Genomic DNA, 55,451 nt, shown 5'->3' with positions numbered 1-55,451 from the left:
GAGGAGGCGTGTCTTGCCGGACACCTCTCTCAGCTGGCCTCGATGGCCGCTCTTTTCCTACCCTCAGCCCTTTCTACCCTCGCCCCCCTGCTTGGGCCTCCCGGCCCAAAAGGGCGAAAGTCGAGTCTGAGGCCCTGAGCCTGTGCGCTCCGCTCACGCGGCGGAGCGCACCAGGTCCCTCATGCCCTTCGCCGCGAGCCCCGAGGGGACGAGGCGGAAGAGCGAATCCCGCAGGAAGCGGCCGGTGGGGCTCTCCAACTGGGCCAGCTTTCCCAGCCGCCATGAGCGGTCCACGATTTGATTCGCGCGCTCGCGGCGGCGCGACTCGTACGCGGTGAGGGACGCGTCCACCGCGTCGCCTCGGGCCAGACACTCCGCCAGCACCACGGCGTCCTCGATGGCCTGGCATCCGCCCTGGCCCAGGTTGGGCGTCATGGGGTGCGCGGCGTCGCCCAGCAGCGTCACCCTGCCCTTGCTCCAGCGCGCCACCGGCGGCCTGTCGTGGATGTCGGTGCGGACGATGGCGTCCTCCGGCGTGGCGGCGAGCAGGTCCGCGATGGGGGCATGCCAGTGCCCGAAGATGGCCTTGAGCCGGACACGCGTCTCCCCGGGAGCGTCCCGTCCCCCGGGCGGCGCGTTGAGCGTGGCGTACCAGTACACCTGCCCCGAGCCGATGGGCACGACGCCGAAGCGCGCGCCGGGTCCCCACGTCTCCGAGACGTGGCCCGGCCGGACGCTGGGGACCTCGGGAGAGATTCCGCGCCAGCTGGTGTAGCCGGAGTAGCGCAGGGGCGCGTCACCGAGCAGCCCGCTCCGCACCGCCGAGCGCAGCCCGTCCGCGCCCACCAACACGTCTCCCGTCACGGTGCTCCCGTCGGACAGCGTCACGGTGATGCCCTGGCCGTCATCCTTGAATCCCGTCACCGCGCGTCCGAGCCTGACGTGCGCCTCTCCCGCGTGCTCCAGCAGCACGGCCTGGAGCCGGGCCCTGTGGATGCAGGTCATGGGGGCGCCCAGTTCCTGCTGGAGCTTCTGGATGGGGAGCCGGGTGATGGGCGCGCCCGAGGGGCGGAGGATGGCGCTGTCGGTGGGGCTGGCGCCGGCCGCGGCCACCGCGTCGCACAGGCCGATGCGGCGCAGGGCCACGGCGGCATTCATCTGGACGATGATGCCGGCGCCCACCCACTTGAGCGCGTCCGCGCGCTCGAAGACGGTGGCGGTGAGGCCCGCGCGACGGAGCGCGCAGGCCAGGGTGAGGCCGCCGATGCCGGCACCGGCGATGAGGACGTGTCTTGGAGCAGAATCTGAGGTTGAGGCCGTGGGGTCCGGCATGTGCGCTCCTTGGACAACCCTCGCATCGAAGCTGTGTCTACCGCCTGGCTGCTCAGGCCCGAGGCCTTACGCCCTTGGGCAGGCCCGGCTCGACGGGAATGCGGCGTATCGCGCGAGACCATCCATTGTCTTCTTCGATATAGCGCAGGTCGCCGCCGTGGGTACGGCGATGGTATGGCGAGCGAGCAGCGAGCTGAAGATGCTCACGGAAGAGGTGCGTGATGAGGCACATGCGGCCGTTGATCCTGGGGGCAATGCTGGTGCTTGGCGCCTGCTCCGTGCCAAGGCTGGAAGAGCTTCTCAGCGAGCGCTCCGTCCAGGCGGAGGTTTCCTTCAACTTCAGGGCTGGGTGCATCACGGTGCTCGCTCGGGACAAGGAGGCTCCCGACAAGTCAAGCATCACCCGCTTCGACGTGCTGGCTCGCGCACCTTCGCAAAGAAGAATCGACACCGAAATCCTGCGAGGTGCCGACTGGGGCCGGACGCTGGAAATCATCTCCACGGCGCACGAGCAGTCATGTACCGGACCCGTGGTGGCGAGTGACACGCGGACCGTGACGCTGGGCGGAGAGGGCGTGCAGACGGTGGCCTTCACGCTGAGCGCAGTGGACGCAGACGACGACGGCTTCGTGCTCACGGCGGGTGGCGGCACCGACTGCGCCGACAACGACGCAACCATCACGCAGCGACGCTTCTACCGGGACGGGGATGGAGACGGCTACGGCGCGGGCGCGGCGGTGCTGGGGTGCGCGGTGCCAGCCCAGCATGTGGCCCTGGCCGGCGACTGCGACGACACGACCACCGAGAGAGCGCCAGGAAGGTCCGAGTTGTGCGACGGGATCGACAACGACTGTGCCGGCGGCGTCGACAACGGCTTGCAACTGTCCGACTTCTACCTGGATGCGGACCGGGACGGGGTGGGGGCGGGAACGGTGGTCAGGGCCTGCTCCGCGCCGCAGCACCATGTTGTCTCCAGCAATGACTGCGATGACACCGACGCCGCGCGCAGGCCCGGGCTGTCCGAGACGTGCGACGACAAGGACAACGACTGCGACGGCTCTGCCGACGAGGGGCTGTCGGTGAGCACGTACTACCGGGATGTGGACGATGACGGCTTCGGCAGGACGTCGGACTCGCGGCAGAAGTGCAATCAACCGGATGGGTACGCGGCGAGCGGCGGGGACTGTGATGACGGCGTGAGCGCCGTGAACCCCGGTGCTCAGGAGACGTGCAACGACATCGACGACAACTGCGCTGGCGGCGTGGATGAGGGCTTCAACAAGACGTGGCACCGGGACGCGGACGGGGACAATTTCGGAGTCCAGGCGGCCCCGGTGCTCGGCTGCACGAGGCCCGCGGGCTACGTGGCGCCGACCGCCACCTTCGACTGCAACGACGACGCGAGCGCGGTGAGCCCCGGTGTCACGGAGTTGTGCAACGACGTCGATGACAACTGCGTTGGCGGCGTGGACGAGCCCTTCACCAGTGGCGCGACGCGGAAGGGCGCGACCTGTGGCGCCCCGTGTACCGGCGTCTACGTGTGCAACCTGGCGCAGTCCGCCACTACCTGTAACGCGCCCGCCGCGACGAACTACTACACCGATGCGGACGGTGATGGGGACGGTGCCATCACCGCCACCGCGCAGGTGGTCTGTCCCAGCCAGCCTGTTCCCCTCAATACGGCGCCCCGCAACACGGACTGCAATGACACGGACCGGCATAACAAGGGCAATGGCACCGAGGTCTGTGATCAGCGCGACAACGATTGCAACAGCACGGCAGACGACGGGACCGTCTGCATGGGGGCCGGCTGGCGGGAGCTGACGGACACGGCGGTCACCGGACGTGACTGGAACACGGTGGCGATCAACAAGGACAGCACCACTGGCTACCCGGTGTGGATTGCCGGTGCGGGAGGTGCGCTGGCGCGTCGTAGCAGCGCGAGCGGGACATTCACGAGCTTCGACGGGGCCTGCGGGACGACCGCCTGGAATGCCGCCTGGGTGCACAGCGATGGGAGCGTATTCCTGGCGGGCAGTGGAGGCCGGGTGGCCCAGCATGACGGCACGACCTGCACCCAGTCGCGCCCGCTGACGGACGCCAGCAACGCCACGGGCATCATCGGCTTCGAAGGGAGCGGTACGCTGCTCTACGTGGTGAATGAGAGTGGCCAACTGCACTCCTGGACGTCGGGCAGTGCGCCTGTGCTGGTGGATGACAACAGCACCATCTACAGGGACGTCCATGGCGTCGACGGCACGCGACTGCTCATCGGAGGTCAGGAGGACGTGGGGAATCGGTCGCCGAGGATCGAGACCTATACCGGGGGCGCGGATACGAGCAACATGACGGTGCCCGGGTCGCCTCAAACCAGCATCCGGAGTGTGTGGATGGTGTCGTCGGCGCTCGCGTATGCGGTGGGAGAAGGCAATAACGTGGTGGTCTGGCAGGGCGGAACAGGCTGGTCGGCCGTGACGCCTCCAGCGGTCGTTGCCTTCACCGGGGTCTGCGCGCCGGACCGCTCGTCGGTCTACGTCACGGATGCAGTGGGCGTCATCCGTCGATTCACGGGCCCCCCGAGCAACCAGTGGCTGACCCTGCACACGGCTTCGCCTGCGGGCGAGCTCCGGGACATCGCGCTGGTCACCCCGGCCAGCATCTGGGCCGTGGGGCCGGGTGGGCGCGTCATCCACTTCCCGGAGCTGCCCTGATCCTACGGTTCGCGGACGCTTCGGCACCCTGAGTGCTCGATTGCGTCCACGAACCACAGGTCATCTCACCGCCGAGTCACTGCCACCCACTCCAGCTGGAGCCCTTCCACAAAGGGGCGCCCATGGCAGGTGGTCGTCCGAGACGGGACGGACTCAGCGCTGCACGATGGCCGTGTAGTTGCCGTACCGCGTCTGGATCTCCGACACGTACTTCACCGGCTCGGATCCCCGGCAGTACCCATGGCGGGCGCGCCGGTAGTACTTCGGCTTCTCCAGCAGGAGCATGGTCTTCTCCACGTTGCCGAACCAGCGGTTGGGGTCCAACCCCTGCTCCTGGGCCAGGCGGCGCGCGTCGAGCACGTGGCCCAGCCCCGCGTTGTAGGAGGCGAGCGCGAAGCGCAGCCGCTGCTTGAAGGGAATCTCCGGAGCAATCCGCCCGATGAGCTGGTGCATGTACTTCACACCGGCGTGAATACCCTCGTCCGGGTCCTCCAGCTTGCGGAAGCCCAGCTCCTTGCCGGTGCCGGGCATCACCTGGAAGAGCCCCTGCGCGCCCACCCAGCTGCGTGCCTTCGGGTCGAAGCGGCTCTCCTGGAACATCTGCGCCACCATCAGCCGCCAGTCCAGGCCGTAGCGCGCCGAGTACGACTGCACCAGCGTGTCATAGGGAGAGATGGCCCCCTCGAGCGCGCCGGCCTCCATCGTCGCGGGCGCCTCGCTCCGGCGGCCCTCGAAGTAGCGGCGGCGGGCCATGTTGTAGTCCACGCCGCGGTAGGTCTTCTGCACGAAGCCGTCGAGGAAGGCGCGCAGCTTCGGGTTCTCCTGGCGCACGGCGAAGGCGATGCCGTAGTGGCCGTCCTTCCCCGCCGGCGTGCCCACGCCGGGCACCGTGAGGGCTGCCTCCACGTCGTCGCGGTACACCCGCTCCGCGGCGAGGATGTGGCTGTCCGTCACCGTGTAGGGAATCTCTCCGCGCGCCACCCGGTCGATGAGCGTCTCGGTGTCCATCTCCTCGGGCTCCTCGACGAGGACGAAGCCATGCTGCGCCGCCAGCGCGCTCAGCGGAGCGAAGTGGCTGGACGACTTGCGCAGGTGGATGGCCTTGCCCTTCAGCTCCTCGAGGGACGCGGGCTTCGGAGTCCCCGCGCGCTGCACGAGCACCTCGTCCACGTAGAGGTAGGGCTTGCTGAAGGCCACCACCTTCGCGCGCTCCTCGGTGGCGGTGAGCGCGGCGGCGATGACGTCCCCACGTCCCTCCTTCAGCCAGGAGATGAGCTGGTCGTACGTGGGCGGCACCACCACCTCCAGCCGCACCTTGAGCGCCTCCGCGGCGAGCTTCGCCATCTGGTAGTCAAAGCCGGCCTGCTCGCCCCGGTGGAGGAAGTACGTGACGGGGCTGTTGCGCGTGAGGACTCGGAGCACGCCGCGCTTGCGGATGCCATCCAGGTCCGCCGTGACGAGCCGCTCACGGTGCTCGGTGAGGGCGCGCTCCACGAGGAAGGCGTCCAGCGCGGCGCGCAGCGCGGGGTTCTCCAGGCGCACGGCCCAGGCCAGCTGACGTCCCTCGGCGATGGGGAACAGCCCCTGCACGTCGGGGTTGTACGTCTCGATGGCCGCGAGCAGGTGGCTGTCCACCACCGTCAGCGGGCGCTCACCGCGAGACACCTGCCACGCGAGCTCCTCCGGGTCGACCGTCTCGGGCGCGGGCTCGATGACGAGGCCGGGGGCCTTGTCCTTCGCCAGCGCCTGCAGCGACGCCGCGAAGGTGGAGCTGGCGCGAACATGGACGGTGCGGCCGGCCAGCTCCTCCAGCTTCCGGGGCAGACCCTGGGCGCCGCGCTTGCCCACGAGCACCTCGCTGACGCGGGCCAGCGGCCGGGTGAAGGCAATCTCCTTCGCGCGCTCGGGCGTCACCGTGAGGTCCGCGGCGATGAGGTCTCCGCGCCCCTCGCGCAGCAGGGGAATGAGCTTGTCGAAGCTCTGGACGGCGAGGAACTCCACCGCCATGCCATGCTTCTCCGCGAAGCGCTCCAGCAGGGCCCGGTCCTGCGCCTTGGGCATGCCCTCGCGGGGGAGGAAGTCCTCCTCGGCACCCTCGATGAGGACGCGCAGCGTGCCGCGCTTGCGCAGCTCCTTGAGGTCTCCGGTGAAGGGAGGCTCCGGCGGACGCACGGGCTCGGCCGGGGCCGCGGCGGAGGCCTCGGGCGGGGGCAGTGCCTCCTCGGGGAACGGCGGGTCCTCCTCCACGGCCACGCTCGGAGAAGCGGGCGGCGCGGGCGGCGGCGCGGCCGGCTCCCGCGTGCAGGCGGTAGCGGTCACGAGCAGCGCGGCGGCCAGCAGCCACCGCGAGGACGACAGGCTCCAGCAGGATGAAAGCACCACGGTGAATCCCCCTCCTCCCGTGGCCCGTGGGTTTCCGCCGCGAGGCGGAAGGTGCACGGGCCACCACCCCCCACATCTATCCGATTTCCGGGGCCGGAATCATCCTCACCGCGAGTACGGGGACGACGACCGCATGGGGCGGTGTACGGTGGTGGGACGAGGTGATGACGCATGCAGACCAAGGCCGCGCCGCCAGTCGCGCTGCTCCAGGGGCGGAAGACGCTCCCGCTCATCGAGACCTACTTCGAGCTCAACTACCTGAAGCAGCTCTTCCGCCAGGGCTGGCTGCGCGTAGGAGTGCCGAAGGAGCGGTGCGAGAGCGTGGCGGAGCACTCGCTCTTCGTGGCGCTGCTGGGACTATTCATCGCGGACGGCTTCTTCCCAGAGGCGGACGCGTCGAAGGTGGTCCGCATCGCGCTGCTGCATGACCTGGGCGAGGCGTACGCGGGCGACATCACCCCGCATGACGGCGTGGACCGCGAGGCCAAGCACGCGCTGGAGCGGCGCGCGGTGGAGACAATCCTCGGCAAGCTGCCCCGGGGCGCGGAGTACCTGGCGCTGTGGGACGAGTACGAGCACGGCACCTCGTTCGAGGCGCGGCTGGTGCGACAGCTGGACCGGCTGGAGATGGGCCTGCAGGCGTGCGTGTACGAGCACCAGGGAATGGGCGACCTGTCCCAGTTCTTCGCCTCGGTGGAGAAGGCGCTGGAGTCACCCGAGCTGCGCGCGGTGCTCGCGGAGCTGGAGTCCTTGCGGCCCGGTTGAAGCGCGCGGCGTGGTGCCCTGCCCCGCCTCAGCCGAACCAGCGTCCCGATGGCGGAGCGAAGACGCGCACGCGCTCGTAGAGGGACGCCGGGAGGCGGGCGCGGATGGTGGCCTGGACCTCTTCCGGGCCATGGGACTGGCTGAAGTGCATCAGCACCAGGGCCTCGTTGCGGAAGAGGTCGGCGCGCGCGACGAGCTCGTCCAGGTGGAGATGCCAGCGCTCCTGCGCGTCCTGCACCGTGTGGTGCGCGTCGACGAAGGTGCACTCGATGATGAGGACGCGCGAGTCGAGCACGGACGGCTCGGTCTCCAGCACGCGTGACAGCGTGTCGGTGGCATAGGCCAGCTCCAGCCGATCCACCTCTTCGAGAAGGTTCTCTCCCGCCTGCCGGCGCTGGGCGATTTCCTGGGGTGGCAGGCCGCGGAACTCGGGACGCAGCTTGGAGATGCGGCGGAGGAACTGGTAGCCGAGCGAAGGCACCGGGTGGTGCGTGCGGAAGGCGCGAACGTGCAGCCCATGCCCGAGCGGATGGACGTCCCCGGGCTTGAGGGGCACGGTCCGCACCTCCATGGACGTGTGGTGCAAGCGGGACAGGACGGCGAGCGCTTCCTGCACCGGCGCTTCAATCTCCGCGGGGAGGAAGACCTGCGGCGGTCCCTTGCCGATGAGCCGGCGGATTCCGAGCAGCGAGCCGAGGCCGCTGGCATGGTCCGGGTGCGCATGGCTCAGGAAGATGCGGTCTGTGCCAGCGAAGGAGCGGATGGGCACGCCCACGTCCAGCACCGAGTCCAGCTCGGGGACCTGGAGGGAGGTGTACACGCCGCCAACGGAGATGCCTCGGACGGTATAGGGCCCCGCCTCGACCTCGGTGAGCATCCGTTGGCTTATTGCGCGACTGGCTGGCAGCCGCAACCGCAGTCGTTGAAGAAGGGCTCCTGGCCGGCATCGCAGACGAAACGGATGGCCGCGCACTGGTCCGGGTCCTTCGAGACGTAGGACAGGTTCGGGTCCTTGTCGTCACACTGCTTCTTGTCCTGTCCGTTGGGAGTGTCGCGCTGCGCGTCTTCCTCGGGCGCGGCGGCGCAGGTGCCGCCGCAGTCGGCGCCGCTGCTCGGGTCGCAGCTGTCGTTGGGGTCGTCCACGCAGGAATAGCCTTCGGGACATGCGACGCCGGCGATGCCGCCACAGGCGGAGCCGGTGGGAGCGACGGGCTCGGGCTCCTGGGCGGAGGCGAGGCCCATGGGCACGAAGAGCCAGGCAGCGGAGAGGAAGGCGAGCTTCTTTGCGTGGAAGGACATGCGTGTCTCCTTGGGGGTGGGGCCCTGTTCGGCGGGCATCTATGGAGTGGGGCCCCCGAGGTCTCACGGGGAGTGGCGGTGATGCGTGGGTGCCCTCCTGCCTGCTGGCCGTGGATGCCGTGCGGCGCTTGCGCCATCATGGGTCGAGGAGGCGCTCGTGCTGGGGAAGTGCTCGGAATGGGTTCAGGTCGTGCTCGCACCCTGCATGCTGCTCATGGCGGCCTGCTCGGGCACTCCGGACCGGGGTTTGACGGCTGGCTACCGGCTCGACTCCGCGACGCAGGGGTGCAGGCAGCGGCCGGACGTGTGTGTTCGGGGGGCGGGCGAGGAAGCCTTGCTCCCCACGCTGCGTCCCGCAGAGGCCGTGGCGTCCGCAGTGCGCACCGGGGCCGTGGTCCTCCGGGTGCTGGAGGCGACGACGCGGGCCGTGCTCGAGCGGGAGCTCAAGGCCTGCGCGGAGCACGCGCGCTCGCAGGTTCTCGTGGACCACCTGGGTGGAAGGAGTCCGACACGCAAGGAGTGCAACGAGGAGGTGGACGACGCGAAGTCAGGCCGGCGCATCACTCTCGCGATGCAGCTTGGCTGTGTCATGCACGAGGTGGCCCTGGCGTGTGTCCGAGAGGCGCTCGATGAGCAAATCCCGGGCAGGTTCAGCCTGGAGCAGCGCTACCGCTTTGACCCGAAGTCAGGAGCATTGAAGCTCGTCAGCAACGAGGACGTGCGGTCCCTGCTGCGCATGGGGTGTAGCGACGAGCTGACGGGCACGCTGGTGCCGGATGTCGTCATCCACTCAGGAGACCCGCTCGAAGCGGAGGCGATCTACGACTTCAAGTTTCCTTGCATGACTATCGACGCGACAGACTGGCGTCAGTACCCCTTGGGACACCCCTATGCAGGCAACTCGCAAAAGCAGGTGTATGAGAATGCGCTGGGAGCCGAAGCCCTACGTGTGCTGCCCCGCTGGGGAATCCTGCCGTGAATGAGCACTACCCGAGGCTCCGCCTCACCTTTGACGACGGCTACCTGCTGGTGCGCGAAGGACTGAGCCTCTCCTTCTACATGCGCCAACCCCATGCAGAAGTGGCGCCAGCACTCATTGACGCTTTGCAGACATATCTGCGCGCGGTAGGTCCAAATTCAATCGGCCGATATGCGGACCTCGAAGGTGATTGGCAGGATCTGGATGAAGCAGGGTGGAAATACGTAAACGAGAAGCTCTCATGGCCTTCTCCCCTCTTGACGCTGCACGACGCGAAAGATGCCCAGTACCGATACAGGGTTAAGTATTTCGGAAAATCGCTGGAGCTCCTTTCCCGTGAAGACGGACTGAACGCCGTCTGCGCGGTTCAATTCTGTCTTCCTACCGAATATCTGGAAGAGCACGGCCCGGAACGGGTCCGCGCGCTCACGATGGAGCTGGCCAGCAGGCTCCCCTTCAGCTCCGGCCATGCAGGACTCGCGTACAATGGTGAGCTCGACATCGCCGGCATGCCTCAACAAGTCCGCCAACACTGCTTCCGCTACCCTGGCTTGGACATCCTCCCGCTAGAGCACGTCGCATGGGAGATTGGCACGAAGGTACGCGGCCCCTCGTGGCTCACCTTCCTGGGCCAGCCCGCATTGAACGGGCTTGGCGGCGTGGCCACGCTCCGAAGCCAACTCAAGACTCCCGGCACCACCGTCGAGCCCCTGGACGGCGACCGCGCTGTCATCGCCCTCGGCGACTGGCCGGAGGCCGGTGACATCGAGCAGGGCAAGACGCTCCCCGCCTACCGGGAGCTCGCCCGCGTGCTGGAGCCCTGGCTCTTCCGCGAGGAGCACCCCTACAGCCTGGGGATGGGCTTCACGCCCGAGGAACTCCTCCGCTGGGAGCGCCGGTTCCTCGACTGACGCCGGCCGCCCTACCCCTTCCGCTCGGGCAACCCCAGTGCCGCGCGCAGTTCGGCGGTGGTGCGCCCCGCCTGGTGGCGGCGGTGGTTCTCCGCCGTGGCGAAGCTCCGCGTCTCCATCCGGTCCAGGTACAGCGTGCCGTCCAGATGGTCGCACTCGTGCTGGAGGATGCGCGCATACCAGCCCTTCGCGCTCACCGTCACCGGCTGGCCATGCTCGTTCAACGCCTCCACGCGCACGCCCCTTGCCCTCGAGACCAGGGCCGCGAAGCCGTTCACGCTCAGGCACCCCTCGTGGAACTCCGCGGGCGTCGGGTCCTCCACCACCAGCTTCGGATTGATGAGCACGTGGAAGGCCACCGGGGCCCGCTCGCGCGACGCCAGGTCCGCTGGGGACACGCCCGCCTGGTACTCGGCCCGGTCCTCCACCACCACCAGCCTCAGCCCCACGCCCACCTGCGGCGCCGCGAGCCCCACGCCGGGCGCGTCGCGCATCGTGTCGCACATGAACCCGATGAGCCGCTGCACCTCCGGACTGGAGATCTCCTCCGGAGTCAAATCGCGAGCCTTCTGCCGGAGCACCGGCTCCCCTGCCTGGACGATCTTGAGCACCATGCCCCCGAACGTAGCAGGGACACCGGCCGTGCACGCTAGGCGCCCGCCGCGCTCCGTCGTTCCACCCACGCTCGCGCGGGCGCGGTGTCCACTCCGAAGCGCTCCAGGCCCGGGAAGACCACGTCGCGCAGCGCCCGCACGAACGTCTCCCGCTTGCGCGTGTGTGGCAGCACGCCGTGCTTGAGCAGCGCGGGGCTCTCCTCCTCCGGCGCTCCCGGTGCGAAGAGCCGGGGTGAGGCAGTCCCCTCCAGCATGGACGGCACATGGCGCGACAGGAAGGACACCGTCCCCGCTCCATGCTCGTGCGACAGCCACGCCCAGCCCAGTCGGCTGTGCGCCACCTCGTCCCGGAGGATGTCGCGCAGCACCGCTCTCACGCGGGGCGCCCCTTCCGGAACCAGCAGCGTCGTCAGCACGGCGGTGCTCTCCGTCTCGGTGATGCAGCAGGCCGCGACCACCTCGTAGAGCACCCGCTCGCGCAGGGCCATGCCGGCGGGCGCCACTTCTTCCGCCGCCAGCGGGGCGGGTGGCATGTCCACCCGGCCGTAGGCTCGCGCCAACAGCTCGCACATGCCCGCGTGGCGCCGCTCGTCTTCCGCAGCGCGCCCGGCCAGCGAGACCAGCGCTTCGGGCGCACCCAACTGCGCGAGCTGCCCCGCCAGCCGTGTGAAGCGCAGCTCCGCGTCCAGCTCCACTTGCCGACGGAAGGTCCAGGCCTCGGCGACGAGCTGCCGCACCGGGTCCGCCAACGGCTCCGCTTTCGCGTCGCTCACCAACCCGGCACCCCGCCTGGCTCCCGCACCTGGAACAGCTTCCGGTAGTCCATCGCGGCCCTGAACCTTTCCGGGCGGGAGGCGCCCGTCCACGGGAGCAGCTTGAACAGGATACTCCAGATGCTCCCGGCACCGCTCACGAGGCCGCGATTCCCCTCCAACCCCAGTCGTAGGTCGCGAGGCGGAGGTCCCTCCTGCCTCAGGAGGAGTGCCACTTCCACCCGGGGCCGGAAGCCATCGCGGCCGTCCGCGTGGCAGCATTTCACGCGGGTGAAGCGTCGGGGACTCCACGCAATGTCGTGAGCCTTGCCCCGTAGGGTCCGCGGAAGGCGCCCCATGACCGTTATGCTGATGGAGCGCGCAGGGCCGGAGCGGAGAGCCGCCATCGGACGAGCCGAGGCGATTCCCCAGGGAAGCTGGGAGTAGCGATGCGGCGGTTTCAACGCCTCGGGTGGGCCGCGCTGGCCTCACTCGCCATCCACGTGGCGCTGCTCGCCCTCCTCTGGGGAGTGACGCCTCCGGCCATCCCGAAACCACCGCGGCCCTCCCACGAGCCGCTCGTCGTGGAGATCATCACCCGCCCCACGGTGGAGCCTTCCACGCCCCCACCGACTCCCCCCGAGGAGCTGCTCGCGAAGCCTCCGCCAATCCGCAAGCCCCGTCCCCGTCGCGAGCGGCCCGTCGAGTCCGAAGCTCCAACCCCAGGAGTCGCTTCGTCGCCCATCCCACCCCCGGACAGGGAGCTGCCATCCTCGTCTCCATCGCAAGACGAAGCCGAGCCGACCGTGGCCTCGGCCACGCCGGCGCCTTCCGAAGTAGCACCGTCGGAGAAACCACCATCAGAAAGCGTGGCGCCGCTCACGGGCCCGGCGACCGGCCCCGCACCCTCCGGAACCGCCCCTACCGTGGCGCAGGGACCCGAGGTGCCACCCGACGCACCGAAGCCGTCCCGCTCGGCGGGGAGCGGCTTCTTCCCACTCCCACCCTCGCTGATGCCAGGAGGCCCGCCCATTACCGGCCCCAAAACCCAGAGCGGCCACACACTGCGCCCCGGAGACCCGAGCCTGTCGCCCGAGGTCCTCGCCGCCCAGGAAACCGCTCGCGTCTCCGGGCGCGTGCAGGTCTTCGTCGAGGACAGGCAGGCCGAGCTCCGCGTGGCCAATGGGCAGATAGACCCGTACTTCAGCCGGCTCCGCGAGGCATTGGAGAAGTCGCTCGAGGATGCTCCCGTGTTCGACGGCATCCGCCTGCTGGACCAGGCCACACACTCGTGGGCCAACCAGGCCAGCAGGTTCGGCGCGACGGGCAATCCCGGCACGGGGCCGGTGGCCGCCGCGCCCACCGTGTCCGAGCAGCTCCAGTCACTCCAGAACCGTGAGGAGCGTGGCGTGGAGTGGATGGAGTCCCTGCGCGCCCGCGTCCAGGCCGGGGACGAGGTGCAGAAGCTCGCGGGGGGCGGGGGCAACAAGCTCGTCGTCACCCTGGAGCTGCACCAGGGCCCCGACGGGACACTGCGCGACGCGAAGCTCGTCTCCACGAGCGGGAACAAGGCCTACGACGCATATGTCCTGAGCGGCGTGCCACCTGCCCTGGCGAAGCTCGCGCCTCCGTCCGACGAGGCCCGGGGTGTGCGGCCCGACGGCATCCACACCCTGTGGTCCGTGGAGGGCCGCGTCGTGTACCTCCGCAAGCTCAAGGAGCTGAAGGGCCAGGACGCCGCGTACGTGGCCGCGGCGCTCGCCGCGGGAATGCTCGCCGGCCGCTTCGATGAGACCACGGGGGAAATCGAGGTCATCGACTTCCGCAACCCGCGCTTCGTCTGCCAGGCCCGCCTGCTGCGCGTCTACTGACGCCCCCGGCCAGTTGGTCCCGGCGGCACGGAGAGGTAGGCTCACGGGCCATGGCTCGTCGCAAGAAGGCCGAGGAGATGGCCGCTCGCGTCCGCAATCTGCTCGCAATGGACGCAGCCGGCATCATGCGCCGGCTGGAAGCCCGCCGTGACGAGATGTTCGCCCTCTTCTCGCGCCTGCGCAGCCGCGAGCCCCTGCTGGGCGCCATCTCCTCACGCTACGCGAGCGGTGCCTTCGAGAACCTCATCTACCTCTCCGAGCAGGAGCAGGCGGTGGTGGACTTCTTCTACGAGCGCCTGGACGAGCTGCGCTGGTACTTCACCTACACCGAGGACATGCCCGGCACCGCACAGATCATCTTCACCAAGCTGCACAAGCGGCTGGAGGAGGCCTACCGGGTGCTGGTGGTGACGCTCGGGCCGCCGGTACCTCCGGATGGCTCGCGCGTGGTGGACGTGCAGGCCGTGCGTCATGAGAGCCCGCCCGCTGCCACGGTGAAGGCGCTGGAGGAAGGCCCCGTGGTCCCCGTACGCCGACGCAAGGCCTGAGACCCGAAGCCGGAGCTTCAGGCCGCAGGGACCGCGACACTCTCGGGCGCGAGGTCCTCCGCCTCGGCCTTGCGAGGCGCGAGCCGCCGCATGGAGCTCTTGCCCACGACGACATCCACCATCTTCCGGGCGCGCGTCCAGACGCTCTCCTGGACGTAGGGGACGCCGTACTTCTCGCAGAGGGCGCGCACCTTCGGCTGCGCCTCGCGGTACTTGAGCATGGGCAGGTCCGGCCAGATGTGGTGCTCGATCTGGTAGTTCAGCCACAGGTGGGCGAAGTCGTTCAGGTCCCCGCCGGTCCGGTAGTTCGCGCTGCCAATCACCTGCTGCACGAAGCGCGCGCCACGGCCCTCGGGAGGCGTGTCGAAGCGGTACAGGTCCTCGCCGGTGTGGTTGGGCCCCACCACGAGGAACGTGTGCAGGCTGGTGAGCACGTCCGCCATCACCGAGTTGCACAGCGCGCTGAAGGCCGCCCACGGGCCGATGACCAGGAACAGCGAGGGGAAGAGGCCGAACCAGACAGCGGCGTACGGCAGGTAGCACTGGAGCAGCAGCTCCTTCAGCTCCGCGCTCGTGAGGTCCCCACCCTTGCGTCGGCCCTTGCGACGCAGCGAGCTCAGCGTCTCCGGCGCGTAGTAGCTGGCGCGCCAGGTGAGGGCGAGCAGCGCGAGCTGGACGTAGCGGAGCGCGAGCGGTCGGCTCGGGTTGCGCAGCGTGCCCTCGGCATTGCGCTCGAGGAGGTCCGGGTCCGCGTCCTCGCCGGTGTGCGAGTGGTGGAGGACGTTGTGCTCGAACTTCCACGCCTCCGGCATCATCCAATCGAGCCAGTCGAGGTAGCGCCGATTCCCCTTGGCGAAGCCCTTGCCGGTGCGGGACTCGGGCAGGCCGGGGACGCGGTCATAGCCCCGGTGCCCCACGTGGTGCATGAGCAGCCACCGCGTGGAGCGGCCCAGGCTGAGCGCCGCGGCGCTGAACGGGTTCGGCGCCAGCCAGCACGTCGCCACGCCCAGCACGGTGGCCGCCCTGCCCCAGCGCTCGATCTTCCGGAGGTGCGCCGCGTCCGGCTCGCCGAGTGACGCGTCCAGCTCCTCACGAAGGGCCTTCAGCTCCCGGTGGAAGCCCTCCACGTCCACGGAGGCAAGATCGAAGTCGGGGGCGTGGGACGACATACGGGCTCTCCTGGCGGAGCTGTTGGCACGGGGTGAGAAGAGGCCCCGACGGTACCCTCCACCGTCAGGCTCGAAAAGGACTGCGTGCCGGACATACCCGGCAGGTTCCCAAGCGTCCAGCCACGCACCGTCGGAGGCGCGAGTACGCCCTAGAGCTGGAGCTTCCGGCGGACCACCCAGACGTCCTCCACCTCGGAACGGCCTGCCCGCCGGAGGCCCAGCAGGACACGGCTCCCCTCCGGCCCCCGGATGCGCTGGACGGCGGTGGGGAAGCCCATCTCCACCACGGGCGTGCCGTCGATGCTGACGATGGCATCCCCGGGCTTCAGCCCCGCCTCGTGCGCGCCGCCCGAGGGGATGACCTGGCCGAGCACCAGCGCGTCATCGCGCGGGCCCAGCACGGTGCCAATGCCCACCATCTCCACGCGCTCCGTCCCGCCATCGGCTACGGCAGTCAGCTCGATGGGAGCCAGGGGCGGTGCTCCTGGACCCACCGTCACGCGGTCCACGATGCGCGTGTCATGGCCCGTCGCACTCACGGACAGGCTGACCGTCCCCGCCGCAAGTCCGTCCACGGTGAAGTGGCCGGACGCGTCGGTCATGGCGTCGAACACCGTGGCGAGCGTCGCGCCGTACAGTCCGTGTTCCACCTGGACGCGGGCTCCGGCGATGGGCCCTCCGCCCTTGGGCTTCACCACCTGCCCTTCCAGGCGGACTCCGGGCGACAGGGTGATTTCCACGGGGCCCGCCTCCGTTGCGCCCGGGGCCACGTTCACTGTAGGGGCGGCTGGAGCCAGCCCGTGCGCTGCGACTCGCAAGGTGTAGGTGCCGGGAGCCAGCCCTTCCACTGTAAAGCGGCCCTCCGGGTCCACCACGGTCAGCGCCGCACCGCCTTCTCGCTCCAGGGGGCCCCGGTGAAGCTGGAGCTCCAGTTGGAAGGAGGCGACGGGAGCTCCGCGCTCATCGCGCACGCGGCCGGTGAGGCGGGCGCCTCGGGCCAGGGTCAGCACCAGGTCACGCCGGCCTGCTTCCACGTTGGAGAGCGTCGTGCTCATCCGGCCGAGGATTGCGGCGTACACGTCGTAGCGGCCGGGAGGCAGATGCTCCAGGAGGAAGCGTCCGTCGGCGTCAGTCATGGCCTCGGACACATCGCCGGCCTCGGCGCCCGGGAGACGCTGACCCCGAGGATACTCGGCCTGGACACCGGCACTCGCAATGGGGGTGCCCGCTTCGTCCACCACGCGGCCCGCGAGGACTTCGCTGGCGCGCGTGGTTTCTGGAGACAGACGCAGCACCAGGCGACGACCCGGGACGCGGGCGCTCAGCTCGGCCCTGGCGGGCGCATGGCCCAGGTGGCGGGCTTCCACGGTGGAGCCCTCGGGGGCATTGAGGCGGACCTCGCCGTCCGGGCCCGTCGTGAACTGGTCGTTGGTGGGGAACAGCACCGTTTCTCCGGTGCGGCCGGTGAGCAGCCGCACCTGTGCACCCGTGAGTGGCTTGCCCGTCGCGTCCTCCACACGGACGATCCAGGACTCCTCGGGCGTGAGGGCCAGCAGCAGCCCTTCCACGCCACTGCCGGGACGTGCCGTGAGGCGGATGGGGCTCTGGCCCCACTCCGGGCCGAAGGGCAGGAAGCCCTCCGCGCGAACGCTGGCGAGTTGCCAGAGCCCTTCGCGGTCCGGCAGGAAGCGGAAGGTGCCTGCGTCGTCGGTGCGGATGCTGGCGGCACCCGTGGGGCCGGCGAAGGTCAGCTCCGCGGACGGAACGCCTTGCCCGCTCGTGGCGGAGACGACCCGGCCGGAGAAGGCTCCAGGTGCGCCTCCGGGAGCGTCCGTGCGGCGTGCCGAAGGAAGCCGCAGCACGGGAGCCGGCGCCTCGTCCGAGGGAGCCGCCTGGGCTTGCTGGGGTGTGGCCGGTGTCGCGCTGGGAGCCTCGGAACGCGCGCGGGATGGAGTGGCACCGGGTGGCTCCGTGAAAGGTGGAGCACCGGGGTTCCGAGAGAAGGCCCACCACAGGCCCACGCTCAGCAACAGCACGCACACTGCGACCCAGCTTCCGTAGCGGCGCTTCGTGTCAGCCATGGCCGCCCATCCTCTAGAGGAGAGGCGGAGCACCGCAAGCGTTACCCGCGAGGCGGCCCCCAACGGGGCCCACTTCACCGTCCAGGCGACACACTCAGCCCCGGAGGAGGCGCTCCCCCTCCGGGGCCATGAACCGCGAGCCCCTTAGAAGAACATCGGGGCCGAGACGACGTAGTGGCCAGACGACAGCTCGGCCACGGCGATGACGGCCTTGTTCGCAGCGGACGGCGTGTAGTTGAAGGAGCCACTGCACGAGGACATGGCGCCACACTGCAGCGTGGCAATGGCTCCGTACCCGTCATCGTCGTGCAGGGTGATCCTGTTGATCTTCAGGGTGCCCGTGTCGTTGAAGTTCTTCGCGAACGCCGTCAGCGTCCAGGCATTGCGGTTGGGCAGGACGCTGCCCATCCACCAGCTCGAGTCGAACGCCGAGGACTGCGTGGCCTGCAGCGCAACGTAGACATTCTTGTCCTCGATGCCGGGACCATTCTGCACCGCGAAGGCCCGCTTCTGGGACAGGGCCTGCTTGAGGTGCGCGAAGTTGCGCCCCAGGGTCCACATGCCCGTCCGGGTCCCTGTCAGCGTCGAGGGACAGTTGTGATCGGTGATGGTGCACGGCGACGTCGTGCAGTGACAGTGCGCATCCGAGTTGGCCGCCGGGGCCACCCGCCACCCGTGGCGGACATACTGGAGGTAGCGATTGATCTTCGGCTGCCAGGAGTTCGCGTAGTAGGCCGTGTTCGTCCACTTCTCCAGATTTCCACCACTCAGCTCGTAGGTGGCCATCCGGGCGATGGCGGTCGTCTCCACCGTCATGTCCACCAGCGGGAAGTCGATGCTGAAGGGGTGGTTGATCTGCCCGAGCCAGTCATTGGCCGTGTCATCCAGGTAGTCGTAGTACACGCGGTTGCTTGTCTTCGCGTCAGACCACCGCCGGGTCACTCCGTTCGTCCAGCTGTATGTCTGCATGTTGAGGCCGACGGCCGGGAACAGGACGTTGAAGTGCCCCATCGAGAAGTTGCCCGTATCGGTCGTCAAGTTGGTGAGGTCGATGCCCGTCGTCGGCTCGGTGCTGGAATGGGTACCCGTGTTGCTGGCGCCATCATTCCTGCTGTCGAAGCGCTGGTCCGCATTGGTGGAGATCGGCCCCGCCTGCTCCACGCCACCGACGAAGAACACCAGCCGGGGCGCATTGGCGGCCCCGCTGTCTCGGGTGTAGAAGCCCAGGGCATCCGTGGTGACGGTGCCCACCGTGATGGCCAGCACCACGTTGCTCAGGGTGTCCGGCTCCGGCGAGCAATCCCCGCTCATCTTCGTATAGAGCGTCCCATTGGTCAGCAGCAGCTCCGAGACGTCGATGTCGTACCAGGTCTCGAGGGGGATATTGCCGGAGAAGAGGTCCTTCTTCTCATCCCAGGACCGGTTCCACCGATCCTTCCATGCCGGGGTAGCCATGCTGTACCAGGCCGGGCTCAAGGTGTTGGCGCCGCTGCAGCGAATCTGCCGGCGGACCTTGAACTGGCCATCGGCCGAAGCGTTCTGGACCTTGATCCTCAGCTTGACCGCGGAATAGGTGCCCACCGCCATGCTGGCGATGTCGAACTTCATGTGAGTCTCGATCGCGCCATTGGCGGTGCCGTTCTCCATTCCCATCGTGGGAATGAACCGCTCGCTCACGCGCGTGGCATCGATGGACTCCTCCTGGCGGTCGAAGCCCGCCACGTTCTTCCAGCCGCCATTGTTGACGTGCTCGGAGAGCGACACGAAGTCCAACTTCTCGGTGTTCTTGAGATAGTTGAGCACATTGGTGGTGTGGGTCCGGAGCTGCGTCCCATCCCAGCCATCCCCGCCATCGCCCAGACCATGGCGGTGCAGATCGCCCCAGACGGGCAGGTACGCGCCCCGGTTGGCGCCCGTGGCGCAGACTCCGCAATCGGTGGGGCTGCTGGCGCAGTCCTCGCCCCGGCCGCAGATGCCGTCGGTCTTCACCGTTGGCAGCTGGTCGCTGATGAAGACCAGCATGGGCTTGAGGGTCGGGTCCTCCTTCGAGGCGAACGTCCCCGTGCCTCCAGCCAGCAGCAGGTCGAGCGACAGGTCCTGCTTCGTGGTGCTCAGCGTGTCCGACCAGGCGATGGCGTTCTCGACGGCCTGGGTGACATCCACCTCAATCCAGCGGCCGGCCACCGTGTTGGAGAGGCTGGCGATGGCGGTGGCGTTCAGGGCCGTCGTGCCCGCGGGTTGATTGTCCCAGGTCAGTCCACTCTCACTCCAGGTCCAGTGGGTGCCCGAGGGGGGCGCGTAGACGAGCGCGCTCGTGCCGCTCACGGTGGTGGTCGGGTACAGCCGCAGCATCACCCGGCCGCGCGGACTGCCCACACCGGCGGGGATGGAGGCGCCATGCAGCTGGATGCCGCGCAGGTCGTTGAGCAGGGGCCGGGAGATGGGGACCTGGAGATAGGCCCGCCGGGCCGGCGACGTGGCCGACAGCGCGAGCGTGGTGGCGGAGCCGGCGTTGGTGGTGGGAGCGGCCTCATCCACGAGCGCATCGGCGGAGGGAACGGCGCCAAAGTAGTCCACGACCAGCCGGGGCTGCGTGCTCTCGCCCTGGAGGATGGTGGCACTGGCCCGGTCCACGAGACACAGGGCGTTGGTGTCGGTGCTCGCCACGGGCCGGATGATGAGCGTCTGGGTGGTCAACGCCGGGTTGATGAGCGGCGTGACATCGATGTCGAAGTAGGAGTTGTCAGCCGAGCCTCCGGGGACCGTGACAAACGCCGTCCCAGGAGTGGGCCGCGTGTTCCAGGTGATCGTCTCGTCCCAGGTCGTGTTGGTGCTGTTGTAGACGCGGAAGTTGTGCGGCGTGCCGCCGTCGACTCCGAGGTACAGACGCAGCGTGACCCGGGAGACGGGAGCCACCAGACCCGTGGTGTTGAACTTGAAGACGACCCACTCATCGGTGCCGCCAGTCTCGATCTGGGCGCACATCGGGGAGTGCGTGCCGTAGTTCGTGGTCGGCAGCCGCTCCTTGATACGGGCGTCATGCGTGGCGACGAACTCGGTGGTCCTCGCGTAGACCAGGGGCTGCCGGGACGCGCCGAGGTCATCCTCCTCACCCTCTTGAGGTCCACAGCCCAGCGCCAGGCACCCCGCCAACCACCAGGCGGCAGCTGCGGACACAAAACCGATTTTCATGCTAAAGCCCCCATTCAAGAATTCTTACAAAACGCGATTAACACGCTTCTCAAGGTTCGGGAACAGGAAATCCGCAGGGCGCGAGGTGAGGGAACCCGCTGCTCGACCTGACCGGTCACTTCGTTTTCAGTGGTGATACATGCGCTCGCTGCTGGTGGTTGTCGTTCTTTCGCTGGCCGCTTCGCCGGCCGCTGGCCATCCCCTCGACATGTCCACGCTGAGCGTGCAGGTCGAGCAGGATCGCGTCCTGCAGATGCTGACGATCCGGAAGGACTCCGTCGAAGAGTTGCTCGGCCCCAATTGGGCCCAGCTTCCGCCCGACGAGTTCATGATGACGGTTTTCTCGGCGACCCTTGGGGCTTCAGCGCTGTCAGCGGGAGGCGAGCCCTGTGAGCTGCTCCCCATGGAGATGGAGCCAGGCGACGGCAACTTCCGCCTCTCGGCCACGGCGAGCTGTCCCGCCCGGGGCGCCCTGAAGCAAACCTTCGGCTTCCTCCAGCGCGTGACGGGTGAGGGCCAGTCGTTGATCGTCCTCACCGACATCGATGGGGAGACCCGCCGCCAGGTCGTCGAGGCCTCGCACCCCGACATCACCTTCGCGCGCAAGGGAGGGGAGGAGCACGGCTTCCCCGGGTTCATCTGGATGGGCGTCAAGCACATCGTCGAGGGCTACGATCACCTGGTCTTCCTGCTCGGGCTGCTCCTGGCGGGCTCGTCCTGGCGCAGGCTGCTCCTGGTGGTCACCTCCTTCACGGTGGCCCATTCCATCACCCTGGCCCTCGCCACCCTCTCGGTGGTGTCCCTGCCCTCGCGATGGGTGGAGAGCGCCATCGCGCTCTCCATCATCGTCGTGGCCACCCTCAACCTTCTGGGCAAGAAGGGCGACAAGCGCTGGATGCTCGCCTTCGCCTTCGGGCTGCTCCACGGCTTCGGTTTTGCTTCGGCCCTCGCCGAGCTGGAGCTGTCGCGCTCGGAGCTGACCTCGGCGCTGTTCGGGTTCAACGTGGGTGTCGAATTGGGGCAGGCAACGCTCGTCCTCCTGGCGCTCCCCCTGCTCCTCCTCCTGCGCCGCAGCCGCTTCGCCCCTCCGGTGGAGCTGGTGCTCTCGGTGGCTTCCATCGGGGGCGGGCTCTACTGGCTCTGGCTGAGGGCGATCCTGCCCTCCTTTCCCATCGGCGCCTGAGTCGGGGCCACGTGGGTGAGCGCCCCGCGTAGCGATTCATTGGGCTACGTTGAGGCCATGACTGGCCTGTTCGCCCCCCTCGAGCTCCGGAAGAACGTCACCGCGCGCAACCGCATCTGGCTCGCGCCGCTGACGAACATGCAGAGCCACGCCGACGGCACGCTCTCCGACGACGAGCTGCACTTCCTCGCCAAGCGCGCCGACGGAGGCTTCGGCCTCGTGGAGACCTGTGCCGCCCACGTCGCCCAGGACGGCAAGGCCTGGGCCGGTGAGCTGGGTGTCCACGACGACGCAATGCTGCCCGGCCTCACCCGCCTCGCGGCACGGCTGCACCAGGGCGGCGCGCTCGTGTCCGCCCAGCTCTTCCACGGCGGGCTCCGCGCCGACCCCGCCGTCAGCGGACTGGAGAAGTGGAGCGCGAGCGAGCACACCGAAGACGGCGCCTCGTGCCGCGCCGGCACCGAGGCCGACATCCAGGCCGCCATCGACGCCTTCGCCAACGCCGCGCGCCGCTGCGCCACCGCGGGCTTCGACTCCGTCGAGCTCCACGGCGCCCACGGCTACCTGCTCTCCCAGTTCCTCAGCACCGTCTACAACCGCCGCGAGGACCGCTGGGGCGGCTCCCTGGAGAACCGCTCGCGCCTCATCCGTGAAACCGTGCGCGCCGTCCGCCGCGCCGCCCCCTCGCTGGTCCTCGCCGTCCGCCTGTCCCCCGAGGACTTCGGCCAGGCCAAGGGGCTCGACCTCGACGAGACGCTCGACGTCGCGCGGATGCTCGTCGAGGACGGCATGGAGATCCTCCACCTGTCCCTCTGGCGCTCCGCCCTCAACACGAAGAAGCGCCCCGACGCGCACGCCGTCTCCCTCTTCCGCGCCGCCCTCCCCTCCCACGTCCGCATCGTCGTCGCCGGAGCCATCTGGTCGCGCGAGGAGGCCGAAGCCCAGCTCGCGCTCGGTGCCGACGCCGTGGCGCTCGGACGCTCCGCCATCGCCAACCACGACTGGCCCGAGCGCATCCGCCGCGGTGGCGACATCCAGCGGCCCCCCGTCGCTCCCGAGACGCTCCGGGGCGAGGGCCTCTCCGAGAATTTCATCACCTACATGCGGCAGTGGAAGAACTTCGTCGCCGCCTGAGCCGCCCCAAACGCATGCGGCCCCACTCCCAGGAGGAGCAGGGCCGCGCGCGTCACTTCACCGGGTGAAGGCCGCTACCGCTTGCCACCCTTGCCCGCGCCCGTCGGCTTGCCGCCGGTGATGCCCAGGTACTCCTGGAGCGGCTTCACGGACAGGTCCGCGCGCTTGAGCGCCTCCAGCGCGCCCACCGCCATGCGCGCCGCCTGCACCGTCGTGTAGTACGGCACCGAGTGCATCAGCGCCTCGCGGCGGATGGAGAAGCTGTCGGAGATCTCCTGCTTGCCGAAGGTGGTGTTGATGACCAGCACGATTTCCCCGTCGACAATCTTGTCGACGATGTTCGGCCGGCCCTCCTTCACCTTCTGCACCACCTGCGCGTCGATTCCCTTCGTCGCCAGGTACGCCAGCGTGCCGGCGGTGACGATGAGCGAGAAGCCCATGCTCCGCAGCCGCCGCGCCAGGTCCACCACCGCCGGCTTGTCGTCGTCCTTCACCGAGATGAACACCTTGCCGCTCTTCGGCAGGCGCACCCCGGCGGCGAGCTGGCTCTTGGCGAAGGCCGACGCGTAGTCGTCCGACAGCCCCATCACCTCGCCCGTCGACTTCATCTCCGGCCCGAGGATGACGTCCACGCCCGCGAAGCGCGCGAAGGGGAACACGCTCTCCTTCACCGCCACGTGCTTGAACTCGGGCTCGTGCGTCGCGCCCAGCTCCTTCAGCGTCTTGCCCACCATGCACAGCGCGGCGATCTTCGCCATCGCCACGCCCGTGGCCTTGGAGATGAACGGCACCGTCCGGCTCGCGCGCGGATTCACTTCCAGGATGTAGATGGTCTTCCCCTGGATGGCGAACTGCACGTTCATCAGCCCCACCACGCCCAGCTCGCGCGCGAGGGCGATGGCCTGGTCCTTCATCCGCTCCACCAGGTCCGGCGACAGCGAGTGCGGCGGCAGCGTCGCCGCCGCGTCACCCGAGTGCACCCCGGCCTCCTGGATGTGCTCCAGCACCCCGCCAATCATCGTCGCCCCGGTCCGGTCCGCGACCAGGTCCAGGTCCACCTCGATGGCGTCCTTCAGGAAGCGGTCGATGAGCACCGGGTGCTCCGGCGACGCGCTCACCGCCTCGCGCATGTACCGCTCCAGGCTGGCCTGGTCGTACACCGTCTCCATCGCCCGGCCGCCCAGCACGTACGAGGGCCGCACCATCACCGGGTAGCCGATGCGCTCCGCCACCTTGAAGGCCTCGGCGTGGCTGCGCGCCACCCCGTTCTCCGGCTGCGTCAGCCCCAGCTTCTCGATGAGCTTCGAGAACCGCTCGCGGTCCTCCGCCCGGTCGATGGCGTCCGGCGACGTGCCCAGAATCGGCAGGCCCGCCTTCTCCAGCGGCACCGACAGGCGCAGCGGCGTCTGCCCACCGAACTGGACAATCGCGCCCACCGGCTTCTCGCGCTGGGACACCTCGAGCACGTCCTCAATCGTCAGCGGCTCGAAGTAGAGGCGGTCGGACGTGTCGTAGTCCGTGGACACCGTCTCCGGGTTGCAGTTGACCATCACCGTCTCGTACCCGGCCTCGCGCAGCGCGAAGGCCGCGTGCACGCACGCGTAGTCGAACTCGATGCCCTGGCCGATGCGGATGGGGCCGCTGCCGAGGATGAGCACCTTCTGCCGGTCCGTGGGCGGCGCCTCGTCCTCCTCCTCGTAGGTGGAGTACAGGTAGGGCGTGTACGCCTCGAACTCCGCGGCGCAGGTGTCCACCCGCTTGAAGACGGGACGGATGTTGCGCGAGTGGCGGTGCGCGCGAACCTCCTCCTCCGGGTAGCCGAGCAGCTTGCCCAGGTACTTGTCGGAGAAGCCGTGCGCCTTCGCCTGCCGAAGCACGTCGTCCGGGAGCTGGTCCAGCCGGCCGTACTCCTGGAGGGTCTGTCCCTCGCGCACCAGCATCTCGATGTAGCGCAGGAACCACGGGTCGATGTGGGACAGCGCGTTCACCGCCTCCACCGTCATGCCCTCGCGGAACGCCTGCGCCACGAACCACGGGCGCTCCGGGCGCGGCACCCGCAGGGCCTCGCGCAGCACCTTCTCCCGCTCTTCCTTCTCGTCGGGCAGGTCCGGCGACTCCAGGCCCACGCGGCCCAGCTCCATGGAGCGCAGCGCCTTCATGTAGGCCTCGGGGAAGGTGCGGCCAATGGCCATCACCTCGCCCACCGAGCGCATGCTCGTGGTCAGCGTCCGGTCCGCGTGCGGGAACTTCTCGAAGTTGAAGCGCGGAATCTTCACCACCACGTAGTCCAGCGTCGGCTCGAAGGAGGCCGGCGTGTCCCGGGTGATGTCGTTGCGCAGCTCGTCCAGCGTGTAGCCCAGCGCCAGCTTCGCGGCGACCTTGGCGATGGGGTAGCCCGTGGCCTTCGACGCCAGCGCGCTGGAGCGCGACACGCGCGGGTTCATCTCGATGACGACCATGCGGCCGTCCTTGGGGTGGATGCCGAACTGGATGTTGGAGCCACCCGTGTCGACGCCAATCTCCCGGATGATGGCCAGCGACGCCTGCCGCATCCGCTGGTACTCGCGGTCCGTCAGCGTCTGCGCGGGCGCCACGGTGATGGAGTCACCCGTGTGCACCCCCATGGGGTCCAGGTTCTCGATGGAGCAGACGATGATGACGTTGTCCGCCGAGTCGCGGACCACTTCCAGCTCGTATTCCTTCCAGCCCAGCACGCTCTCCTCCACCAGGATGGTGGAGGTGGGGCTGGCCTTCAGGCCCGAGCGGCAGATGGCCTCGAACTCGTCGCGGTTGTAGGCAATGCCGCCACCGGTGCCGCCCAGCGTGAAGGAGGGGCGGATGATGGAGGGGAAGCCAATCTCCTCCACCAGCGCCATGGCCTGGTCCAGCGTCGTCGCGTAGCCGCTCTTGGGCAGCGCCACGCCGATCTTCTGCATGGCCGCCTTGAAGAGCTGCCGGTCCTCGGCCTTGTTGATGGCCTCCAGCGAGGCGCCAATCAGGCGCACGCCGTACTTCTCCAGGATGCCCTGCTCCGCCAGCGCCTTGGCGAGGTTGAGCGCCGTCTGGCCGCCCATCGTCGGCAGCAGCGAGTCCGGACGCTCGGCGGCGAGGATGCGCTCCGCCGCATCGACGGTGATGGGTTCGATGTACGTGCGGTGGGCGAACTCGGGATCCGTCATCACCGTGGCGGGGTTGCTGTTGAGCAGCACCACCTCCACGCCTTCGTCCCGGAGTGCCTTGATGGCTTGAGTACCGGAGTAGTCGAACTCGACGGCCTGCCCGATGACAATCGGGCCCGAGCCAATCACCAGAACCTTGCGGATATCGGTACGCTTGGGCATCGGGGGGCCCCCATACCAACCTCCGCCGCGACATGCACGGACTGTATTCGGGGCTGTCCGCTCGCACGGAGCCCGGGCCCCATGCGCGAGCCTCTGCTACGCTCCGCCCCCTTTCGGAGGTTCCATGCGCCGCTGGTCCCTGGCCCTGATTTTCTCCCTCGCGTCCCCTGCCCTCGCCCAGGCCCCCGCCGCTCCCACGACGCCCGAGGCCGCCGAGGCCGCTCCAACGCCCGCGCCCGAGTCGCCCGCTCCCGCGGCGGCAACTCCCGAGCCCGCGGCGCCCGCTCCCGCGACAGCGACTCCCGAGCCCGCGGCGCCTGCTCCCGCGACACCGACACCGGCACCCGCCGCGCCGCCGCCCAGGCAGCGGAGCAGCGCACCGGTCGCACCGACGCCTGCTCCCACGCCCGCGCCGGCAGCGCCTGCTCCCACGCCCACGCCAGCAGCGCCCGCTTCCCCGCCAACCCCCGGGCCGGACGGCATGCTGGTGGATCCCAAGTCGTTCCCCAACCCCAACTCCCAGCCGCAGCTGTCCCGCGCGGAGCTGATCCGCAGGGACATCCAGGACGACGCCCGCTTCCTCTTCCAGAGCCTCATCACCGGGGACGTCCGCAGCGCCTCCAACGAGCTGTTCTACCCGTTCCAGCTCGAGGACAAGCGCTACGCCACCCCGGAGGAGCTGGTGGTGGCCTGGGTGAAGCAGCTCCGGCTCAAGCGCACGGACCTCATCACCCTCTACGACATCGAGGTGCTGCCGCTGGCGGAGATGGAGAAGAAGTACGGCAAGGCCCCCACGCGGCTGGGGATGGACCTGCGCAACGAGAAGGACCTGTGGGCCGCCGTGGGCAACCTCTCCGGCCGCCCCGGCATCTTCCTCTTCCGGCCCTACCGCGACGAGTACCGCGCCTTCGCCTACACGGACTGAGAACGCAACGGGCCCTGGCGGGCGCTCATCGCGGAGCGCCAGCACCAGGGCCCTGGGCACGCGTCTTCCGAGACGCGCGCCTCGCGACTACGACTGCGTCTCGGCGGCGGGCTGCGCGGCCTGCTGGCGGCACTCATCCAGCATCCGCTTCTTCTCCACGGCGGAGGCGTTCTTCCACGCCTCGGTACCGGAGAGGTTGCAGTTGACGGCGCCGGGGCCCGTGGCGGGCGGCTCGGGCGGCAGCCACGACACGCGCACGGTCTCCGCGTCCAGGCTGTGCCACGCGCCGGTGCCCGCGTCGACGATGACGGGCACGAGGCCGAAGAGGATATCCAGCACCACCCAGCCCACGCCGACCTTGTTGCGCACCTCGAAGACCTTGTCCTCCAGGCCCTCCTTCTTGAAGACGAGGGTGTAGGAGCGGCGCGGGTCCAACTCCAGCGTGAGCGGCGTCGTGCCCCGCTTCACGCCGTCGATGTAGACGTCGGCCTTGTCCGGCGCGGAGTTGATGGGCAGCGGGTTCGTCTTCGGCGCCAGAATCGTCGCGCACCCGAGCGGCAGGGCCAGCGTCGCGAGCAGCGCGGCAGAAAGGATTCTTTTCATGACTTGCCTCATTTCACGGAGTTAGGGCGTGCATTCCCTAACATCCGGCTTGGAGGCGAGTCAAAAGCGGGCCGGCCCTCACTCAGCGTAGCGCCTGGACCATCTCTCCCAGTCGCGTCAGGCCCTTCTGCAGCACCTCGCGCGAGGTGGCGAAGCTCATGCGGATGTAGCCCTCGGCGCCGAACGGGTCTCCCGGCACCGCGGCGACGCGGAACTCGTCCAGGAGGATTTCCGACAGCTGCATGGAGCCTGTCACCGGCTTGCCCTTGTAGCTGCGTCCGTAGAGGCCGCGCACGTCCGCCAGCGCGTAGAAGGCCCCCTCCGGCATGCGGCAGCGGATGCCGTCCAGCGCGTTGAGGCCGGCGACGAAGAAGTCCCTGCGCACGCGGTACTCCGCCACCATGGTGGCGATGGTGTCCGGCGGCCCCTGGAGCGCGGCGAGCGCCGCCTTCTGGCCGATGGACGAGGCGTTGGACGTGGACTGGTCCTGCACCAGCTGCATGGCGGCCACCAGCGGGCGGGGCCCGGCCACGTAGCCCATGCGCCAGCCCGTCATCGCGTGCGACTTGCTCAGGGCGTTGGTCACGACGAGCCGGGGCACCAGGTCCGGCGCCACGTCGCTGATGCCCAGCCGCTCGTCGATGTAGAGGAGCTTCTCGTAGATGTCGTCGGTGATGATGAAGCAGTCGTGGGGGCGCAGCACCTCGGCGATGCCCTCCAGCGCGGCGCGCGAGTAGACGGCGCCGGTGGGGTTGCCCGGGCTGTTGATGATGACTGCGCGCGTGCGCGGGGTGAGCGCGCGGCGGATGGCGTCCGGGTCCGGCGCGAAGCCGTCCTCTTCGCGCGTGGGGACGATGACGGGGGTGGCGCCCGCCAGCCGCACCATGTCCGGGTAGCTCACCCAGTAGGGCGCGAAGATGAGGACCTCGTCGCCCTCATCCAGCACCGCCTGGCAGAAGTTGTAGAGCGCCTGCTTGCCGCCGGACGTCACCAGCACCTGCTCCGGCGTGTAGCGCAGGTTGTTGTCACGCTCGAGCTTGCGGCAGACGGCCTCGCGCAGCTCGGGGATGCCGTTCGTCGCCGTGTACTTGGTGAAGCCCGCGCGGATGGCGTCCACCGCGGCCTGCTTCACGTAGTCCGGCGTGTCGAAGTCCGGCTCGCCGGCCGCCAGCACCACCACGTCCACACCCTGGGCGGCAAGCGCCTTGGCGCGCGAGTTGAGAGCAAGCGTCGGGGACGGCTTGATGGCCTGGAGCCGGCGGGCGAGTTTCATGACGTGCTGCGTAGCCCGGGAGCGCCCGGGCCGACAAGGGGTGAGACGCCGCCTACGTCCGCCCGCCGAACTTCGCCTTCAGCTTCTCGTTCACGTTGGCGGGCACCAGCCCCGTCACGTCACCGCCGAAGGAGGCCACCTCCCGGACGAGCTGGGAGGAGATGTAGAAGTAGTCCTCGCCCGTCATCATGAAGACAGTCTCGATGTCGGGCGCCAGCTTCCGGTTCATGTTGGCGAGCTGGAACTCGTATTCGAAGTCGGACACCGCCCGCAGGCCGCGGATGACCACGCCCACGTTGCGGCGCTTCACGTAGTCCACCAGCAGCCCGTGGAAGGCGTCCACCTCCACGCGCGGATCATTGTCGCACGCCTCGCGGATGAGCTGGCGGCGCTCGTCCTCGGTGAAGAGGGGTGTCTTCTTCGGGTTCACCGCGATGGCCACGATGAGCCGATCGAACATCTTCAGGCTGCGCTGGATGAGGCTCAGGTGCCCGTTGGTGAGCGGATCGAAGGAACCAGGATAGATGGCGACCGGCATGCGACAGCGAGTCTCGGACGCCCCAGACAGCCGGTCAAGGAATGGTCAGGGGGCCCGGTAGAAGCTGACCAGGGTATCCCCGAAGCGGCGCTGGTCTTCCCGGGTGAGCCCGGCGTGGGCGTCCGGGGCGGCTTCCCGCTTGTCGTGCTCCACCACCACCATGCCGGACGGCGCCAGGAGCCCTGCCCCCACCACCCCGTCCAGCACCGTCTCCACCACGCGCGCGGCGTAGGGCGGGTCCGCGAAGATGATGTCGAAGCGCTCGCTCCGCCGCTTCAGGGCCTCCAGCGCCCGGGACACCGGCTGCGCGAGCAGCTCCACCTGCGCGGTGAAGCCCAGGTGGTCCGTGTTCTCCCGGCAGAGGGCCTGGGCCTCGCGGTCCTGGTCCACCAGCACCGCCCGCCCGGCACCACGCGACAGGGCCTCCAGCCCCAGCGCCCCGGTGCCGGCGTAGAGGTCCAGCACGCCCTGGCCGTCCAGGAACTGGCCCAGCATGTTGAAGATGGTCTCCCGGACCCGGTCCGCCGTGGGGCGGATGTGCATCGACGTCGGCTTGGGGCCCGCCAGCGCGCGGCCCTTCGCACTCCCTGCCACGATTCGCATGCCGAGCCTTCTACACCGCCTCGCGGCGCCGTACAGCGCTGGTGGCTAGTCGCCCCGGCGGTCCGCCAGGAAGTGCATGGAGCCCGTGCCCGAGCGCGTGGCGCCCAGGGCGGAGACCACCTCCATGGCCTCCGAGAAGCACAGGGCCTCCAGCTTGTCGCGCGCGCCCTGCGTCAGCGGGGGCAATTGCTCCTCCAGGACGCTGAGCAGCTCGCCCGGAGGCAGCCCCGCGGCCACCGCCTTCTCCTCCACGCTCGCGCGGACCTCCGGAGGCCAGGCGCCCAGGGCGAGGCGCTCGAAAGCGCCCACGCAGTCCACCTTGCGCACTCCCGCCGCCACGTAGGTGGGCAGGGCGCGCGGCACCCCGGCGCCCACCTCCCCCACCGTCACCACCGCGTCATAGTCCGCGGCCAGGTCCACCAGCCGCCGCACCAGCTCCACGTCAGGCTCGCCCACGCCCAGCGCCCCTTCCGCCACGCGGACGAAGCGCACCGGCACCTTCCACTGCCGCAGCCCCTCCAGCAGCGTGCGGTACGCGTCCAGCGGGTCTCCACCCGAGGAGGCCGGGGCCGTCAGCTCCAGCGACAGCTCCCGCTCCGACACCGGGCCCGCCAGCACGTTCAGCGCCTCCACGGCCGCGTAGGAGTCCAGCCGGGACAGGTCCAGCGACACCAGCGTGAAGCCCGCGTCCACCACGCGGAAGAGGCCCTCCTGCAGCGGGCCCAGCGCGTCCCCATCCACCCGGGCCACGCGCACCGGCCCGGCCTGGAGGAACAGCGGGCGCGCGTGCTCGGCCTCCACCGCCGCCTCGTGCACCGCGGCCACGAAGCGCTCCGCCGCGCCCCGGTCCGCCAGCGGGTGCGGGCACGCCAGCCCCAGCACCGCGTCCTCCGCCCGCGCCGCGCGCAGCAGGCCCGGCAGCGCCCCCTTGGCCTGCACGGGAATGCAGGGCAGCGCCACCGGCGTACGCGCCAGGGCGCGCAGCAGCTCGCGCGGGTTCAGCAGCGGAATGCGCGAGCCGGCGCCCACCCGGGCCACCGTGTTCCCCGGCCTCAACGACAGCACCTTGTCCAGCACGCTCATGGGCCGCGGAGGATTGTCCGCCCGTCCCAGCGGTGCAAGGTGAACCCGCAGTGAGCGTCCTTTGCGCCACGTGCGGCTGCCCACGAGGGCAACGGGAAGGCGGGCCTCATTGCCTCATTGAGGGTGGAGTCACGGGGACCCGGGGCAGCCCGGGCCTCAGTGCACCTCGCCCAGGTGGGCGTAGGTCTCGCTCTCGATCTGGATGGTGGTGTGGTCGATGCCGAACCTGTCGTACAGGTCGTGCTTCACCGCCGAGAGAATCTCGTCGTTGTTGCAGACCATGGGGTCCAGCACCACCAGGTGCGCCGACAGCGCGTAGACGCCGCTGGAGATGGTCCACACGTGCAAGTCGTGGACGGCGGTGACGCCCTTCACGCGCAACATCAGCTCCTTGATTTGAGCCATGTCCACGTGCGCGGGCACCGCCTCCATCAGCACGTCCACCGCGTCGCGCACCAGGCGCACCGCGCCCACCACGATGACCACGGAGATGACCACCGAGATGATGGGGTCCACCACGAACCAGCCGGTGAGCGCCATGATGCCGGCGCCAATCAGCACGCCCACCGACGACAGCGTGTCCCCCAGCACGTGCAGGAACGCGCCCCGCACATTCATGGAGTGGGTGCGGTGCAGGAAGCCCAGCGCTCCCAGGTTGGCCAGCAGGCCCACCGTGGCGACCACCGCCATGGGCCCCAGGTCCACTGGCGACGGCGCGCGGAAGCGCTCCCAGGCCTCCGCCAGGATGAAGCCGGTGATGCCCAGCAGCATGATGCCGTTGAGCAGCGCGCTGAGGATCTCCATCCGGTAGTAGCCGTACGTCTTCTTCACGTCCGCCGGCTTGCCCGCGAACCAGAGGGCCACCAGACTGAGCGCCAGGGCGGACACGTCCGTCAGCATGTGGCCCGCGTCGGACATGAGGGCCAGCGAGTTGGTCAGCCAGCCCCCCACCGCCTCCGCCAGGGCGATGGTCGCCGTCAGGACGAGCGCGAAGATGAGCCGGCGCTGATCCTTCCGCCGCTCCTCCGCCAGGCTCCCCTTCCGGGGGCCGTGCCCATGGCCGTGTCCATGCCCATGGTGGTGATGGTGGTGGTCATGCCCCTCGCCGTGGTCGTGCTCGTGGCCATGCCCGGATCCACTGCGAGTGTGAGTGGAGGTAGTCACGGGAGAGATGGGTGCGGATAAAGCCCGTTCATGGGGTATGAGAGACGAGGATTCGATTTCCGACGACCCGGTGTCCCCAGCCCCGAGCGAGGGGGCACACGGAGGTGGGGATGGACTTCGAGAAGCACCTGAACCTGCACACCATCATCATGCTGAGAGATGTCATCCGCAAGTGGTGGCAGGTGGAGCTCTCGTACGCGGACAGGCATGGGGTGGTGCACGACTGGCAGCGCGGCGACATCGTCCCGCCGCCGAACGACTTCTGCCGCATGTCGCTCTTCTCCAAGGAGGGGCTGCGGCGCTGCGGGCAGTCGGTGCGGGTACTGCACGAGAAATTCAGGGCCAGCAAGAAGCTGCGCCGGGCGCTCTTCCACGATTGCCACCTCAACTTCACTCTCGTCGGGGCCCCTCTTTATATCAACAACGAGTACGAGGGCTTCCTCTTCGTCGAGGGCTTCGCCCGCCAGCCGCTCAGCGCGCGTGACGCGGAGGTGCTCAAGGCGAAGATGCTCCAGTTCGCCCCGCCCAACTCGGACCTGGACCGCGCCGGGGACCGGGTGCCCGTGCTGGACGGCGCCGAGCTGAGCAAGCTGTCCGACCTGCTCGAGTTCGCGGTGACGGAGATCGCCAACTACGAGGTGGAGCTGTCCCGCAAGGACGAGACGCTCCACTCGCTCACCTCGGAGATGAGCGACCGCTACCGCTTCGAGAAGATCATCGGGCGGTCCGGGCCGATGATGGAGGTGTTCCGGCTGATGGAGAAGGTGGCCAACTCCGACTCCACCGTCCTCATCAACGGCGAGTCCGGCACCGGCAAGGAGCTGGTGGCCCGCGCCATCCACCACAACGGGCCTCGCAAGGACCAGCCCTTCGTGGTGCAGAACTGCTCGGCCTTCAACGACAACCTCCTGGAGAGCGCCCTCTTCGGCCACACGCGCGGCTCGTTCACCGGCGCGCTGCGCGACAAGAAGGGCCTGTTCGAGGTGGCCGACGGCGGCACCTTCTTCCTGGACGAGGTGGGCGACATGTCCCCCGCGCTCCAGGTCAAGCTGCTGCGCGTGCTGCAGGAGGGCACCTTCCTGCCCGTGGGCGGCACCCAGCTCAAGGAGGTCAACGTCCGCGTCATCGCCGCCACGCACAAGGACCTGAGCGACCTGGTGAAGCGGGGCGAGTTCCGCGAGGACCTCTTCTACCGCATCAACGTCATCCGCCTGCAGCTGCCGCCCCTGCGCGAGCGCCGCGACGACATGCCCGTCCTCATCGACCACTTCCTGCGCAAGCACCACCGCGACGGGCAGCGAGCGCGGGGGCTGGCCGCGGAGGCCCTGGCCATCCTCGGGGCCTACGCGTGGCCGGGCAACATCCGCGAGCTGGAGAACGAGATTGAGCGGCTCCTGGTGCTGGGCGGAGACCTGGAGACCATCCCCGCCGAGCTCATCTCCAGCCGCATCCGCGACGCCGTCGTCCCCGGGGGCGGCCCCTTCATCCCCCCGCGCGCGCACGGCAAGCTGCACGAGGCGGTGGAGGCGCTGGAGCGGGAGATGATTCAGCAGGGCCTGCTGCGCACCCGCTACAACAAGAGCCGGCTGGCGCGAGAGCTGGGCATCAGCCGCTCCAACCTCATCCTGAAGATTTCCCGCTACGGGCTGGACAAGGGCATGCCCGACGACGAGGCCGAGGTGGGTGAGGCATGAGCCCCGAGCCCCTCTACTTCCACCAGGACCGGCTGCGAGTCCCCGACGGCGCGGAGCTGTACTACCAGGCCTTCGGCGATGGCCTGCCGGGCATGGTCCTCTGCGACGGCCTGGGCTGTGACGGCTTCGCGTGGAAGTACCTGTCCCCCTACCTGGCGCGGCGCCACCGCGTGCTGCGCTGGCACTACCGGGGGCATGGCCGCTCCGGCATTCCGGATGACCGCACGCGCATCGGCATGCTGTACACGTGTGATGACCTGCAGCGCATCATGGACGCCGCGGGCCTGGAGCGCGCCGTGCTCTTCGGCCACTCCATGGGCGTGCAGGTGGCGCTGGAGTTCCACCGCCGCTACGCCAGCCGCGTCTGCGGGCTCGTCCTGCTGTGTGGCAGCTACGGCAACCCGCTGGACACCTTCCACGACTCCACCGTCCTCAAGCGCCTCTTCCCCGTCATCCGCCGCGTGGTGGAGCGCTTCCCCGAGCAGTCCGCCCGCATCATCCATGCCGCGCTCCGCACGGAGCTGACAGTGCAATTGGCCATCAGCCTGGAGATGAACCGCGAGCGCATCGCCCGGAACGACCTGGCCCCCTACTTCGACCACCTGGCCCGCATGGACCCCGTGGTCTTCGTGCGCACCCTGGACTCGCTGTCCGAGCACAACGCGTGGGACCACCTGTCCCATGTGGACGTGCCCACGCTCGTCATCGCCGGAGAGCGCGACAGGTTCACCCCCGGGTGGATTTCCCGGAAGATGGCCGCCCAGATTCCGGGCGCGGAGCTGATGCTCATCCCCGAGGGCACCCACACCGCCCCCCTGGAGGCCCCCGGACAGGTGGAGGTGCGCGTGGAGCGCTTCCTCCGCGAGCAACTGAGCGTGCGCACCTCCGCCAGCTCGCGTCCGCTTCCGCTGGAGGCGGATTCCCAGGCCCCGACACCCGGGCCGACAGAGGGCTCCGCGCCTGGCTCCTGACCCTCGTGGCGGGCAGGTAACGGCGCGTAGTCAGAGTGAAATCATGCGTCCCGGGGGTTGAAGGTCCGGAGACGCGGGGCCGCTGTACCAGGGGGTAGGACCTTCCTGCCTGGCTGGTGGACGTCCGCGCTCATTGCAGGAGTCGCACTCGCGGCATATAAGCGCCCGCCTTCCGGGTTCCAGTGGGGTTCGGAAGCCCCGGGTGTCTCGGGCGTTCCCCCACCTTCATCACAGTTCGGTCCGTATGATTCCTCGCGAAAACATCCGTAACATCGCCATCGTCGCTCACGTTGACCATGGCAAGACCACGCTCGTCGATCACCTGCTGCGGCAGGCGGGCACCTTCCGTAGCAACGAGCACGTCGCCGAGCGGGTGATGGACTCGAACGACCTCGAGCGCGAGAAGGGCATCACCATTCTCGCGAAGAACACCGCGGTCAGCTACAAGGGCATGCAGATCAACATCATCGACACCCCGGGTCACGCCGACTTCGGTGGTGAGGTGGAGCGCGGTCTGCGCCTCGTCGATGGCGTCGTGCTGCTGGTGGACGCCGCCGAAGGTCCCCTGCCCCAGACGCGCTTCGTGCTCACCAAGGCGCTCGCCATGGGCCTGAAGACGGTGCTGGTCATCAACAAGATCGACCGCCAGGACGCCCGCGCGCCGGAAGTGCTCGATCAGGTCTACTCGCTCTATATCGACCTGGGCGCGGACGACAAGCAGCTGGAGATGCCCGTCCTCTACACCGTGGCGCGCCAGGGTCAGGCCTCCACGAAGCTGGAAGAGCCGGGCAAGACGCTGGAGCCGCTGTTCGACGCCATCATCCGCCACATCCCGCCTCCGCCCGCCTCGGAGGAGAAGACCCCGCAGCTGCTCGTGGCCAACCTGGACTACGACGACTATGTGGGCCGTCTCGCCGTGGGCCGCGTGCAGGCAGGTCGGCTGACCCCCAACATGCCCGTCTCAGTCGTGCGCGAGGGGGGCAAGGTCCAGCCTGGCAAAATCGTCAAGCTGTACGGCTTCTCCGGCCTGAAGCGCGTCGAGATTGCCGACGCGGGCCCGGGTGAAATCGTCTCCATCGCCGGCATCGAAGAGGTGTCCATCGGCGACACCATTGGCGACCCCGAGAAGCCGGTGGCCCTGCCCCGCATCACCGTGGATGAGCCCACGATGATGATGATCTTCAAGGTGAACGACGGGCCGCTCGCGGGCAAGGAGGGCAAGTTCGTCACCTCCCGCAACCTGCGTGAGCGCCTCTACCGCGAGTCCTACCGTAACGTGTCCGTCCGCGTGGAGGACACCGAGACGCCTGACGCGTTCCGCGTGGTGGGCCGTGGCGAACTCGCCCTGGCCGTCATCATCGAGAACATGCGCCGCGAGGGCTACGAGCTGACCGCCTCCAACCCGGAGCCGATCACCAAGACCATCGACGGGGTGATGCACGAGCCGATGGAGCTGCTGTTCTGCGACGTGCCCGAGAACAGCGTGGGCGCGGTGACGGAGCGCCTGGGGCCCCGCAAGGGCCGCATGAAGGACATGGGGTCCCTGGGCTCGGGCCGCACCCGCCTCCAGTTCCGCATCCCCGCCCGCGGCCTCATCGGCTTCCGCTCGGAGTTCCTCACGATTACGCGCGGTGAGGGCATCATGAGCAGCCAGTTCGACGGCTACGAGCCGTGGTTCGGCTACATCCCGAAGCGGCAGAACGGCGCCATGGTCTCCGACCGCCTGGGCGACACCGTGCCCTACGCGCTGTTCAGCATCCAGGAGCGCGGGTACCTCTTCGTGACTGCCGGCGTCACCGTGTACGAGGGGATGATCATCGGCGAGCACGCCCACCCCTCCGAGCTGAACGTCAACTGCTGCCGCGAGAAGAAGCTCACCAACATCCGCGCCGCCGGCCGCGACGAGAACGTCATCCTCGTCCCGCCGCGCGAGATGGGGCTGGAGAAGGCCCTGGAGTGGATCGCCGACGACGAGCTGGTCGAGGTGACGCCCAAGTCCATTCGCATGCGCAAGAAGGCGCTGGCCGTGGGCGAGCGCTACCGCGCCGAGCGCGACCGCAAGCGCGAGGAGCGCGCCGCGGGCGAGTAGTCACGCCCGTGAGCTGATGCTGCTGTAGCAGAAGGGCCCGTTCCCGTCAGGGAGCGGGCCCTTCGTGTGTCTGGGGTGGCCGGCGCTCCCATGTGCGTTCCAGGCACAATGTTTCAGGTATGACGACACGCCCTCCCCGGGGGGCAGGTTGACGTCCACTCTGAGCCAGTTTTAAGTTCTCGACAGTCTGGAATTCAGCTCCTCCGTTCCGAGCCTTTTCACTTGAATTGCCTCACGGGGGGCACCGGACGCGCCGCACTGCAAGGGCTACCCCCGGCCCGCAACGGCAATCGAGAGCCCCCTCAATGACTGACTTGCAGACGTTCTGCCTGCCCGACTCCGTGTCCGGGCAGCCGCAGGATATTGAATTGGCGAACCGGATGATTCGCGCGTGGCGGAGCGACGGCATCTTCCAGGTCGCGATGAACCCCACGCTGGAAGGGACGACCGAGCGCGCGTTCGAGTCGAGCCGACGGTTCTTCCGTCTGCCATTGGAGACCAGGTCGTGCTGCGTGAGTGATTTGACCTATAGCGGCTACATCAGGTCCGGCGAGGAGGTCACCGCCGGTGAGGCCGACTACTCGGAGATCTTCACCGTCACCCAGGACGTGTCCTTGCAGGACTCACGGGTGCGGGCGCAGTGGCCCTGCCATGGCCCGGCGCCGTGGCCGGACGCGGACTACCGCCAGGGCATGACAGCCTTCACCGACGCGCTGGGCTCCGTCGGCGAGCGACTGTTGAAGCTGACGGCGCTGGGGCTTGGGCTGGACTTGGACGCACTGACGCGTCTGACGCGGGACGGCTGGCACCACATGCGCGTGCTGCGCTTCCCGGCGCAGTCCTCGAAGTCGGCGCGAGGCATTGGCGCCCATACGGACTACGGGCTGCTGGTCATCGCCGCCCAGGACGACGTGGGCGGCCTGCTGGTGCGTCCGCCGGTGGAGGGCGAGCCGCGGAACCGCAACTGGCTGGCCACCGAGAGCTCCGCGGGCATGTATGAGAATGAGGAGCCGTGGACCTATGTGAAGCCGGTGCCGAAGGTGCTCACCGTATTCCCCGGTGACATCCTGCAATTCATTACGAATGGCTATCTGCTGTCCACGCCGCACCAGGTCCGGCTCAACACGCGGGAGCGCTACTCGATGGCGTACTTCCACGAGCCCGCCTTCGACGCGTGCGTCCGCCCGCTGATGGGGCCGCCGAGCGAGGAGTTCATCCACTACGGCACGCACTTCACCAACATGTTCATGCGGTGCTACCCGGACCGCGTCACCACGCGGCGCATCCTGGATGAGGACCGCCTGTCCATCCTGGCCGGGCTGAGGGAGGCCTCCGTCGAGGCATCCGCGCCGGTGCCGGTGCGCAGGCGCGCGGTGGCGTAGAGCCGCCACACGGGCGCGGGCTCGAGGCCTCGCGCAGGGCTCAGAACGTGTACTTCACCTTCGGGAAGATGGAGAAGGCGGTGATGTTGGGGCCAATCACGTAGCGGGCCAGCAGGTCCGCGCCCACGGAGAAGTGGTCCATGCCCGTGGCGTACTCGATGCCGAAGCCGAGGCCTGCGTTCGGCGCGCTGATGGCGCGGCCCGGGTCGCCCGCGTCGGGGTCCACCGGCGCCGGGTCCAACCGCGTGTAGCCCGCCACCACCTTGGGCGTCAGGAACAGCCGGTCCATCACCCGCACGTGGTACGCCGCCGTGGCGTCCAGGAACGTCATGGTGAAGTTGTCGGACAGCGCGCACGTCTCCGTGCCCGGCAGGTATCCCGCGAAGCAGTTCTGCGCCGACGAGCCGAGGCCGAAGTGCGCCCCCAGCGACAACTTCTCCGTCAGGTCGTACCCCAGCCCGAGCTGCAGGTACGTCTGCGCGTTCGAATAGGCGTTCTCCCCGCCGAGGGTGAAGAACACACCGATGTCCGTCTCGGTGAAGAAGCCGCGACGCGGCTGGAACTCCACCCCCTCCGGAGGCGTGGCCGCCAGGGCCGGAGACGACAGCAGCGCAAGCGCGGCGATCAGCTGGGACTTCTTCACGGGTCCTCCCGACACGCGTGCCCTCCCGGCGCATCCCGGGAGCGGCGCTGGACGTTAATGATGCCCCCCGCCTTCCGGCAACGAGGGGCGGAAATGAAAGTGGCGTGGACCGCTTCGTCCACGCCACTAGAGAACATCTATGTTGCCGACCCGGCGGCGAGGACTACCCCTCGCCGCCCTCACCACCGGCCGGCGAGAAGAGCCACGGGTAGGTGACGGACACCACGCCGCCTCCCTTGGGCTCCGGGAACTTCCAGCGGCGGATGCGGGACAGCATGCACTGCTCCGCCTTGGAGTTGTTCAGCGTCGTCTCGGAGACGTTGGCGTCCGACACCGCGCCCGTCGGGTCGATGGTGAAGGCCACGGCCACCTTGCCGGCGAGGCTCGGGTCCTTGTTCAGCTCGGACTCGTAGCAGTACTTGATCTCCCCCTGGTGGCGCCGGATGACCTTGGCGATGACGTCCTTGTCGAGGCCGCCAACCACCGTCGTCTTGCCGGGAATGACCTTGGTGATGGACTTGCCGCGGCCGCCCAGGTCGATGCCACCCGAGCCACCCGCGCCGCGCCCCGTGCCCTGCGTGCCCAGGCCACCGATGCCCAGCGCCGTGCCGCCACCGCCGGTGCCCGTGCCGCGCGAGCCCAGTCCGCCCACACCCTGAGCGTCACCCATGGCCGCGCCGCCCTTGAGGCCGCCCAGCGCGTTGTTCAGGCCGGTGCCGAAGCCGCCGGGGCCGAACACGTCCGAGGCTCCGCCCTTCAGCCCCTTGAACGCGCCCAGCAGGCCGACCTTGCCAACCACCTGGCGGTCCTTCTCCTTCTTGTTCCTGTCCACCACCGGGGTGCCCGGCTTGGAAGGCGCCGCCTCCGCCTGCTTCGCCTCCTCCTTGCCGAACTTGCCCTCCTCGTCCTTCGCCTTGGCGCCCTCCTCCACTCCCGTCAGCTGGAGCTTCTTCTGCTCCAGCTTCTTCTCGGGGGTGATGAGGAACTTCGCGACGCGCTGCTGGTCCGAGAAGATGTCCGCCGACTCGGGCTGCTCAGCGCGAGGCGTCAGCACCATTGCCAGGATGACCGCCAGGCCCGCCAGGAGGCAGATGCTGGTGATCTTGAAGAAGGTGAAGTCCGCCTCGGCCAGCGAGTTCGCCGCAATCGCAGGCGACGGCCGCACGTAGCGCGCCACGAAGGACACCGTGCCGAGTGACACCTCGACCCGGTCATGCAGGCCCAGCGTGAGGACCTGCTCCTTGTCCTGCGACACCGCGCCGGTGAGCGCGCCCGCCGAGCGGAGCGCGTCCTTGGAGCGCACGTCCCCGCGGTTGGTGACGATGAGGCCCGCACCCGCCGGAGCACGCACCTCCAGCTTGTCGGCGTGGCTCACCGCCAGCACGTGACGCTGCCCCACCGACGGCGAGAAGACGTTGAAGAAGTTCTTCTTCCCCTCGCCGATGGTGACGGGGACGCCGTCCTTGAAGTGCTGGACCTCCAGCAGCTGGTCGCCCCAGAGCATCGCCACCTGGAGCACCTTCGCCTCGGGGGCCGGCATGGCCTCCGGGGGCAGGGGCTCCTGGAGGTGCGCCGGCTTCGACAGCTTGACCGGCGCCGTGGCCGGCGGAGTCGCCGTCCGGGCCGGGGCCGAGGGCCCGACCTTGTTCGTCACCGGAGGCGCCACGGGGGGCGCCATCGATGCCACCGGACGCTCCGTGCGCACGGACATGCCGGACGCCGACACCTCCATGCGATTGCCGGACATGGGTGCCGACACCATGCGTGGCGGGTGCTGTGCCGAGGGTGGTGTCACCACCTCCGGCACCGTCACCACCACGGGTGCCCGCTGCGTCGTCACCGAGCCCTGGAAGACAGGCCCCGTGACTTTCGCGCCCGCGGGCACGTGACGGAGGGGCTCGGGAGCTCCGAAGAGCACCTCCACCCGTGTGCCACCCACCATCAGGACATCCCCGGGCTTGAGCGCCGTGGGGAGGACCAGCCGCTGGCCCCTCACCTCCGTGCCGCTCTCGCTGCCGAGATCGATGGCCGTGACTGAGCCATCCTTGTCCACCTTGAGCATCACGTGGAGGTTCGAAACCCTCGGGTCCTGAATCTTCACCGCCGCTTGGGCGCCCGACCCCACAATGATGCTCTCCGCTTCGGACACGGCCTCAACCGTGGAGCCATCAGGCCCGGTGATTCGAAGCGTCAAGCCGTTGTTCTTCGCCGCCGCCATGAGGATTCTTCCTTCTTCCCTTCCGCTCCCGAAAACGACTGACCGCCGCCGCCCTAAAGGTTATCGACTGACTTCTGCAACTCCGGGTCGAAGTTCTCCCGGACCTTGATGAGGCTCTGGAAGTCCGACTTCTTGCGGTGGAGCACGTACGAGCCCTCCGGCTTCGTGAGCTCGCCTTCCACCGCGACGTCGGTGAAGTCGATCACCGTCTTCTTCCGGAAGACGGTGCGGTCCTCCTCCTGGATGACCTTCACCGTGTCCTTCGACTCCTGCGCCACCGCAACCGCCGGCGCCATCCACAGCCCCATCACCACCGCCACCGATGCCAGTCGCCTCATACCGAGCCTCCCTAATCGCTCCATCGGGTGAGACAGCGGGTCTTCCTACAGGTTCCCGCGGGTCCATTGCACAGCGCGATCCAAACCCAAGTCCCTGAATCCTAAGGAACTTGCCTGCCGCCTGCCACGTGCCGGCCCGGCAGGTGGAAAAAACTTCCACCACCTGACCCGCACAACTGCCGTCCGCTAGGGCGCCGGTGTGGGCGCGGGGGCCGCGTTCTGGGGCGCAGGGGGCGTTCCAGTGCCCGCCGGGGCCCCTCCCTGTGCGGGAGCCGCCGGAGCCACGGGAGCCGCGCCCTCGGCGGAGGCCGCACCCTCGACAGGTGCCTCTCCCTCGGCGGGCGCCGCGCCCTGCTCCTGCGGCAATTGCTGGAGCATGGAGCCCCCGCCGCCGGTGGCCTCGCCCTTCTTCTCACCTTCGCCTTCACCTTCCGCCGTGGCGGCGGGAGGCTCGGGCGGTGGGGCCTTGAGCATGTTCTGCAGGCCCTGCACCTTGGCGGTGATCATCTGCCGGTCCTGGTCCGTCGTGGTCTGCAAGCCCTTGCAGCGGTCGAGGAATGCGATGGCCTTCTCCCAGCCGGCGCGATCCGCGGCATACGCCCACCCGGCGCCGCACACGGCCTCCGGCAGGTCCGCGCGCGTGGCGAGCACCTTCTCGAAGGCCTCACCCGCGGCGAGGCCCTTCTTCGAGTCGCGGCCCTTCTGCCCGTCCAGCGCCCAGGCCAGGTAGAGGCGGGCCTCCGGGGAGTCCGGCTCCAGCTCGGTGGCCTTGGTGAAGGAGCGCTCCGCGCCGGTGTAGTCGCGGTAGCTGAGCGCCATGGCGCCGAGGTTGAGGAAGCCCGGAGCAAACTTCTCGTCGAGCGCCACCGCCTTCTGGAACTGGGCGAGCGCACGGGAGCGGTCCTCCAGCTTCAGGTAGACCATGCCCAGCAGGTTGTAGATGGTCGGGTCGTTCTCCGCGTGCTTGCGCGCGGTGCCGGCCAGCAGCTCCGCCAGGCGGTACTGCTCGCGGGCATAGGCCACCTGCGCGAGGTTCTTGTACGCCTCCGGGTTGTCCTTGTTGCGAACCAGCACGCGGCGGGCGGCGGACTCGGACTCGTTCAGCTTCCCCGCCAGCCGGTAGGTAATCGAGAGGCTGTTGAGCAGCGAGGCGTCATGCTCGCGGCCCGGCGTCTTCAGCGCCTTGTCGAGCACCACGACGGCGTCGTCCGAGCGGCCCTGCTGCCGGTGCAGCACCGCGAGGTTGACGGCGGAAGGCACGTGGCCCGGGTCCAGGAGGAGCACCTTCTCGTAGGCCACCCGCGCGTCGTCCTGGCGGCCCTGGCGCTCGGCGATGACGCCCAGGTTGAACTGCGCGTTGAGGCTGCGCGGGTCCTTGGAGAGCGACTTCTCGAAGCCCTGGCGAGCGCCGTCCAGGTCCCCGGCCTCGTACGCCTGGAGCGCCGTGGCGAACAGCTCCTTCGCGCCTCCGCCCGCCGGCACCGGCGCGGGCGCCTGCTGCTGCGCCTCGGGCGTGGCCTGCTTGGAGGCCGAGGGCGCCGTGGGCGCCGGGGTCTCCGGCAGGACCGACGGCTTCGTCTGGGGTCCCGACGCGCACGCGGCCGTGAAGGCCAGCGAGCCGGCGAGGAACGAGCGGAACCATTTCATCTGCGTCTTCCCTGTCCCTGCATGAAAGAAGTTGAAGCGGTTGCGCGTCACGGCCGCACCTCCCCCAGCGAAGCGGTGGGCGCGGGAGCATTCTCCCCGGAGGAGGGCTCCTGCTGGGCCTTGTCCGCGGGCGCGGCCGGCGCGGCCGGCTGCTCCGGAGTCCCGGGCGCAGGAGCGGGAGCGACGGAGGCCTCGGCGGTGCCGTCCGGCTGACGGGCCAGGTCCGCGCGGCCCAGGGAGTCGCTGCCGCGGTAGCCCACCTGCCGGACCTGCGCGTAGGCGCCCGGCCGGTAGCGGTTCACCTGGTCCTGCGCGGCCAGGGTCCACTGGCTGTACACGCCCAGCTCGTAGGCCTTCTCCAGCGCCTTCTCAAGCGCCTCGGTGGCCTTGTCCTCCAGCGGCAGCGCGAGGGTCTCCAGCTCACCGCGGTACATGGAGAGCTGGTCCTCGTCGAGCCCCTGCGGGTCCGGCGAGTCCATGATGTTGCGCGCGAAGTCCGCATACGCGAGGCCGATACGGGTGAGCGCGGCGATGCCCCACTCGCCCGAGCCGGTGGCGAGCACCGCGAGGTACTCCTTCTCCACGCGCTGGATTTCCTTCTGCTTGGCATTCAAGTCGCGGCGGATGGTGTTCACCCGCGAGAACTTGATGTCCGTGTAGCGCTTCCACGCCGGCTCCAGCGCCAGGAAGCGCGCGTGGCCGTAGGCATTGACCACCGCCACGTCCTTGCGCGCGGCCTCGGGCAGCTTGTTCCAGCCGCGCACCAGCTCGGCCTGCGCACGCTCCTGCTCGCGCACATTCTTCAGCTGCTGGTACGCGAGCAGCTCGTGGTAGCGCGCCAGGTACACCTGCTGCGCGGAGGAGCGCGAGTCACGCCCGTACGTCTCCGCGAAGGACGCGAAGGCCCGGGCCGCATCGGTCCACTTCTTCTCCTTCTCCCAGACCAGGGCGATGGAGTACGCCACCTGCGGCACGTCCTTGCGGTCCTTGAAGCGCGTCACGTAGGCGGTGTAGGCGGACACGGCCTTCTGCGGCTCGCCCGCGCCCTCCCACCAGACGCCCGCGTTGAACTGCGCGTCCGCCACCCAGGCGCCGGCCTCGTCCACCAGCGCCTTGCGCTCGGCGGCCCGCTGCGCGCGCTTGGAGTCCGCGTCCTCGGCTCCCGGCGTGTCGCTCTTCTGCGCCGTGGCCTTGCGCTCCTTCGCCTTCTTCCCCTCGGACTCCCGCGCCTTCACCTCGGCGTCGTACTCGGTGATGAAGGACTCGGCCATGGTGGCCGCCTTGCGGTACTCGGCCACCTTCTCGTAGAGGCCGGCCAGCGAGTAGCGCGCCTTCAGCTCGAAGGGGCTGCGCGGGTACTCCTTGAGGAAGCGCTCGCCCGCCTCGAGGCCGCGGTCGATCTCCCCCGCCTCCTGCGCAATCACCATGGCGTAGGTGAGCGCGCGGTCCGCGTTCTCCGACCTGGGGAACTCGGCGACGAACTTGAGGAACTCCTCGGCGGCCTTCTTCGGGTTCTTCTCCTTCTTGTAGACGACCTCGTCCACCCACTTGTAGTGGCTGCCCTCCACCACGCGGGACACGCGGGTGGCGAAGTCCGTGCCGGGCTTGGACAGCTTCTTGTTGGCGAGGAACTTCCGCGACAGCGTGCTCAGCTCCAGCCACTCCTCGCGGCTCTCCAGCACGTACATGGTGAGGTCGGCCGCGTCGCGCGAGCGCCGCTCCTCGGGGAACTTCTCGATGATTTCGCCGAAGCGCCGGGCCGCGTCCACGAAGTGGCTGCGGTCGTAGAGGATGACGGCCGCCTGGTAGCGCAGGTCGATTTCGTCCTGCGTGTCCGGGTACAGCTTCACGTAGATGTCGCACGCGGAGACGAGGCGGTCCTCGAACTTCGTGAGCGGCTCCTCCTCGCGCTCCTTCGCGTCGCGCTTGACGATCTTCTGCTTCGCGACGTCGCCCTTGTCCTTCTTCTCGTCGACCTTCTGGCCGTCCTTGAGGTCGCTCCTGGCGAGCTGGCCGCGCTCGATCTTCACCAGCTTGTCGTAGGCGAGGATGGCGTTGTACGCGGCGCTCTTGCGGTACGTCTCGTTGGAGACCTCGCGCGCCGTGTCACGGTCCGGAATCTTGAAGGCCACCACCGCGTCGTACTCGGCGGCCGCGGCCTGCCACTCCTCCAGGGCCCAGAGGATTTCGGCGTAGAAGAACCGGATGTTGAAGGCCGAGTCCGCGACGAAGTCCGGGTTGGGGCTGGAGGCGAAGGCCTCCACGTACTGCTTGTAGATGTCGCGCGCGAGCCGGTAGGTCTCCACCTGGCGCGTCTTCTGCGCCTCCTGGTGGTACTCCGTCACCATGACGCGCATGGCCTCTTCGGTGACGTTGAAGGCGTTGCGCAGCACGGGCGCCTGGCGCTCGTTGGCCTTCCACCAGTCGCCGCCGGGGCTGTACAGGTCCACCATCCGCTTCATCTCCTTGCGGACCTGCTGACGCTGGCGGAGTCCCTCGTAGGCGCGGACGATGGCCTGCTGGTACTCGGGGGCGTTGGCGCCCATGGGCTCGTCGTCCACGAGCGTGCGGTAGGTGAGGATGGCGCTGTCGAAGTGGCCCGCTTCCACCAGGCCCCCGGCCGTCTTGGCGATGAGCCGGCCCTGCCGCTTCGCGGGGGCATTCTGCTTGAAGTAGCTGATGGCCTCCTTCGGCTGATCCAGCTGCACGTAGAAGACGGTGAGGTCGTTGAGCGCCTCGGTGCGCAGGTCGCCCAGCTCCTCCTTCTTCGCGGAGTAGTCCACCACCTGGTGGAGCTTCTTCATGCCCTCCGCGTAGTCGCCGGTGTTGAAGTCGCACCAGGACAGCTTGTAGATGGCGTACGCGAAGATCTTCGGCACGCCGGTGTCGCGCGCCTTCTCGTAGTTCTGCTTGGCGGGGACGAGCTTGTTGTTCTCGAAGTAGTGGTTGCCGAGCTGGATGTACGCGTCCGGCACGAACTCCGACTTCGGGAAGTCGCGGATCAGCTCCTCGTAGCGGGCCACGGCGGCGTCACGGCGCCCCAGCTCGTAGAGGTTGTAGCCCATGGAGAAGAGGATCTCGTCGCGCTGCGGGTACTTCGGGTACGCGCGGAGGATGTCCTCGTAGATGGCCATCGTCTCGGCGCGGTAGCGCTCGCTCTCGCGATGGTCCTGCTTGGGCTCCTCGCGCTTCTCGCCCCGCGCCAGCGCCGCGTCGTACTGCTTCTCCGCGGCGAGGAAGCGGTCCATCTCCAGGCGGTAGAGGTACTGGGACTTCTCCCAGTACAGCTCCGACAGGCGGCTGAGCATCTCCGCCTTCTGCACGTTCTCGTCATGCAGCTTGCCGACGAGGCGCTTGAGGGCCTCGATGGCCTCGTCGCGCTTCTTGTCCGCGAGCGCGTCCTTCTTGGAGTCCGCGATGCGGGGGACGTCCGCGAACTTCGCAATCGCCGGCTTCACCCGCGCGGGGCCGCTGCGCACGTCCTCCGGGGCCACGCCCGGCGGAGGTGCCTTCGCCTCTTCCTTCTTCTCCGCCTGGGCCTTCTTGCCCGAAGCCTTGCCCTTCTCCGCAGTACCGGAGGTCTTCGACGCCGCCGCCGCGGGCTTCCTCACCGCCTTGCGAGCCGGCGCTTCCGCCGCCTCTCCCACCCCACCGGCTGCGAGCGCGACGCCCACCGCCAGTGCACCGAAACGAAGCACCACCTTCATGCGAGCTCCTGCCGTGAAGCCGACCCGGCACGTGGGCGGCGAAGCGCCCACTGACAAGGGACGACGGAAAGTAGACGCGCACTCCAGGATTGAGAAGTGGCGTGGAACGACTCTTGCGGACCGTAACCCGACGTCAGTCCATGGCTTTTTCCGCTGGCCGACAACGACAGAGGGGGCGGCCCCGGCGCCAGCATTGCGCGGAGGCGGCCCCCTCGTGGGTACAGCCGTGGGCGACTGTGGCCCATGGTCCTACTGTTGCTGTTGCTCGGACGTCTTCGCCGGGCAGCCGCGCTTGAGCGTGTACTGGTAGTAGCCGATCTCGTCGATCCAGAACTCGCCCTGGAACTTCCAGTAGTTGTAGTTCGCACCCGGCATCTTCGGGCGGTAGAGCGACTGGCGCGTCAGCAGCGTCTTCTGGTCCACACCGGCCTGGAGCAGGTCCTTCTCGTCCAGCGCCGTCTGCACGCGGATGATTTCGGCCTGGTCGGAGAAGGTGCGCAGGTTGTCCGCCGCCTCGCGGATGCGGCTCTTGGCCAGCGTGCCCCCGACCTGCAGGAGCGTGCCGCGCACCTCCTCCAGCGAGCCCATCGTCTGGGCCGACATGGGGGTGCCGCGCCAGCCACCGCCGCTCAGCGAGCGCTTCTCCTGGTCCACCTGGTCCAGCATCCGCATCACCTCGCGGATGCGCTCGTTGTTGCGCAGCCACAGGTACACCGGGCGCGGCAGCCGGCGATTCTCCGCGGCCACCAGGTTGTACGCCTGCACCAATTGCACGTCGTCGCCGGTGAAGGGCTCCAGCTGCTTGGCCATGGGGCCATACAGCTCGTCGAAGGCCGCCAGCGTGGTCTTCACCTCATCGTAGAGACACGAGTAGTAGTAGACGGTCGCCTTGAGAATCCAGGACTCGGGCTGGAAGGCGCCCTCGAACTGAGGCGCGTGGAGCGCCTGGAGGCTGCCCAGCGCGCCGCCGAAGTCCTCGTTCTGGAAGCGCGCGAAGCCGTTCTCGAAGAGGGACTGGTCCCAGTAGCGCGCATGGCGCGGCACCTGCTCGTAGGCGGCGGTGGCCTCCGCCTGCTCGCCGCGGCGGTAGTGCAGGCGGCCCAGGCTCAGCATGGCCAGGTGCTGCGTGGGCTTCAGCTCCACCTGCGGGTCCTTCGCGGCCAGCACGGCCTTGAAGGCGGAGACGGCCTCCTTGTCCAGCCCGTCGCCCTCACCGGGACGGCCGGGGAAGCGCGGGTCGGACAGGACGACGCCCAGCAGGTAGCGGGCCTTGGCGTAGACGCGGCTGTCCTTCGGGACGGCCTCCAGCAGCTGGCGGGCCTCCTCGAAGCGGCCGCGGCGCTGGCTCACCGTGCCCACGAGGTAGTTGATGCGGGCCAGCACCTCCTTGGGCAGCGTCACCCACCTGTCCCGCACCTCGTCGGTGTAGGCCTGGTTGAGGATGCTGGGGATGAGGTTCTGTTCGTCCAACTGCTGCTGCATGTCCACCAGCCCCTCCACCGCCTTGAGGTACGAGGGGTGCGAGGGCCCGGCGTTGACGATGGCCGCGTAGGAGATGAAGGCGGAGACGGGCAGGCCCTTCTTGGCGAGGGACTGCGCGAGGAAGTACTCCGCCTTGCCCTTCACGTCGGCGTCGGCGGCGCCCTCGGAGAGCTGGAAGAAGAGGGGCGCGGCGGTGTCGTAGTCACCGGCGTTGAAGGCGGCCAGCGCGCGGTTGTAGCCGCCCACGTCCTGCTGGGCGGGCACCGCGAGCGGCGCCAGGACGACGAAGAGGCTGAGCAGTCGTTTCATGGCGAGTGGGGCCTTCATGGGCGTCAGAAGAGGATGGAGAAGCCGGCGTAGAAGCTGATGTTGTTGAGGACGTCCGAGGACGGCTCGGCCACCAGGTCGCGCCCGAGGATGATGTCCTCGCGGTAGTTCTTCTTCGTGTCCGGGTCCACGCCGTCGAACTTCTCGTACTTGCAGCTGCCGCTGAGCGGCAGCGAGGCGAAGTCCTGGTTGCTCGCGCGCGCCGCCTCCAGCGCCTCGAAGTCCGCCAGGTTGCACCCGTCCACCTTGTCCACGCGGGCGGTGTAGATGAGGTCGCGCACCTCCATGCGCAGCGCGTACGACTCGCCGAACTGGAGGCGGAAGCCGCCGCCCACCGAGCCGAGGAACTTGTTGCCGGTGTCCCCGAAGCGCGCCGGGACGGTGAAGGACTGGCCGTCCACCTCGTTGGCGACTTCCGGGCGGATGAGGTGGCGCGTGGCGCCGATGCCCGCGCCGCCGCTGAGCACCACGCTGAACTGCGCCAGCGAGTCGTTGAGGAAGGCGAACTTGCCGTAGAGGGGCGTCACCTCCACGCCCGCCTGCGCGCCCCACACCAGCAGCAGCGACGAGGCCGCCTGCGCCTGCTCACGGACCTTGTCGATGAGCTCCAGGTTGAAGCCGCTCTCGTTCGAGTACCAGTTGTACTGGCCCGTCACCTGGAACGCGAAGTTCTCCTGCAGGTGGTAGACGTACTGGAGCGCCGAGCCGGCGTGGTTGGTGTACTTGCCGTTCACCTGCACCGTCGCCGGGAAGAGCGCCAGCTCGTGACGGCCCTCGTCCGCGAAGCGCTTCTTCTGGACGATGTGCACCGACACGTTCGGGTTGTAGAGCGGCGCGCCGTGCACCAGCCGCTGCTGCTGCGCCTCGGTGGTGCGCGGGGCCTCGGCGGCCAGCACGGGCGCGTCGTCCGGCGTCGCGGGCGCCTCGGGCTCCGTGGGCTGGGGCTGGGCCACCACCGGCGTCTCCTCCGGGGTGGACTCGGGCGCGGGCGCCTCGGCCGAGGTGGGCTCGGGCGCGGGCTCCGGGGCCTCCTCGGGCACGACGGGGTCCGGGCGCGAGGCGGGCGGCGCGGGGGCCTCCGGCTTCGGCTGGGCCTGCGCGGGCGGCGGCGGCACGGACGTCTCCGCGCCGGGCGCGGGCACGGGCGTCGACTGCGCGAGCGCGATAGCCGGCGCGGCGACGAGGAGCGCGAGGGAGAGGATGGGTCGCATAGTCAGGAGGACCTAGAAGGAGAAGGTGTAGCCAAGGTCGAACTGCACCAGGTGCGTGAAGCCGGGGCTCGGCGCGGGCTCCCCCGTCTCGAGCCCCGCCTCCCAGTCGTCGCGCTGCAGGTTGACGCGGTAGGCGTCGCGGAACATCCAGTCGCGCAGCTCCAGCCGCACGCCGTGCTTGCCCAGGACGAAGAAGCGGAAGCCCACCGCGGCGGACACCACCGGGGCCACCCGCGTCTCCTTCACCCAGAAGTCCTGATTGGCGGAGCCCCGGTCCTCCGGCACCGAGCGGTCGTCACAGATGCCCAGCTCCCGGTCCACCACCTGGCTGCACTGGATGACGGAGTTGCGCTGGAAGGAGCCGAGCCCGCCGCCCGCCCAGACGTACGCCTGGAAGTGGGCCGGCAGGTCGGACAGCAGGCTGAGCTTCCCGTAGATGGGAGCCCACCGGACGCCGGCCACGCCGTGGAGGTTCATCTCCCAGAGGTCCTCGAGCTCGTCGGTGATTCGCTTGTCCTCGCGGTCCAGGAAGCTCTCGGAGATGGAGCGCGCGAGCCCGGTGTGGCGGCTGGCCGCGTACCCGGCGCGCGCCTCAATCGCGAAGGTGTCGAAGACGTTGTAGGCGACGCCCGCGTTGAAGAAGTAGTGCGCCGTCAGGTGCGTCTGCACCGGCAGGCCGACGCCCAGGGACAGCTCCAGCTGCCCTCCGGGCTCGAACAGCCGGTTGCGGACGACGACATTGTCGAGGACCTTCTCATCGTCGGCCTGCGCCACGGCGACTGGCGCCGCCAGCGACATGGCCAACGAAGCAAAGACGCGGAGCGTGCGTGCGTTCATGGTTCCTGCCCGGCCCGTGGGGTGGGCCGCCGTGTGCGGGAGATGGGAAGCCTCCCCCATCCCGGGCGCCTGCGTCACCCGACGATCAGGCCCCTTCGTGGCGCATCCATGTGCACACGGCCGCCACGACCGACAAGCCACGATGGCGCGGAGTCTGAATTCTTTTCACCCACGCCTGCTCCCGGGCGCCCACCGGTCAACGTTTCCCGCCCCCGCGGTGACACGGCCGTGGCAATGGGGAACGAAAGGACCCACGAGAGGGCACACCCTTCCCCACCTCGGAGGTCCTCACGGCCTGGGGCGCCCTACCCCGCAAAGCGGACGCCCCGCCCGGATGCCCGACGAGTCGGGCCCGGAGGCGGGGCGTCAGGAGCGCCTGGACTTCAGGACGCTCGGGGCGAACTAGCCGCGCGCGGCCTTGTGCTGCGCGCGCATGGCCGCCTTGATGCTCGGGCGGACGTAGACGACGGCGTTGTTGTGGCCGGCGACGGCGCCCTTCACGAGGATGAGGCCCTTCTCCACGTCGATGCCGACGACGGTCAGGTTCTGGGTGGTGATCTGATCCACGCCGAAGTGACCGGGCATCTTCTTGTTCGGGTAGGTACGGCCAGGCGTCTTACGCTGACCGATGGCGCCCGGGTGACGCTGATACTCGTGCGTACCGTGCGTCTTGGTCTGCGAGCCCTTGAAGCTCCAGCGGCGCATGACGCCGGAGAAGCCGCGGCCCTTGCTGATGCCCGTGACGTCCACGAGCTCGCCCTTGGAGAACATGTCCGCCTTGAGGGCGTCGCCAACGTTGAAGGAGGCAGCCTCCTCCGGCGTCACGCGGAACTCCTTCAGGTGGCGGCGGTAGGGAACGTTGGCCTTCTTGAAGAAGCCCCGCTCCGGCAGGGTGAGGATCTTCTCGCGGATCTCACCAAAGCCGAGCGTCACCGCGGAGTACTGATCCTTCTCCGGGGTGCGCTTGCCCACCACCTGGCAGGTGCCCACATCGATAACGGTGACCGGGACGAGGTTGCCCTCCTCGTTGAACACCTGGGTCATCCCAACCTTCTTGCCAATCAGACCCTTCACGTCGTCCTCACTGCCAGCGCGCGTGGCGCGGAAAAACCCAAGAAAATCAATGGCCTGGACTGCTCGCGTCCCCGCGGTCGCCAGGAAGCGGCGCAATGTAGCAGACGCGCCCCGCACGTCAAGCACTCCGGGCGGGGTACGCCCTCACTGAGCGCGATCAAGCCGCGGGTAGAACGGGGCGAGCTGCGCATCCGGGATGCGCTGCGCGTACACGTCCTCGCCGAGCAGGAACAGCGCCTGGTCGAGATAATCCTCCGCGGCTTTTACCTGTTCCTCGTGGGTGACGATTGCCTGGTCGAGCTCCGCCATCCGCTGCTCGTGATCCAGCTTGCGCGCCTCCTCCTCGTCCTCCATCTCCAGCAGGCGCTTGTGCGCCAGGATGCCGGCGGCGCCGGGCTGACCGGGCAGCGGGGTGAGGGCGGTGGACAGGCGGACCTCCAGGTCCTCCACCTCGCGGCCCAGGCGCATCTGCGCGAGCCGGTTCTTCTTGAGGTTGGTGCGGGCCACGTCGATCTTTCCGATCTCCTGGCCCGTCAGCTCCATGTCCTTGATCTTCTGCTCGAGCTTCAGGAGGCCGTCCTGGGCGTAGCGCAGCTCGGCGCGGCGGGTGGACAGCAGCTTGCGCAGGTCCTTCACCTTGCCTTCGATGGCGTCCACGGCCTTCTTCCACTTCTTCACGATGGCCTGGTGCCCGGTCCGCTCCTCGGCCTGCTGGGCCTGGAAGTCCTGCCAGGCCCCGTCCTCGTCGTTCATCTCCTGCTCGAGCCCCGCCAGCTCGTCCCGGCGCGTCACCACCGCCTCCTCGGCGCGGTAGACACGGTCCATGGAGCGAGGGCAGTTGGGCTTGCCAGGCAGCCTGTCACGCGCCAGGTCGCCCAGTTGGAAGATGAGGTCGTTGTAGGTCTCCTTCGCCATGGGCGGTGTTTCTACGCCCAACGCGCGGGGACTGTCACCGGGAGAGCGAGCAAACGACGGGGTTCCTCCCGGAATGGAGGCCCCCTTCAGGATCAGGCGGGCGCCTGGGGCGCCCCCTACCCCGCCACCCTTCAGGAGCTGGCGGGAGCGTCGACGCCCGACGAGGTGCTGTGCATGACGGCGGCCAGGGCGCCCTCGGCCAGGGCGAGCAGCTCCCGGGCGCGGTCCTGCTCCTCGGTGCGGTTGAGCTCACACACCCAGGCGGAGGAGAGGTCCGCCTGCTGGCGGGCCAGCTCGGCCGTCGTCTCATAGCGGGCGGCGGAGGCGCGGGCGAAGCAGCCCTCGCGACGCAGCTCGAGAATCGTGTCCGCGTCCAGCTCGATGTCTTCCGGCGGGACGGGCAGCGGCCCCCGCCCCAGCGCCGCCAGCCGGGCCAGCAGGCGCGAGGCGTGCGCTCGGCAGAACGCGGCCAGCACCATCAGCCGCGCCCTCACTCGCGCGTCTCCGATGCGCTCCGCCAGCGCTGTCATCCGCCGAGCGGAGACGACCTCCGCCTCCCATGCGGCGGCCAGCGCAGCGGCCAGCCGGGTATGCCTCGCACCCATTGACGTCCCCCGTTCCCTACCCTCTATGCCGGCAACGTAGGGACGCCCACGGCCGGATTCAACCGAGTGCCCGCTCGAACATCCAGTACCCACCAGCAGCAAGGATGCACACCGACACGGCGCGGACGGTGCGCACGTGAAGCACGGGCCGGCGGCGCACCATGCGCAGCACCGGCAGCAGCACCGCCACCACCGCTGCCTGCCCCAGCTCCACGCCGACGTTGAAGCCGAGCAGCGCCGGCACCACGGCGTCGCCCAGCCCGTAGCCGACGAGCACGCTCGCGAAGCCGAAGCCGTGGATCAGCCCGAAGAGGAAGGTGACGAGGACGCGGTGGCGGTGCTCGCGCAGGACGAGGTTCTCCACCGCCATATAGATGATGGAGGCGGCGATGGCGGCCTCCACCCACCGGCCCCGGGCGCCGTCCAGCGCCACCCAGCCGAGCACCGTGGCCCCGAGGGTGATGGAGTGCGCGACGGTGAACGACGACACCAGCAGCAGCACCCGCTTCCACCCGCCGCCAACCAGGAGCACGGCCAGCAGGAAGGTCAGGTGGTCCACGCCCTCGAAGATGTGGCGCACGCCCTCCAGCACCCACGCGCCCACGCCGCGGATGGGTGAGCCGCCCCCCGGCCCGGGGATGGCCACGCTCGGCTGCGCGGCGTCGGCGTACACCGCGCCGGGCACCTCTCCGTCGAGCGAGCTGCCGAGAATCACCCGGTACCCCACGGGTAGCACCGACAGCACCGTGTACGTCTGCCGCAGCGGCCCCGGAGGGCAGGTGAAGGTGGCGGACAGCTCCACGTACGTCTGCCGGAACAGCGCGGAGTGCGAGGTGCGCGCGCAGGGCTGACCGCCGGCGGTGAGGGGCAGCGCATCCCACACGCCCACCTCGAGCGCGGCGCGGCGCGACTCCAGGTCGGCCTGGGACACCGTGCCGTCACCATCCGCGTCGGCGGGCAGCAGCAGGCCGAGCGTGCCCGCCGTCAGCGTGAGCACCTGGCGCACCTCCGAAGCCTGGCTCGAAGCCTGGCTCCCGGACGGAAGCCCGCCCTTCGAGGCGTCCGGTGCGGTGCGGCGGACCTGCGAATAAAGGATGTCGGCGTCGTGCGCGGAGGCCGCGCCCGCGACCAGCAGCAGGGCCGCGAGCACCACCCGGGGGGAGGCCCTCGTCATGACCTCCAGCCTGCCGTCATGGCGGGCCGGCGTCTACCGCCGGCCGCCCGCCTACTCCTGGATGAAGCGCAGCTGCACCTGCTGGCGGCCGCTCAGTCCGCCGTGGCGCGTGCCGCAGTAGGGGCAGTAGAGGGGCTGGTCCCAGTCCCACAGCACCTTCAAATCCTCCCCGCAGCACAGCATGGGCAGGGTGCGCAGCAGCTCGTCCGCCTCCGGGTCCATGGGACCGGGCAGCGCCTCGGGGGCCACCGCGACGAAGGTGGGCCGGGGGTTGAGTGACAGCGTGCGCGAGACATGGGCCATCTGCTCGTAGCGCACGTGGTTGGCCCAGGCGCGCGCCACGGACTCCAGATGGGTCTGCTGCGCCGGGGTGAGGAAGGAGTCCGCCTCCGCCCGCTGGCCGCAGTAGGGGCAGCGCCACAGCGGCAGGCCCTCCTCACCCTCGTGCGCGTTCTCGAAGGAGTAGAACGCCTGCAGCTTGTGCAGCACCGCGCGCGCGTCGAACGGGCCCGGCCGCATCTTGAAGGGGCGCTGGCAGTTGGGGCACTCGCGCCGCGTGAAGCCCGCGGTGTCCCGGGGCAGCTCCAGGCCCGTGACTTCCAAGCCGCCTCCGCTCATGAGGTCGCCGTCCTGCGGCCGTGGGACACCACCGCCAACAGGAAGGCCACGAAGGAGAACAGCAGC

At 69.1% G+C, this 55,451-nt stretch carries 43 protein-coding genes (1 of these 43 only partly in view); 13 read left to right on the top strand and 30 right to left on the bottom strand.

Annotated elements, in window-relative coordinates:
• Positions 1–153: 153 nt before the first annotated feature.
• Positions 154–1,332 (bottom strand): FAD-dependent monooxygenase, encoded by a 1,179-nt coding sequence (locus G4D85_RS46490; protein ID WP_164021206.1) that lies wholly within the window; start codon positions 1,330–1,332, stop codon positions 154–156.
• Positions 1,333–1,562: 230 nt separating this feature from the next.
• Here G4D85_RS46490 and G4D85_RS46485 point away from each other — a divergent pair, with 230 nt between their 5' ends.
• A complete protein-coding gene (locus tag G4D85_RS46485) occupies positions 1,563–4,043 on the top strand; it encodes a putative metal-binding motif-containing protein (protein ID WP_164021204.1) in 2,481 nt (826 codons plus the stop codon).
• A gap of 153 nt (positions 4,044–4,196) precedes the next feature.
• On the opposite strand, the gene G4D85_RS46480 is transcribed toward G4D85_RS46485, so the two are convergent.
• A complete protein-coding gene (locus G4D85_RS46480) occupies positions 4,197–6,425 on the bottom strand; it encodes an MltF family protein (RefSeq protein WP_240359922.1) in 2,229 nt (742 codons plus the stop codon).
• Positions 6,426–6,596: 171 nt separating this feature from the next.
• On the opposite strand from G4D85_RS46480, the gene G4D85_RS46475 reads away from it, so the two are divergent.
• Complete coding sequence (locus G4D85_RS46475; RefSeq protein ID WP_164021202.1) at positions 6,597–7,190, top strand: HD domain-containing protein; 594 nt, start codon at positions 6,597–6,599, stop codon at positions 7,188–7,190.
• Positions 7,191–7,218: 28 nt separating this feature from the next.
• On the opposite strand, the gene G4D85_RS46470 is transcribed toward G4D85_RS46475, so the two are convergent.
• Both G4D85_RS46470 and G4D85_RS46465 read right to left on the bottom strand, forming a co-directional pair.
• Positions 7,219–8,067: an MBL fold metallo-hydrolase gene (locus G4D85_RS46470; protein ID WP_164021200.1), complete on the bottom strand. Its 849-nt coding sequence runs from the start codon at positions 8,065–8,067 to the stop codon at positions 7,219–7,221.
• An 8-nt stretch (positions 8,068–8,075) separates the two neighbouring features.
• Complete coding sequence (locus tag G4D85_RS46465) at positions 8,076–8,489, bottom strand: hypothetical protein (protein WP_164021199.1); 414 nt, start codon at positions 8,487–8,489, stop codon at positions 8,076–8,078.
• A gap of 190 nt (positions 8,490–8,679) precedes the next feature.
• On the opposite strand from G4D85_RS46465, the gene G4D85_RS46460 reads away from it, so the two are divergent.
• Both G4D85_RS46460 and G4D85_RS46455 read left to right on the top strand, forming a co-directional pair.
• On the top strand, positions 8,680–9,468 hold the full coding sequence (locus tag G4D85_RS46460; protein WP_164021196.1) for a hypothetical protein: 789 nt from the start codon (positions 8,680–8,682) through the stop codon (positions 9,466–9,468).
• Positions 9,465–10,379, top strand: coding sequence for a DUF3396 domain-containing protein (locus G4D85_RS46455; protein WP_240359921.1), 915 nt, complete (start codon positions 9,465–9,467; stop codon positions 10,377–10,379). The genes G4D85_RS46460 and G4D85_RS46455 overlap by 4 nt, the downstream gene beginning before the upstream one ends.
• 11 nt (positions 10,380–10,390) lie before the next feature.
• On the opposite strand, the gene def is transcribed toward G4D85_RS46455, so the two are convergent.
• Complete coding sequence (gene def / locus G4D85_RS46450; protein ID WP_164021194.1) at positions 10,391–10,993, bottom strand: peptide deformylase; 603 nt, start codon at positions 10,991–10,993, stop codon at positions 10,391–10,393.
• A 35-nt stretch (positions 10,994–11,028) separates the two neighbouring features.
• Complete coding sequence (locus G4D85_RS46445) at positions 11,029–11,766, bottom strand: ferritin-like domain-containing protein (protein ID WP_240359920.1); 738 nt, start codon at positions 11,764–11,766, stop codon at positions 11,029–11,031.
• 905 nt (positions 11,767–12,671) lie between these two features.
• On the opposite strand from G4D85_RS46445, the gene G4D85_RS46440 reads away from it, so the two are divergent.
• A complete protein-coding gene (locus G4D85_RS46440) occupies positions 12,672–13,616 on the top strand; it encodes a TonB C-terminal domain-containing protein (RefSeq protein WP_240359919.1) in 945 nt (314 codons plus the stop codon).
• Between the two features lie 50 nt (positions 13,617–13,666).
• Positions 13,667–14,164 carry a hypothetical protein gene (locus tag G4D85_RS46435; protein WP_164021190.1) on the top strand — a complete coding sequence of 166 codons (498 nt, stop codon included), beginning with the start codon at positions 13,667–13,669 and terminating at the stop codon, positions 14,162–14,164.
• A 17-nt stretch (positions 14,165–14,181) separates the two neighbouring features.
• Here the strand turns inward: G4D85_RS46435 and G4D85_RS46430 are convergent, their stop codons facing one another.
• The 3 genes from G4D85_RS46430 to G4D85_RS46420 all read right to left on the bottom strand — a co-directional run bounded on the left by G4D85_RS46430 (position 14,182) and on the right by G4D85_RS46420 (position 20,606).
• Positions 14,182–15,333, bottom strand: coding sequence for a fatty acid desaturase family protein (locus G4D85_RS46430; protein WP_164021188.1), 1,152 nt, complete (start codon positions 15,331–15,333; stop codon positions 14,182–14,184).
• A 149-nt stretch (positions 15,334–15,482) separates the two neighbouring features.
• Positions 15,483–17,414, bottom strand: coding sequence for a carboxypeptidase regulatory-like domain-containing protein (locus tag G4D85_RS46425; protein WP_164021186.1), 1,932 nt, complete (start codon positions 17,412–17,414; stop codon positions 15,483–15,485).
• Positions 17,415–17,558: 144 nt separating this feature from the next.
• Positions 17,559–20,606 carry a CBM96 family carbohydrate-binding protein gene (locus G4D85_RS46420; RefSeq protein WP_164021184.1) on the bottom strand — a complete coding sequence of 1,016 codons (3,048 nt, stop codon included), beginning with the start codon at positions 20,604–20,606 and terminating at the stop codon, positions 17,559–17,561.
• A 139-nt stretch (positions 20,607–20,745) separates the two neighbouring features.
• Between G4D85_RS46420 and G4D85_RS46415 the strand changes: the two genes are divergently transcribed.
• On the top strand, positions 20,746–21,789 hold the full coding sequence (locus tag G4D85_RS46415; RefSeq protein ID WP_205526010.1) for a HupE/UreJ family protein: 1,044 nt from the start codon (positions 20,746–20,748) through the stop codon (positions 21,787–21,789).
• Between the two features lie 57 nt (positions 21,790–21,846).
• Positions 21,847–22,923 (top strand): NADH:flavin oxidoreductase, encoded by a 1,077-nt coding sequence (locus G4D85_RS46410; protein ID WP_164021180.1) that lies wholly within the window; start codon positions 21,847–21,849, stop codon positions 22,921–22,923.
• 74 nt (positions 22,924–22,997) lie between these two features.
• Here the strand turns inward: G4D85_RS46410 and carB are convergent, their stop codons facing one another.
• Positions 22,998–26,264 (bottom strand): carbamoyl-phosphate synthase large subunit, encoded by a 3,267-nt coding sequence (gene carB, locus G4D85_RS46405; RefSeq protein ID WP_164021178.1) that lies wholly within the window; start codon positions 26,262–26,264, stop codon positions 22,998–23,000.
• Positions 26,265–26,388: 124 nt separating this feature from the next.
• Between carB and G4D85_RS46400 the strand changes: the two genes are divergently transcribed.
• A complete protein-coding gene (locus G4D85_RS46400) occupies positions 26,389–27,189 on the top strand; it encodes a hypothetical protein (protein WP_164021177.1) in 801 nt (266 codons plus the stop codon).
• 87 nt (positions 27,190–27,276) lie between these two features.
• Here G4D85_RS46400 and G4D85_RS46395 read toward each other — a convergent pair whose 3' ends face one another.
• The 6 genes from G4D85_RS46395 to G4D85_RS46370 form a co-directional block, all read right to left on the bottom strand.
• On the bottom strand, positions 27,277–27,792 hold the full coding sequence (locus tag G4D85_RS46395) for a PEGA domain-containing protein (RefSeq protein ID WP_164021176.1): 516 nt from the start codon (positions 27,790–27,792) through the stop codon (positions 27,277–27,279).
• A gap of 82 nt (positions 27,793–27,874) precedes the next feature.
• On the bottom strand, positions 27,875–29,065 hold the full coding sequence (locus tag G4D85_RS46390; RefSeq protein ID WP_164021175.1) for a pyridoxal phosphate-dependent aminotransferase: 1,191 nt from the start codon (positions 29,063–29,065) through the stop codon (positions 27,875–27,877).
• Positions 29,066–29,117: 52 nt separating this feature from the next.
• The gene (gene coaD / locus G4D85_RS46385) at positions 29,118–29,603 is read right to left on the bottom strand and encodes a pantetheine-phosphate adenylyltransferase (protein ID WP_164021174.1); all 486 of its coding nucleotides are present in this window, start codon (positions 29,601–29,603) and stop codon (positions 29,118–29,120) included.
• Positions 29,604–29,648: 45 nt separating this feature from the next.
• Positions 29,649–30,206, bottom strand: coding sequence for a 16S rRNA (guanine(966)-N(2))-methyltransferase RsmD (gene rsmD, locus G4D85_RS46380; protein ID WP_164021173.1), 558 nt, complete (start codon positions 30,204–30,206; stop codon positions 29,649–29,651).
• A 45-nt stretch (positions 30,207–30,251) separates the two neighbouring features.
• Positions 30,252–31,289, bottom strand: a complete 1,038-nt coding sequence (locus G4D85_RS46375) for a hypothetical protein (RefSeq protein WP_164021172.1) — start codon at positions 31,287–31,289, stop codon at positions 30,252–30,254.
• A gap of 156 nt (positions 31,290–31,445) precedes the next feature.
• Positions 31,446–32,453, bottom strand: a complete 1,008-nt coding sequence (locus G4D85_RS46370; protein ID WP_164021171.1) for a cation diffusion facilitator family transporter — start codon at positions 32,451–32,453, stop codon at positions 31,446–31,448.
• A 110-nt stretch (positions 32,454–32,563) separates the two neighbouring features.
• Here G4D85_RS46370 and G4D85_RS46365 point away from each other — a divergent pair, with 110 nt between their 5' ends.
• The 4 genes from G4D85_RS46365 (at position 32,564) to G4D85_RS46350 (ending at position 38,589) form a co-directional block, all read left to right on the top strand.
• Positions 32,564–34,147 carry a sigma 54-interacting transcriptional regulator gene (locus G4D85_RS46365; RefSeq protein ID WP_164021169.1) on the top strand — a complete coding sequence of 528 codons (1,584 nt, stop codon included), beginning with the start codon at positions 32,564–32,566 and terminating at the stop codon, positions 34,145–34,147.
• Positions 34,144–35,118, top strand: coding sequence for an alpha/beta fold hydrolase (locus G4D85_RS46360; protein WP_164021167.1), 975 nt, complete (start codon positions 34,144–34,146; stop codon positions 35,116–35,118). The genes G4D85_RS46365 and G4D85_RS46360 overlap by 4 nt, the downstream gene beginning before the upstream one ends.
• A 244-nt stretch (positions 35,119–35,362) precedes the next feature.
• On the top strand, positions 35,363–37,207 hold the full coding sequence (gene typA / locus G4D85_RS46355) for a translational GTPase TypA (protein WP_164021165.1): 1,845 nt from the start codon (positions 35,363–35,365) through the stop codon (positions 37,205–37,207).
• Between the two features lie 305 nt (positions 37,208–37,512).
• Positions 37,513–38,589 (top strand): isopenicillin N synthase family oxygenase, encoded by a 1,077-nt coding sequence (locus tag G4D85_RS46350; RefSeq protein ID WP_164021163.1) that lies wholly within the window; start codon positions 37,513–37,515, stop codon positions 38,587–38,589.
• Positions 38,590–38,629: 40 nt separating this feature from the next.
• On the opposite strand, the gene cglE is transcribed toward G4D85_RS46350, so the two are convergent.
• The 14 genes from cglE to G4D85_RS46280 form a co-directional block, all read right to left on the bottom strand.
• The gene (gene cglE, locus G4D85_RS46345) at positions 38,630–39,232 is read right to left on the bottom strand and encodes an adventurous gliding motility protein CglE (protein ID WP_164021161.1); all 603 of its coding nucleotides are present in this window, start codon (positions 39,230–39,232) and stop codon (positions 38,630–38,632) included.
• 163 nt (positions 39,233–39,395) lie between these two features.
• The gene (locus G4D85_RS46340; protein ID WP_164021159.1) at positions 39,396–41,450 is read right to left on the bottom strand and encodes a TonB family protein; all 2,055 of its coding nucleotides are present in this window, start codon (positions 41,448–41,450) and stop codon (positions 39,396–39,398) included.
• A gap of 53 nt (positions 41,451–41,503) precedes the next feature.
• A complete protein-coding gene (locus G4D85_RS46335; RefSeq protein ID WP_164021156.1) occupies positions 41,504–41,788 on the bottom strand; it encodes a hypothetical protein in 285 nt (94 codons plus the stop codon).
• A gap of 186 nt (positions 41,789–41,974) precedes the next feature.
• The gene (locus G4D85_RS46330) at positions 41,975–43,435 is read right to left on the bottom strand and encodes a tetratricopeptide repeat protein (protein WP_164021210.1); all 1,461 of its coding nucleotides are present in this window, start codon (positions 43,433–43,435) and stop codon (positions 41,975–41,977) included.
• A 47-nt stretch (positions 43,436–43,482) separates the two neighbouring features.
• On the bottom strand, positions 43,483–47,142 hold the full coding sequence (locus G4D85_RS46325) for a tetratricopeptide repeat protein (RefSeq protein ID WP_164021154.1): 3,660 nt from the start codon (positions 47,140–47,142) through the stop codon (positions 43,483–43,485).
• A 249-nt stretch (positions 47,143–47,391) separates the two neighbouring features.
• The gene (locus G4D85_RS46320) at positions 47,392–48,933 is read right to left on the bottom strand and encodes a tetratricopeptide repeat protein (protein WP_164021152.1); all 1,542 of its coding nucleotides are present in this window, start codon (positions 48,931–48,933) and stop codon (positions 47,392–47,394) included.
• A 23-nt stretch (positions 48,934–48,956) separates the two neighbouring features.
• Positions 48,957–50,162 carry an outer membrane beta-barrel domain-containing protein gene (locus G4D85_RS46315; protein WP_164021150.1) on the bottom strand — a complete coding sequence of 402 codons (1,206 nt, stop codon included), beginning with the start codon at positions 50,160–50,162 and terminating at the stop codon, positions 48,957–48,959.
• Positions 50,163–50,174: 12 nt separating this feature from the next.
• On the bottom strand, positions 50,175–50,999 hold the full coding sequence (locus tag G4D85_RS46310) for an outer membrane beta-barrel domain-containing protein (RefSeq protein WP_164021148.1): 825 nt from the start codon (positions 50,997–50,999) through the stop codon (positions 50,175–50,177).
• A gap of 402 nt (positions 51,000–51,401) precedes the next feature.
• The gene (gene rplC / locus G4D85_RS46305; protein WP_164021146.1) at positions 51,402–52,073 is read right to left on the bottom strand and encodes a 50S ribosomal protein L3; all 672 of its coding nucleotides are present in this window, start codon (positions 52,071–52,073) and stop codon (positions 51,402–51,404) included.
• 144 nt (positions 52,074–52,217) lie between these two features.
• Entirely contained in the window at positions 52,218–52,988 is a 771-nt protein-coding gene (locus tag G4D85_RS46300) for a hypothetical protein (RefSeq protein ID WP_164021144.1), read from the bottom strand.
• Between the two features lie 131 nt (positions 52,989–53,119).
• Positions 53,120–53,593 carry a hypothetical protein gene (locus tag G4D85_RS46295; RefSeq protein ID WP_164021142.1) on the bottom strand — a complete coding sequence of 158 codons (474 nt, stop codon included), beginning with the start codon at positions 53,591–53,593 and terminating at the stop codon, positions 53,120–53,122.
• Between the two features lie 58 nt (positions 53,594–53,651).
• The gene (locus G4D85_RS46290) at positions 53,652–54,767 is read right to left on the bottom strand and encodes a HupE/UreJ family protein (RefSeq protein WP_164021141.1); all 1,116 of its coding nucleotides are present in this window, start codon (positions 54,765–54,767) and stop codon (positions 53,652–53,654) included.
• Positions 54,768–54,818: 51 nt separating this feature from the next.
• Entirely contained in the window at positions 54,819–55,385 is a 567-nt protein-coding gene (locus tag G4D85_RS46285; RefSeq protein WP_164021139.1) for a hypothetical protein, read from the bottom strand.
• Positions 55,382–55,451, bottom strand: the 3' end of a protein-coding gene (locus tag G4D85_RS46280) for a lmo0937 family membrane protein (RefSeq protein ID WP_164021137.1). 89 nt of this gene lie beyond the right edge of the window; only the last 70 of its 159 coding nucleotides appear in the window; the start codon falls outside the window, past its right edge — the gene reads right to left on this strand; the stop codon is at positions 55,382–55,384. Before G4D85_RS46280 ends, G4D85_RS46285 begins: the two co-directional genes overlap by 4 nt.

The organism is Pyxidicoccus trucidator, from assembly GCF_010894435.1.
GTDB classification, from domain to species: domain Bacteria; phylum Myxococcota; class Myxococcia; order Myxococcales; family Myxococcaceae; genus Myxococcus; species Myxococcus trucidator.
Note: the sequence above shows the minus strand (reverse complement) of the source record. Positions and strands in the feature narration are given on the sequence as shown.

Bases quoted from the DNA above. Each gene is read 5' to 3' on its own strand.
- G4D85_RS46490 (WP_164021206.1), bottom strand. From the start codon at position 1,332: ATGCCGGACCCCACGGCCTCAACCTCAGATTCTGCTCCAAGACACGTC.
- G4D85_RS46485 (WP_164021204.1), top strand. From the start codon at position 1,563: ATGCGGCCGTTGATCCTGGGGGCAATGCTGGTGCTTGGCGCCTGCTCC.
- G4D85_RS46475 (WP_164021202.1), top strand. From the start codon at position 6,597: ATGCAGACCAAGGCCGCGCCGCCAGTCGCGCTGCTCCAGGGGCGGAAG.
- G4D85_RS46470 (WP_164021200.1), bottom strand. From the start codon at position 8,067: ATGCTCACCGAGGTCGAGGCGGGGCCCTATACCGTCCGAGGCATCTCC.
- G4D85_RS46465 (WP_164021199.1), bottom strand. From the start codon at position 8,489: ATGTCCTTCCACGCAAAGAAGCTCGCCTTCCTCTCCGCTGCCTGGCTC.
- def (WP_164021194.1), bottom strand. From the start codon at position 10,993: ATGGTGCTCAAGATCGTCCAGGCAGGGGAGCCGGTGCTCCGGCAGAAG.
- G4D85_RS46435 (WP_164021190.1), top strand. From the start codon at position 13,667: ATGGCTCGTCGCAAGAAGGCCGAGGAGATGGCCGCTCGCGTCCGCAAT.
- G4D85_RS46430 (WP_164021188.1), bottom strand. From the start codon at position 15,333: ATGTCGTCCCACGCCCCCGACTTCGATCTTGCCTCCGTGGACGTGGAG.
- G4D85_RS46425 (WP_164021186.1), bottom strand. From the start codon at position 17,414: ATGGCTGACACGAAGCGCCGCTACGGAAGCTGGGTCGCAGTGTGCGTG.
- G4D85_RS46420 (WP_164021184.1), bottom strand. From the start codon at position 20,606: ATGAAAATCGGTTTTGTGTCCGCAGCTGCCGCCTGGTGGTTGGCGGGG.
- G4D85_RS46415 (WP_205526010.1), top strand. From the start codon at position 20,746: ATGCGCTCGCTGCTGGTGGTTGTCGTTCTTTCGCTGGCCGCTTCGCCG.
- G4D85_RS46410 (WP_164021180.1), top strand. From the start codon at position 21,847: ATGACTGGCCTGTTCGCCCCCCTCGAGCTCCGGAAGAACGTCACCGCG.
- carB (WP_164021178.1), bottom strand. From the start codon at position 26,264: ATGCCCAAGCGTACCGATATCCGCAAGGTTCTGGTGATTGGCTCGGGC.
- G4D85_RS46400 (WP_164021177.1), top strand. From the start codon at position 26,389: ATGCGCCGCTGGTCCCTGGCCCTGATTTTCTCCCTCGCGTCCCCTGCC.
- G4D85_RS46395 (WP_164021176.1), bottom strand. From the start codon at position 27,792: ATGAAAAGAATCCTTTCTGCCGCGCTGCTCGCGACGCTGGCCCTGCCG.
- G4D85_RS46390 (WP_164021175.1), bottom strand. From the start codon at position 29,065: ATGAAACTCGCCCGCCGGCTCCAGGCCATCAAGCCGTCCCCGACGCTT.
- coaD (WP_164021174.1), bottom strand. From the start codon at position 29,603: ATGCCGGTCGCCATCTATCCTGGTTCCTTCGATCCGCTCACCAACGGG.
- rsmD (WP_164021173.1), bottom strand. From the start codon at position 30,206: ATGCGAATCGTGGCAGGGAGTGCGAAGGGCCGCGCGCTGGCGGGCCCC.
- G4D85_RS46375 (WP_164021172.1), bottom strand. From the start codon at position 31,289: ATGAGCGTGCTGGACAAGGTGCTGTCGTTGAGGCCGGGGAACACGGTG.
- G4D85_RS46365 (WP_164021169.1), top strand. From the start codon at position 32,564: ATGGACTTCGAGAAGCACCTGAACCTGCACACCATCATCATGCTGAGA.
- G4D85_RS46360 (WP_164021167.1), top strand. From the start codon at position 34,144: ATGAGCCCCGAGCCCCTCTACTTCCACCAGGACCGGCTGCGAGTCCCC.
- typA (WP_164021165.1), top strand. From the start codon at position 35,363: ATGATTCCTCGCGAAAACATCCGTAACATCGCCATCGTCGCTCACGTT.
- G4D85_RS46350 (WP_164021163.1), top strand. From the start codon at position 37,513: ATGACTGACTTGCAGACGTTCTGCCTGCCCGACTCCGTGTCCGGGCAG.
- G4D85_RS46340 (WP_164021159.1), bottom strand. From the start codon at position 41,450: ATGGCGGCGGCGAAGAACAACGGCTTGACGCTTCGAATCACCGGGCCT.
- G4D85_RS46335 (WP_164021156.1), bottom strand. From the start codon at position 41,788: ATGAGGCGACTGGCATCGGTGGCGGTGGTGATGGGGCTGTGGATGGCG.
- G4D85_RS46330 (WP_164021210.1), bottom strand. From the start codon at position 43,435: ATGAAATGGTTCCGCTCGTTCCTCGCCGGCTCGCTGGCCTTCACGGCC.
- G4D85_RS46325 (WP_164021154.1), bottom strand. From the start codon at position 47,142: ATGAAGGTGGTGCTTCGTTTCGGTGCACTGGCGGTGGGCGTCGCGCTC.
- G4D85_RS46320 (WP_164021152.1), bottom strand. From the start codon at position 48,933: ATGAAACGACTGCTCAGCCTCTTCGTCGTCCTGGCGCCGCTCGCGGTG.
- G4D85_RS46315 (WP_164021150.1), bottom strand. From the start codon at position 50,162: ATGCGACCCATCCTCTCCCTCGCGCTCCTCGTCGCCGCGCCGGCTATC.
- G4D85_RS46310 (WP_164021148.1), bottom strand. From the start codon at position 50,999: ATGAACGCACGCACGCTCCGCGTCTTTGCTTCGTTGGCCATGTCGCTG.
- G4D85_RS46300 (WP_164021144.1), bottom strand. From the start codon at position 52,988: ATGGCGAAGGAGACCTACAACGACCTCATCTTCCAACTGGGCGACCTG.
- G4D85_RS46295 (WP_164021142.1), bottom strand. From the start codon at position 53,593: ATGGGTGCGAGGCATACCCGGCTGGCCGCTGCGCTGGCCGCCGCATGG.
- G4D85_RS46290 (WP_164021141.1), bottom strand. From the start codon at position 54,767: ATGACGAGGGCCTCCCCCCGGGTGGTGCTCGCGGCCCTGCTGCTGGTC.
- G4D85_RS46285 (WP_164021139.1), bottom strand. From the start codon at position 55,385: ATGAGCGGAGGCGGCTTGGAAGTCACGGGCCTGGAGCTGCCCCGGGAC.